The organism is Collinsella sp. CLA-ER-H6 (genome assembly GCF_040092305.1).
Classification (GTDB): domain Bacteria; phylum Actinomycetota; class Coriobacteriia; order Coriobacteriales; family Coriobacteriaceae; genus Collinsella.
On record NZ_JBBNLS010000009.1, the window covers coordinates 57,672 to 99,102 of the forward strand.

At 60.5% G+C, this 41,431-nt stretch carries 35 protein-coding genes and 1 tRNA gene (1 of these 36 running past the window's edge); 2 read left to right on the plus strand and 34 right to left on the minus strand.

Annotation, left to right across the window (positions count from 1 at the left end):
- From AAAX77_RS05430 to AAAX77_RS05480, 11 genes are all read right to left on the minus strand, one after another.
- A protein-coding gene (locus AAAX77_RS05430; RefSeq protein WP_148332768.1) for a GntR family transcriptional regulator crosses the window boundary here: on the minus strand, positions 1-253 show its beginning. It extends 503 nt beyond the left edge of the window; the window shows 253 of its 756 coding nt (coding positions 1-253); it begins with the start codon at positions 251-253; its stop codon lies off the left edge, out of view.
- A 2-nt stretch (positions 254-255) separates the two neighbouring features.
- Positions 256-2,235 carry an ATP-dependent DNA helicase RecQ gene (locus AAAX77_RS05435; RefSeq protein ID WP_349105162.1) on the minus strand — a complete coding sequence of 660 codons (1,980 nt, stop codon included), beginning with the start codon at positions 2,233-2,235 and terminating at the stop codon, positions 256-258.
- 327 nt (positions 2,236-2,562) lie between these two features.
- Positions 2,563-3,282 (minus strand): GntR family transcriptional regulator, encoded by a 720-nt coding sequence (locus AAAX77_RS05440; RefSeq protein ID WP_349105164.1) that lies wholly within the window; start codon positions 3,280-3,282, stop codon positions 2,563-2,565.
- 219 nt (positions 3,283-3,501) lie between these two features.
- The gene (locus AAAX77_RS05445) at positions 3,502-4,509 is read right to left on the minus strand and encodes a YitT family protein (protein WP_349105166.1); all 1,008 of its coding nucleotides are present in this window, start codon (positions 4,507-4,509) and stop codon (positions 3,502-3,504) included.
- A gap of 354 nt (positions 4,510-4,863) precedes the next feature.
- The gene (locus tag AAAX77_RS05450; protein ID WP_349105168.1) at positions 4,864-5,493 is read right to left on the minus strand and encodes an HAD family phosphatase; all 630 of its coding nucleotides are present in this window, start codon (positions 5,491-5,493) and stop codon (positions 4,864-4,866) included.
- Positions 5,494-5,653: 160 nt separating this feature from the next.
- Positions 5,654-6,637 carry an SIS domain-containing protein gene (locus AAAX77_RS05455; protein ID WP_226790479.1) on the minus strand — a complete coding sequence of 328 codons (984 nt, stop codon included), beginning with the start codon at positions 6,635-6,637 and terminating at the stop codon, positions 5,654-5,656.
- A gap of 197 nt (positions 6,638-6,834) precedes the next feature.
- Complete coding sequence (locus AAAX77_RS05460; RefSeq protein WP_195568890.1) at positions 6,835-7,668, minus strand: PTS system mannose/fructose/sorbose family transporter subunit IID; 834 nt, start codon at positions 7,666-7,668, stop codon at positions 6,835-6,837.
- A 13-nt stretch (positions 7,669-7,681) separates the two neighbouring features.
- Entirely contained in the window at positions 7,682-8,476 is a 795-nt protein-coding gene (locus AAAX77_RS05465; protein WP_195534670.1) for a PTS sugar transporter subunit IIC, read from the minus strand.
- Between the two features lie 36 nt (positions 8,477-8,512).
- A complete protein-coding gene (locus tag AAAX77_RS05470; RefSeq protein ID WP_195534669.1) occupies positions 8,513-9,436 on the minus strand; it encodes a PTS mannose/fructose/sorbose transporter subunit IIAB in 924 nt (307 codons plus the stop codon).
- A gap of 182 nt (positions 9,437-9,618) precedes the next feature.
- The gene (locus tag AAAX77_RS05475; RefSeq protein WP_195361569.1) at positions 9,619-10,701 is read right to left on the minus strand and encodes a DMT family transporter; all 1,083 of its coding nucleotides are present in this window, start codon (positions 10,699-10,701) and stop codon (positions 9,619-9,621) included.
- Between the two features lie 397 nt (positions 10,702-11,098).
- A complete protein-coding gene (locus AAAX77_RS05480) occupies positions 11,099-12,091 on the minus strand; it encodes an SIS domain-containing protein (RefSeq protein ID WP_349105171.1) in 993 nt (330 codons plus the stop codon).
- Positions 12,092-12,296: 205 nt separating this feature from the next.
- Between AAAX77_RS05480 and AAAX77_RS05485 the strand changes: the two genes are divergently transcribed.
- Positions 12,297-13,019 carry a GntR family transcriptional regulator gene (locus tag AAAX77_RS05485; protein WP_195247000.1) on the plus strand — a complete coding sequence of 241 codons (723 nt, stop codon included), beginning with the start codon at positions 12,297-12,299 and terminating at the stop codon, positions 13,017-13,019.
- Between the two features lie 21 nt (positions 13,020-13,040).
- On the opposite strand, the gene AAAX77_RS05490 is transcribed toward AAAX77_RS05485, so the two are convergent.
- The 23 genes from AAAX77_RS05490 to AAAX77_RS05600 all read right to left on the minus strand — a co-directional run bounded on the left by AAAX77_RS05490 (position 13,041) and on the right by AAAX77_RS05600 (position 40,053).
- Positions 13,041-13,631 carry a GNAT family N-acetyltransferase gene (locus AAAX77_RS05490; RefSeq protein WP_117765558.1) on the minus strand — a complete coding sequence of 197 codons (591 nt, stop codon included), beginning with the start codon at positions 13,629-13,631 and terminating at the stop codon, positions 13,041-13,043.
- A 77-nt stretch (positions 13,632-13,708) separates the two neighbouring features.
- A complete protein-coding gene (locus tag AAAX77_RS05495; RefSeq protein WP_118387429.1) occupies positions 13,709-14,734 on the minus strand; it encodes an aminotransferase class V-fold PLP-dependent enzyme in 1,026 nt (341 codons plus the stop codon).
- A 45-nt stretch (positions 14,735-14,779) separates the two neighbouring features.
- On the minus strand, positions 14,780-15,643 hold the full coding sequence (locus AAAX77_RS05500) for a phosphatase PAP2 family protein (protein ID WP_349105174.1): 864 nt from the start codon (positions 15,641-15,643) through the stop codon (positions 14,780-14,782).
- Between the two features lie 211 nt (positions 15,644-15,854).
- Entirely contained in the window at positions 15,855-19,487 is a 3,633-nt protein-coding gene (gene mfd / locus AAAX77_RS05505; RefSeq protein ID WP_349105176.1) for a transcription-repair coupling factor, read from the minus strand.
- A gap of 157 nt (positions 19,488-19,644) precedes the next feature.
- The gene (gene nth / locus AAAX77_RS05510) at positions 19,645-20,310 is read right to left on the minus strand and encodes an endonuclease III (RefSeq protein ID WP_349105179.1); all 666 of its coding nucleotides are present in this window, start codon (positions 20,308-20,310) and stop codon (positions 19,645-19,647) included.
- 63 nt (positions 20,311-20,373) lie between these two features.
- Positions 20,374-22,176, minus strand: a complete 1,803-nt coding sequence (locus AAAX77_RS05515; protein ID WP_349105181.1) for an ABC transporter ATP-binding protein — start codon at positions 22,174-22,176, stop codon at positions 20,374-20,376.
- A 127-nt stretch (positions 22,177-22,303) separates the two neighbouring features.
- Complete coding sequence (rmuC, locus tag AAAX77_RS05520; RefSeq protein ID WP_349105184.1) at positions 22,304-23,659, minus strand: DNA recombination protein RmuC; 1,356 nt, start codon at positions 23,657-23,659, stop codon at positions 22,304-22,306.
- Between the two features lie 123 nt (positions 23,660-23,782).
- Positions 23,783-24,205, minus strand: coding sequence for a hypothetical protein (locus AAAX77_RS05525; RefSeq protein ID WP_316365753.1), 423 nt, complete (start codon positions 24,203-24,205; stop codon positions 23,783-23,785).
- Positions 24,206-24,640: 435 nt separating this feature from the next.
- On the minus strand, positions 24,641-25,273 hold the full coding sequence (locus tag AAAX77_RS05530) for a hypothetical protein (RefSeq protein WP_349105186.1): 633 nt from the start codon (positions 25,271-25,273) through the stop codon (positions 24,641-24,643).
- A gap of 279 nt (positions 25,274-25,552) precedes the next feature.
- Positions 25,553-26,092: a rubrerythrin gene (gene rbr, locus AAAX77_RS05535; RefSeq protein ID WP_006235152.1), complete on the minus strand. Its 540-nt coding sequence runs from the start codon at positions 26,090-26,092 to the stop codon at positions 25,553-25,555.
- A gap of 114 nt (positions 26,093-26,206) precedes the next feature.
- Positions 26,207-27,112, minus strand: a complete 906-nt coding sequence (locus tag AAAX77_RS05540) for an adenine glycosylase (protein WP_349105187.1) — start codon at positions 27,110-27,112, stop codon at positions 26,207-26,209.
- 21 nt (positions 27,113-27,133) lie between these two features.
- Complete coding sequence (locus tag AAAX77_RS05545) at positions 27,134-27,619, minus strand: Rrf2 family transcriptional regulator (RefSeq protein WP_138341664.1); 486 nt, start codon at positions 27,617-27,619, stop codon at positions 27,134-27,136.
- Positions 27,620-27,978: 359 nt separating this feature from the next.
- A tRNA-Asp gene (locus tag AAAX77_RS05550) sits at positions 27,979-28,056 on the minus strand.
- A 408-nt stretch (positions 28,057-28,464) separates the two neighbouring features.
- Positions 28,465-28,932: a YfcE family phosphodiesterase gene (locus AAAX77_RS05555; RefSeq protein WP_349105189.1), complete on the minus strand. Its 468-nt coding sequence runs from the start codon at positions 28,930-28,932 to the stop codon at positions 28,465-28,467.
- 96 nt (positions 28,933-29,028) lie between these two features.
- Positions 29,029-29,745 carry a response regulator gene (locus AAAX77_RS05560; RefSeq protein ID WP_022094115.1) on the minus strand — a complete coding sequence of 239 codons (717 nt, stop codon included), beginning with the start codon at positions 29,743-29,745 and terminating at the stop codon, positions 29,029-29,031.
- Positions 29,746-29,817: 72 nt separating this feature from the next.
- Positions 29,818-31,161, minus strand: coding sequence for a histidine kinase (locus AAAX77_RS05565; protein WP_055310084.1), 1,344 nt, complete (start codon positions 31,159-31,161; stop codon positions 29,818-29,820).
- Entirely contained in the window at positions 31,158-32,345 is a 1,188-nt protein-coding gene (locus AAAX77_RS05570) for a glycosyltransferase (protein ID WP_006235158.1), read from the minus strand. Before AAAX77_RS05570 ends, AAAX77_RS05565 begins: the two co-directional genes overlap by 4 nt.
- 171 nt (positions 32,346-32,516) lie before the next feature.
- Positions 32,517-33,776: an MFS transporter gene (locus AAAX77_RS05575; RefSeq protein ID WP_006235159.1), complete on the minus strand. Its 1,260-nt coding sequence runs from the start codon at positions 33,774-33,776 to the stop codon at positions 32,517-32,519.
- Between the two features lie 101 nt (positions 33,777-33,877).
- Positions 33,878-34,822 (minus strand): zinc dependent phospholipase C family protein, encoded by a 945-nt coding sequence (locus AAAX77_RS05580; RefSeq protein WP_349105191.1) that lies wholly within the window; start codon positions 34,820-34,822, stop codon positions 33,878-33,880.
- Between the two features lie 92 nt (positions 34,823-34,914).
- Entirely contained in the window at positions 34,915-35,649 is a 735-nt protein-coding gene (locus AAAX77_RS05585; RefSeq protein WP_349105192.1) for a response regulator, read from the minus strand.
- A gap of 38 nt (positions 35,650-35,687) precedes the next feature.
- On the minus strand, positions 35,688-37,079 hold the full coding sequence (locus AAAX77_RS05590; protein ID WP_349105193.1) for a histidine kinase: 1,392 nt from the start codon (positions 37,077-37,079) through the stop codon (positions 35,688-35,690).
- Between the two features lie 112 nt (positions 37,080-37,191).
- Positions 37,192-38,469, minus strand: a complete 1,278-nt coding sequence (locus AAAX77_RS05595; RefSeq protein WP_117633809.1) for an amidohydrolase family protein — start codon at positions 38,467-38,469, stop codon at positions 37,192-37,194.
- Positions 38,470-38,601: 132 nt separating this feature from the next.
- A complete protein-coding gene (locus AAAX77_RS05600; protein ID WP_316365773.1) occupies positions 38,602-40,053 on the minus strand; it encodes an APC family permease in 1,452 nt (483 codons plus the stop codon).
- A gap of 354 nt (positions 40,054-40,407) precedes the next feature.
- On the opposite strand from AAAX77_RS05600, the gene AAAX77_RS05605 reads away from it, so the two are divergent.
- Positions 40,408-41,322 carry a C39 family peptidase gene (locus AAAX77_RS05605; protein WP_349105196.1) on the plus strand — a complete coding sequence of 305 codons (915 nt, stop codon included), beginning with the start codon at positions 40,408-40,410 and terminating at the stop codon, positions 41,320-41,322.
- Positions 41,323-41,431: the final 109 nt, after the last annotated feature.

A 41,431-nucleotide genomic window follows, 5' to 3' on the forward strand; every position in this document is an offset into this window, starting at 1 on the left:
GCTTGGGCGCGCACACGAACGTGCCCCTCCCCTGCTGGCGGTTGAGATACCCCGCGCGCGACAGCTCCTCGATGGCGCGGCGCACGGTGATGCGTCCCACGCCGTAGTACTTCGCGAGCTCCATCTCGGAAGGAATGCGCGAGCCGGATGCGTACACGCCACGCGCGATCTCGCCCTTTAGGTCGTCCATAACCTGCTGGTACAGCGGCACAGCGGACACCTCAGTGCGCTCGGTTTTATCATCGGATGCCATCGTTATGCTCCATTCCGTGCATGCTCGGACTCAAACTCTTCAATCGCCGCCATAAACTGCTCGCCAAAGGCGTCGGCCTTTTTCTCGCCGATGCCGTTGACCTGGATAAGCTCGTCGCGCGTCTGTGGGCGTAGGCGGCACAGGCCGCGCAGGGCCTTGTCGGAAAAGACCATGTACGGCGCCATCTCCAGCTCCGTCGAGATCTCCTTGCGGAGGGCACGCAGGCGCTCGAACAGCTCGGCATCGTCGCCAACACGCGGGCGCTGATCCAGCTCGGCCTCCTCGCGCAGCAGATCGACGGCGCGGCGGGCGCGGGCCGAGGCCTTGCGCTTGGACGCACGACGCTTAACGGTAAAGGCGAACGCCTCATCCTCGACCTCGACGGCACGCGGACCCAGCCCCACGACCGGGTACTGCCCCTGCGAGGTGGCCAGATAACCGCGGCCGCACAGCTGGCCGATGATGTCCTTGATGCGCCCGACCGATTCGCTCGACAGCTCACCGTAGCCGCGGTCCTCGTCCAGATGCATCTGGCGAATGCGCTCGGTGTTGCCGCCGTGGAGCACATCGGCGATGAGCGACTTGCCAAAGCGCATGGGACGCGTGGCCACATAGCGCACGGCAGCGCGGGCCATATCGGTGACGTCCTCGACCTCGAACTGCGTGAGGCAGTTGCTGCAGTTGCCGCAGCTCTCGACGTCGTCCGTGGCGGTGCCGCCCGTACTGGCCGCGGCATGCTCGGCCGCGGCCTCGTCGCCAAAGTAGCGCAGCATGTATTCGCGCAGGCAGCCGGTGGTATTGCAGTAGCCCTCCATCTGGCTGAGCAGACGATATCGATTCTGGAGCGCCCACGCGCGCTGCTCGTCGTCGAGCGCCTCATCGGCAGCATCGCCGCGGTCGATCAGAAAGCGGCGCATGCGAAAATCGTTGCCGTTCCACAGCAAGTAGCAGCTGGACGGGTCGCCATCGCGGCCGGCGCGGCCCGCCTCCTGGTAGTAGGCTTCGATGCTCTCGGGCACGTTGTTGTGGATCACGTAGCGCACGTTGGGCTTGTCGATGCCCATGCCAAAGGCGTTGGTGGCAACCATCACCTGGATATCGTCGTCGATAAAGGCGCGCTGGCTTTGGCGACGGGCGTCGTTGCCCATGCCGGCATGGTAGCGGCCAACGCGAATGCCGCTGGGGCCCAGCGCCTCGGCAAGCTCGCCCGCCAGCGCATCGACCGTCTTGCGGGTCGAGCAATACACGATACCGCTCTCGCCCGAATGCGCGATCACATAGTCGCGCACCCACGCGGTCTTGGCCTTGTCGCCCATCTCCTCGCAACCAAAGTAGAGGTTCTTGCGATCAAAACCCGTCACCACCGTCGCGGGGTTTTGCAGGCCGAGCATCTGCTGAATGTCCGCACGCACGCGCTCGGTCGCCGTGGCGGTAAACGCCGCCACGATCGGGCGCCGCGGCAACGAATCAATAAACTCGCGAATCTGCAGGTAAGCGGGGCGGAAATCCTGGCCCCATTGGCTCACGCAGTGGGCCTCGTCAATGGCCACGAGCGGCACGCCAATGCCGCCGTCCGCCGCAGCTTCCTGCGCAAAGGCCAAAAAACGCGGCTCGAGCAAGCGCTCGGGCGCCACGTACATAAGCTGGTAGCGGCCCTCGCGCGCCCGCTTGAGCACGGTGTTTTGCTGGGCCGGAGTAAGGCTGGAGTTGAGATAGCTGGGTCGCGCACCCGCCGCGAGCAACGCACGGGTCTGGTCCTCCATAAGCGACAGCAGCGGACTCACCACAAAGGTGATGCCGGGCAGCATGAGCGCGGGCACCTGGTAGCAAATGGACTTGCCGGCGCCCGTGGGCATAACACCCAGCGCATCACGACCGGCAAGGATCGCATCGACCATGCGGTCCTGTCCCGGGCGAAACGAGGTGTAGCCAAAATAGGCGCCGAGCGTGTCGAGCGCCATCTGCTGCATGCTATCGGTCATGGTTTCCTAACGTTCAAGTCATCTGCCGCCGATTATACGCCGCCACGCGGACAGCAGCACACGGCCGCCGCCCAGACTAGTCGTTTAAGAACGCCCCCAACGGCTAAGGAGTGTCCCCAGGTGCCGGCAGAAAAGGAACGTCCCCAAGTGCCGGCCCGGCAACGCCGATGTTTTGGCGCGGACAGCGAAAGCCCGCCAGAGCGAGCAAGGTGCCTTGAAACGAGGCAGCATTGACCTTCTGGTCTGCCGCCGAAGTTGAAAGGCAGATTGCCGCTCTGGCGGGCTTGCAGCGTCGAGCCGTTACGCGGTTTGGTAAAACCGCGTAACTTACATGACCATAACGTAGCGCGATCCCACGTAGTACTGCTTACCCATCAGGACCGGCTCGCCATTGGGGCCGGTAAAGCCGGCACGCAGATTGAGCAGCGGATCGTGCGGAGCAATGCCCAGCTCGGCCGCCTGCTCGGCGTTAGCTCGAACGGCCTCGACCGTACGGTAGCCAACCGAGACAATCGGGATTCCGCCAACACGCTCGACCTCGGCAAAAATCGACTTGTCCTCAAGATCGGCCGTCAACAGCTCGCGGTAGGCATCAAATGGCACAAAGATGTTCTCCTCAAAGATGGGCTCGCCGTCGGCCGTACGCACGCGCTTGATATGCAGCAGCAGCGCATCCTTCTGCAGGCCAAAGAACTCCATCTCGTTTTGGCGCGCCGGAACGATCTGGCGATCGATCACGTGCGCACCGGCCTTCATGCCGTTGCCGGCACACAGCGCGGTAAACGTCTGCAGCGTCGAAGCATGGAACTGGCGGTTGATGTGCGGCGTGGAGACAAAGGTGCCACGGCCCTGCTGCTTAACCAGGTAGCCATCGGAGCACAGCTCCTCGACGGCGCGGCGCACCGTAATGCGGCTCACATCGTACTGCTCGGCTAGCTCAAGCTCGGACGGAATACGCTCCTTGGGTGCATAAACACCTTTCTCGATCGCATCCTTAATTTCGTCGTAAATCTGCTGGTAAAGCGGTGCATTTTTGGGTGCAGGCATATCTAATCACTCTTATCGAAATATCGAAATAACTAATACGTATATAACGTCTAGTTTCATATTACCTCATAATGATAAAACGATACACCCTCCCTACCAAAAAGCGACAGCTTCATTTTGGTAGGTTTTATCTGGGCAAACGAGAGCCTCTCGAAAGCAACGGGGCTTTCGGGGGGCTCGTTCGGATGGGTTGCGCAGGACCGGCAAAATGCCAATACCCTACTTGCCGTCGTCCTGCTGCAGGCTGTCCTGTTCGCTGAGGCGCGCCTGCCTGCTGACCATGCGTGCGGGCTTGTCGGGATCGGGAACGGCCGTGGGCATGGGCTCGTCGACATGACCACCCCACCAGCCGCCCACAAAGTTGAGCGTGTGGAACACGTTGATCACGGCGCCGGAATCAACGTCGCACACCAGCTTGATAATGTCCTGACTCTCGTAGGTCGAGACAACGGTGTTCAGCAGGTACATCTTTTCGCGGCTATATCCGCCGACGACCTCGGCGCAGCTAATGCCGTGCTGAAAATGGTTTACGTAGGCAGTCATGACCTCGTCTGCCTTACGCGTCGTGATCTGCAGCGTCACGCGATCGTAGCGACGATAGAAACTGTCGATAGTCTTGGTCGAAATAAACTGGAACACGATGGAATACGCCGCCTTGTCCCAGCCAAACATAAAGCCAAAGATCGCCAGGATAAAGCAGTTGAAACCAAAGATGACGCCCCAGATGGTCTTGCCCGTGTGGTTGGAAACCCACAGCGCGATAAAGTCGGTGCCGCCGGTGGATGCGCCGGATTTAAGCGCGATGGCAGCGCCCAGACCCGAGACCACGCCGCCAAAAATGATGAGCATGATCTTGTCGCCCAAAAATGGAGCGAAGTGAAAGACGTTGAGGAACAGCGACGAGAGCACGACCTGCATCATCGAGAAGATGACGAAGCGCTTGCTAATGCCGCTCCAGCATAGGAGCGCCACGGGGATGTTGAGCGCGAGCATACCGAGCGAAATGTCGATGTGAACGCCGCCCAGCGAGGTAACGCGATCGAGCAGGACCGCAACGCCGGTGAGGCCGCTCGGAAGCAAGTCGGCGGGCTGAATGAACGCCTGGATCAGGAATGTCTGGAGAACGGCGGAAATCGTGACCGCCACGGCAGTAATAGCGCGGCGGACGATGGTGAGGCGGCCGAGTACGAGCACTCGGTCCGTGAGCTGATCGATGGCGTTCGCCACGCAGGCTCCTTTCGAAGGCAGATGTAGTTGTGGGGTATGTCCGCGATTGTAGCATGGAGCGTGCGGGGGCGCTTCAATTCACCCTCTCTCGACAACCAAAGCGGGACCAGCAACCCCACGACCAAAGGCCCAAATTACAAGTGAGTAGACTTTACGCGACCTGCAGAGCACACCCAAAACCGCCACCCCTGTGACCTGCGGTTTTACTAGAGCAGATGCGCTTTGTGCTCGTCTTGCACCAAAAAGTCTACTCACTTAGTCCGAATCGAAGCCAAACGGATCCAAATAGATGACAAATTAAGCCAATCCGCAGCAAAAGACGCGTGAATCAGTGCTTCTCGCGGCGGATTGACGCTACAAAGCGGCCAAAATGTCGGTCAGATTATCGATAACGGCATCGGCTCGCGATTGATCGAGGTTGACGCCCTCGTGCGGACGCAGTGCCAGGACGCGGGCACCGGAGCGCTTGCCGGCCTCGATGCCCAAAGGCGAGTCCTCGATAACCAGGCACTCGGCAGGCTCTACACCCAGCGCCTCCATGGCACGCAGGTAGATCTCGGGGTCGGGCTTGAACGCACTGCACTCGTGACCGCTGATGGTGTAGTCCAGCACGTCGGCGATGCCGGCAATCTCCACCAGTTCGTCAATGAGCTCGCGATAGGACGAGCTCGCGATGGCACACTTCACGCCGCGCTCGTGCAGCTTGCGCATCACCGGCTCCGTCTGCTCGTTGAGAAGCTCGGAATACGGAACGGGATGGTCCGGGCTGTAGACCTGCTTGTACTCCACGCGCAGGCGCTCGCGCAGCTCAACATCGTCGGGCACCAGCGCCTCCCAAATGGCCGGCTCGTTAGACCCCGAAAGATCGGGAATCTCGTCAAAGTGGAACCCCTTCTCCTCCATAAACGCCACGCGACGACGGTTGTAGAACCACTCGGTATCGACCAGCACGCCGTCCATGTCAAACAGCACTGCTTTGATCATACGCATCTCCTCCCACCTGCCAAAAAGGGACAGGTTTATTTTGGTAGGTTTTATCTGGGGTTTTGTGGCGCGACGGATACGCCCTCCCCAGAGCAAAAAAGGGGACGGGGCGCAAACCCCATCCCCTCTCAATCAACCCGTAAGGTCTACTTACTTGTGATTAGTAGGAAAGCTTCCACATGTAGCGACGCATGGTCAGCGGGTGCTGACGGGCCTCGGCGATCTGGTTGCCGTACTCGCGCATAACGGCGAGGTGCAGCAGCGGGTTGAAGTAGGTGATGACGCTCGCGGGCACGGCGTCAGCCAGGCCGTAGTCCTTGGAGTCGATCAGAGCGACCTTGGCGCCCATGCGCTCAAGGAAGGTGAGGGCGCGGGCGTCCATCGGACGGGTGGCGCCATCGGACATGAAGAAGACGTAGGGCTTACCCTCGGTGGAAACCTCGAACGGGCCGTGGAAGTACTCGCCGGTGTTGTAGGCGGCGGCGTCGATCCACTGCATCTCGGTGAACAGGAAGGCGGCGTGAGAATAAGCCATCTTCTCGGAGGCACCGGAAGCCATGAAGTAGATCATCTTGTCGTCCTTGAAGTCCTCGGCGAACTTCTTGGCGAGCTTCTTGCAGTGCTGAGCGGCGTTCTCGCAGAGATCGAAGATGTTGGTGAGGCCGGTGATCATGTCCTCGTAGTGGTCATAACCCTCGGTCTGCTGAAGGATCTCGAGAGCAAGAGCGATGGCGTAGCCGGGCTTCTCGCACTTGGCAGCGTAGTTGGCGTGGAAGCCGTGGACGATGACGTGGTCGGCGTCGACGGTCAGAGCAGAGCCAGCCTTGTTGGTGAGAGAGACGACCGGGCAGTTGTGCTTCTTGGCGGTCTTGTTGGCCTCGACGGTCTCGGGCGTGGAGCCACCGAGGGAGCAGGTGATCACGAAGGTGTGCTCGTTGACCCAGGAGGGCGTGTCGTAGTTGAACTCGTTAGCAGTGAAGATCTGAACGTTCAGCTTGTCCGTGTTGTTGGCCAGGAAGTACTTGGCGGGGTACAGGTCGGACATGGAAGCGCCGCAGCCGACGAAGGCGACGCTGTGGATCTCGTGGTTGGACAGGACGTCAGCGACGATCTGCTTAGGGAGGTTAAGGTCGATCTCGTACATCTGACACATTCCTTTCGATTTTTGCGGCGCCACATTGCCGGGCGCACGCAGGGTTACCGTGATTTGGACCGAGTCGCCGGCCCGTTGAGGATGTGACAAAGGGACTGCCCTTTGTCACGTATAGGGATGGAAGCCTGCCTGGGGTATGGGATGCCAGGCAGGCCCCCGGGGGAAAGCGGTTGGACGCTTGGTCGCGACTAGGCCAGGATGCCGGCCGCGGAGAGGGCGATGCCGCCCACGATGGCGATCACGAGAAGCCAACCGGTGTTGACGTTCTTCTTGATGAGCCAGTACATAAGGCCGGTGAGGCCAAGGGAGATCATCTGGGGCATCATGCCGTCCAGGATGTCCTGGATCACAACGGTGCCGTCAGCGAACTGCAGCGGGGTGGTGGCGCCGATCAGCGTGGCGATCATGCCGCCCACGGACATAAGACCCACGATGCCGCAGACATACATGAGCTTCTCCATGAGGTCGCCGCCCTGAAGCTTGCTCAGGTACTCGTGGCCGCCCTGATAGCCCATCTTGGCTGCGAACCAAGTGATCAGCACAGCGGGGACGATGGAGATGAGCATGGCCAGGATCGGGCCCATGATGGAGCCCTGCTGAGCCAGCTGAACGCCCAGACCAAAGGCGATAACGCGGATGGTGCCCTGGAAGAAGGAGTCACCGATGCCGGAAAGCGGACCCATGAGGGAGGTCTTGACCGCGTTGATCGAATCGGGATCGAAGTTCTCGGGATCCTTGGCGTACTCCTCCTCCATGGAGGCGGCGAGGCCCAGGATGAAAGCGCTCGTCTGCGGGGTGCAGTTGTAGAACGCCATGTGACGGTGGTAAGCCTCTTTCTTGGCCTCGAGCTGCTTGGGGTCAGACTCGTCGGGATAGAGGCGGTCGAGCGTGGGAACCATGCCGTAGAGGAAGCCCATGTTCATCTGACGCTCGTAGTTCCAAGAGGCCTGGATGGCCCAGGAGCGCCAGAAGAACTGGCTGACCTTCTTGTTCAGGGACACGTCCTTGGTTGCGGTTGCCATAGTGTGTTCCTCCTTAGTCTTCGTCGTCTTCGAGCGGATCGTAGTCGGAATCGACACCGGCGGCTGCATGGGAACCGTTGAACTTGAAGCCCATGAAGACGACAGCCAGGCACACACCGATCAGAGCGACCGCGATGACGGACAGGTTGAGGTAAGCGGCGAGCAGGAAACCGATGAACAGGAACGGAGTCATACCCTTCTTGATCATCATGGTGAGCAGCAGGGCCAAGCCGTAGGCGGTCATGATCTTGGTCGAAACGTTAAGACCAGTGGACAGCCACTCGGGAACCATGTTGACGATGGTCTGGACCAGGTCGGTGCCGACAAAGACGGCGAGGAAGATCGGCAGGAAGTACATGAGAGCGTACAGACCGGAGCCGGCGCAGATGTGCATACGGTAGGCGGTCTTGAACTTTCCGTTATCGATCGCGTTATCTGCCACATGGGTGAGGGCGGCGATGATGGAACGGAACACGATGCCGAGGAGCTGACCCAGGACGGCGACCGGGATGGCGATCGTCATGGCGGTCTCGGCGGAAGCATCGGTCAGGCACGCAAAGGCAGCGGCCACGATGCCGCCCAGGACCATATCGGGCGGAACGGCGGCGCCGACTTGCACCAGGCCCATGGACACGAGCTCGACGGCGGCACCGACGGCAAGGCCGGTGGGCACATCGCCCAGCAGCAGACCGACGAGCGTAGCGCCAACGAGGGGCTGCTCGAAGTTAAGACGACCGAGCAGGCGGGAGTCCCACATGCAGAACACGCCGACGAGGCCGACGAGCACCGCACTGATGAACGTATTCATACCCTTCTCCTTTCAGTCAGGCAAAAGCCTGGTTGATTACAGCTTGGCGTCGATGTCGACGCTCTGATACGTGGGGGTCTGCTGGACGTAGAGCTTGATGCCCATGTCGAGCAGCTGGTTGATATCGGCCTTCTGGGTGGCATCGAGGAAGACGGAGCTGTCCTTGCCGCCGACCTGATCGGCACCGTCGTGGTTGGCGGTGGCGCCCAGGTTGATGGCGTCGAGCTTGTAGCCCTGGCAGAACTGCAGCATCTCGGCAGTGTTGCCAAAGACGAACATAACGCGCTCGCCGAGGGTGTTGAGCTTGTCCATCTTGGCGAGGGCACGCTCGACGGTGAAGACGTTCAGGCGCACGCCCTGGGGCTTGGCCAGCTTAAGAGCACCCTTCTTGATGTCATCGTTGGCGGCAGCGTTGTCGACGACGATGATGCGCTCGGCCTGAACCTTGGTGGTCCAGGTAAAGACGACCTGGCCGTGCAGCAGACGGTAGTCAAGACGTGCGAGGACGATCTTGGCGGGACCGGAGCTGTGACGGGGCGCCTTAGCCTTCTTGGCGGGAGCCGCGGCAGCCTCGACCGGTGCGTTGGGGTTGGTCAGACCGGTGCGGGCCTCGTTGATGAGGGCCGCGAGCTCGGCGCCCTTGACGGGGACGGGGCTCATAGCGAGCGTCAGTGCCAGCGGAATGTTGAAACCGCTGACAACCGTGAACTTCGTGCCGTTCTTGGAAAGCTCGACCATGCTGTTGTTGACCGAGCTGCCGAGCATATCGGTCAGCACATAGACGGTGTCGTCCGCGTTGAACGTGGCGATCATGGCGTCCACCTTGTTGGTGATGGGCTCCTTGTCGTCGCGAGCAAGCGACACGACGTGGACGTTCGACACGTCGCCGAGAACCATCTCGAGCGTGTCTTTGGCGCCTGCGGCCAGGCCGCCATGAGATGCGAGAATGATCTGATTCATCTTGCCTCCTCCTTTTCGTTATGGTCATTATAACGTCTTATACGTTGCTTATATTGCTAATTAGTATAAAGACCGTTCGCGGGTGAAAATCGACCGTTGACGGGTTTAACGTACTCGAAACGTTTGGCTAGGTAGGCCGGCGCTAGCTGGATAACCCCAGGTCAGACCCTGCGCGCAATCCCCTATCGCACGAAGTACCAGGGGCTTTCCTGTACGGTGGGTTCCAGCGCAATGCCGGTGCGTTCCTTAAACAGATCCATGTCCTGAGATTTTTCGGTCCACCACGCGTTGGGCTTAAAGGTCATGCTCTCAATGACATGACCGACAAACACACTGTTGCGCAGCTTGGAGAAGTCGGTGTTCATAATCAGGATGGACGCGAGCACCAGCACGATGCCCAGGACTTTAATCGCGCCGGCGGGCTCGGCGTAGACACCAATGCCCACCAGTACGGTGACGACCGTCTCGAATGACATTACGACGGGAACTTTCGACGTCTCGAGCCCCATGGACAGACCCTGCATATATAAGACATAGGCCACGGCTGTAGGGATGAGTCCAAAACCAAAGAACAGCAGCAGCAGCTGTGGCGACATTGCCGCGGCGACATCTGGCCACGGAGCCGCGATAGCCGCCATAACCGCACCGCCAAAAACAAGGCCCCAAAACGTGACAGCCAGCGGGTGGACCGTCTTGGTTGCTATCCGGCTAAACACCGCGAGCGACGCGCCACAAAAGCCCGCGATCACGCCCGACGTGACGCCCCAAACCGAAAAATGGAAACCGGAAAGGTCGCCATTGGTCACTGCAAGTACACAGCCACCGATATTAAAAGCGATGGCAACGAGCTTGTTGGGAGTCACATCCTCGCGATAAAGCACGCGGCCGAGCATGACGCCAAACACCGGCGAGGTGTAGAGCAGCACCGAGGCCGTGGACATGCCCACCTCGCCCATGCACTCGTAATAAAGCGTGTTAGCGGTGGCGAGGCCGATAATGCCAAGAAGCGCACAGGGAACAAGCTCTTTAGGACTTGCCTTGAACAGTGCCAGGGGACCCGATGCTTTTCCCTCACGATCGCCTCCCTGGCAACCCATGAACGCCAAGACCGGAGCCATTAAGACGGCACCCGACAACAGGCGAAAGGCCGCCATGCTCTGAGACGAAACGCCCATGGCCGAGATGCCGTTTACAAAGATTCCGATGCTGCCCCACATAAGCGCGGCGATCAGCACCAGCACATAGCCCAGATTGCTTTTCTTCAACGCAGCCTCCTCGGTATTGTTTCCAATATGTTTCACACTACGTTATAGTCGTTATATACATTTTTCAAGACACAAATCGGCGAGCGGAAAAATCTGCTCTACCGCTACAACCCATTGGTGCAAAGGGGTCAGGTTCATATGCGCCAACTTGGTGCAAAGTAACCTGTCCCCAATGACTAGGACTGTCCCCAAGTGCCGAACGTCTCCAAGTGCCGCATCTGGGCCAAGGCGACGCCGATGCTTTGGCAACGCCAGCGAAAACCCACCTGAGCGAGCAAGGTGCCTTGAAGCGAAGCGGCATTGACCTTCTGGTCATGCCGCTGAAGCTGAAAGGCAGATTGCCGCTCAGGTGGGTTTGCAGCGTCGAGCCGTTACGGCGTTTGGTAAAACGCCGTAACTAATAATCCAGCTTCCACATGTAGCGGCGCGTCATGTAGTCCTTGTGGGTGACGGCAGAGAGCGCGCGCATATACACGTTGTTGAGGATCGGCGCAAAGATCAAGTGGTTGAAGTACTCGCTCACGCTGTCCTTGATGTCGTTGAGGCCAAGCTCCTTGGCGTCGAGCTGATAGACGCGCTCGCCACCGTACTGGTTGACGAAACGGATGCCGCGCTCGTCGTTGCAGCGACTGCGGCCGACGCTGATGAGCTGGAACAGCGAGGTGCGCTTGTCCAGGATCTCGAAGGGACCGTGGAAGAAGTCGCAGGTGTTGATGGTGCAGGAGTCGATCTGCAGCATCTCCTGCACGTTGCAGATGCTAAAGACGTAGGCGGCACCAAAGAGCGGGCCCTGAGCCATCACGTTGATGCAGGGCTTGTCGGCGTTCTGCTCGGCCCACTTGGCAGCAAGCGGACGAGTGTACTCGACGGCCTTGCGATAGATGGGGTCGATCAAGTCGAAAGCGGCCATAGCGGTCTCGTACTCGGCATAGCCCTCGGTCTGCTGCGTGAGCTCCATGGCGATCATGGTCACGACGGCGGAGTTGGTACGGCCCATGCAGGACTCGTCGACGGCCAGGCTGTCATACTGGATCTTGTAGTCGCAGACCTCGGTGAGGCCGGACTCGTCAACATAGATGGCGATGGTGCTGGCGCCGTGGTCCTTGGCGACCTGGGCGGCGACGATAGTCTCCTTGGTGCCGCGCATGGACACGACGACGGCCATGGTGTTCTCGTTAACGTAGGCAGGGGTTGCGTGCACGAACTCGTTGCTGGTGTAGCTGGAGCTCACGACCTGCGTGGCCTCGTGCTCCATAAAGTACTGGGCAGGATAGTTGCCGCCGTTGGATCCGCCAGCGCCAATCCACACGACGCGCTTGATGCCGCCCTTGTCTGCCTTGTCAGCCAAAACCTGGGAGACGACATCCTTAACCTGTTCCTGAGTAGTCATCGTGCATCAGCCTTTCTTCTCGTTTGATGCTCTCGATGGCATACAAGTTACATACATGTTTTGGTTATGTCGACTAGTTGTATGCTATATTTATCTTAGAAATTTTGCTGGTAAGGTTTTCGGTAGCTCGATACCAGCTGTTTTATTGTTGTGTTGAATACATGCTTGCTTAGATAAGCATACAAGTTAGATATAGGCTGATCGCATGAACGCTTCATCTAAAAAGAAACTGAGCCAATACGAGCGTTTGGCGGGTACGCTTCGCGACCGCATCGCCGCCGGCATCTACGCACGCGGAGACAAGCTGCCGTCCGAGATGGAGCTCATGGACGAATCGGGGCTGTCGCGCAGCACCGTGCGCCACGCCCTTAAGGTTCTCGTTGATGAGGGCCTGGTGCGCACCGAGCGCGGGCGTGGCGCCTTTGTGGCCGACACGCCCGCGCTCCACGAGAACAACCTGGTGTTTTCGAGCTATACCAAGCAGGTCGAAGGTCAGGGCATGAAGCCCACCACGCGCACCGTGGACTCGGGCTTTGCCAAGGCGGCCGGCAGCATAGCTAAGTTCTTTGACGCCGCCGTGGGCAGCAAGCTCGTCAAACTTGTCCGCCTGCGCTACCTGGACGACGTGCCGCTGTGCCTGGAGACCACCTACCTGCCGCCAAGCTTCGAGACGCTCATCGATCGCGATATCAACGGTTCGCTCTACGCCACGCTGCGCCAAGAATTCCATCGCGCACCGGCACAGGGACATAAGACCTTTGAGGTGTGCTATGCCTCGCAAAACGAGGCGTTTTTGCTCAACGTCGAGCGTGGGCAGGCGCTGATCCTGATCACCGACTACGTCTACGACACCGACGGCCGCCCGCTCCACGTCTCCAAGCGCATCCAACGCACCGACCGCGCCAAATACACCGAGCCCATCGGCTAACCTGCCAAAATAAACCTGTCCCTAAATGGTAGGTTTGGGGAGGTCGGGGAACCAGGTTGGTTTGGGTTGGTTGGGTGTGCGCTCGGCCAGGACCAGCTCCATCCAGCACATGTCGTACCAACGGCCGAACTTTTGGGCGCAGCGGTCAAAGGCACCCACCAGGCGATATCCCATATGGGCATGGAAATCCTGGCTGTTGTGCGTCAGGTACTCGTCGTCCTTGTCGTGCGGCACGGCGATGAGGGCGCACATGTTGGTGATGCCCATCGCGACCAGGCATTGCTTGAGCGCGTCGTGCAGCTTGCGACCCAGCCCGCCGTGGCGCACGTCGCGCGCCAGGTAGATCGACGTCTCGACCGACCAGTCGTATGCCTCGCGGCTGTTGAGCGGGCTCACATAGGCATAGCCTACCGGACGCCCGTCCAGCTCCATCACCAGATACGGATAGCGCTTGAGTGTACGCTCGATGCGCCCGGCGAACTCCTCAACGCTCGGCACCTCGTATTCGCAGGTAATCGCCGTCTGGCGCACATACGGCTCATAGATGGCAAGCAACGCCGGCGCATCATCGGGCGTCGCCAGACGAATCGTCGGCTCGGACATCTCGGTCATACAACCCTTCTCCCTCAAAAACAAAGGCCGCCTTGCGCCAAACCCAAGCGCAAGGCGGCCCCCGTCATCATGTCAACTTACAGGACAGCCGCCAGCGCGTCGATGTCCTCCTGCGTCGTGGCCCAGCTGGTGCAAAAGCGCACCACCGTGTGGGTATCGTCGTACTTTTCCCAGTACTCGATCGCCGCATGCTCGCGAATGCGGGCCATGTCCTCGTTGGGCAGAATCACGAACTGCTGGTTTGTGGGCGTCTCCAAGAAGAACTGGTAGCCGCGCTCGTGCAGCACGCGACGAAGCGCCTGAGCGGTTTCGATCGCCTGACGGCCAATCTCAAAATACAGGCCGTCAGTAAAGAGCGCCTCAAACTGCACGCCCGTCAGGCGGCCCTTGGCCAACAGCGCGCCGTGCTGCTTAATACGCGGAATGGGATGCGCCGGGGCGTGCATGCCGCAGAACACCACAGCCTCGCCGCAGAGCGCACCGCACTTGGTGCCGCCGATGTAGAACACGTCACACAGCTGCGCCAGCTCGGGCAGGGTAATGTCGCACTCATCGGCCGCCAGCGCATAGGCCAGGCGAGCACCGTCCACAAACAGCGGAATCTCGCGCTTCTGGCACACCGCGTGAATCGCCGCGAGCTCGGCCTTGGAGTACAGCGTGCCGTACTCGGTCGATAGACTCACGTACACGGCGCCCGGGAACACCGTGTGCTCGTAGCTCTCGTTTTCGTAGAACACCTGGATATAGTTCTCGAGGTCCTCGGCGTGCATCTTGCCCTCGTAGCCGGGGATGGTGAGCACCTTGTGGCCGCCAAACTCGATGGCGCCCGCCTCGTGACAGGCGACATGGCCGGTCTCGGCGGCAACGACGCCCTCGTAGGGCGCAAGCAGCATGTCGATCACCGTCGCGTTGGCCTGCGTGCCGCCCACCAGAAAAAACACGTCGGCATCGGGGGCCTGACAGGCCTCGCGGATGAGCTGCTTGGCACGCTCGGTGTGCGCATCGGTACCATAGCCGGGCTGCGGCTCCATATTGGTGTCGACAAGCGCCTGCAACACCGCCGGGTGTGCGCCGTGGGAATAATCGTTGTTGAACGCGAGCATGGCAATCCTCTCTTACCGGGTATCGGCCAGATGATTCAAACGGGGCTATTGTACGCCGTTGGGATAGGCAATGCGCGCGGCAAGGCATTCAAGCGCCAGCACCAGGGCAAAACCGCAGCTCACGTCACTCAAAAAGTGCGCACCGATCACGATGCGGCCAAAGGCGACGAGCGCCGCGACCACAGCCGCCGTCCAAAAGACCACGCGACGGCGCGACGGCTTTTCCTTAAAGGCCACCGTGGGAAGCCCGGCGAGCATAAGGCCAATAGCCGCGTGCGCCGTGTGTCCGCTCGCAAACGACTTGAACCCGTCCTTGATCACGCCGGCCGCGATATAGGCCCACTTGTCGGGATTGCCGATTACCCACCACGGCTGAAAATTGAGCCCCGGCGTGACCTCGATCACGCGCATGCGCGGGCGCGACCACAACGGCTTGACGATCGCGTTGAGGATGATGGCCTGGGCGATCCACACGGCCAGCACCATCAACGCCCAGCGTGTGAGCTCGTCGGGCTCGGTCGTGCGCGTGAGGCGATAGACGATAAGGTTGGCGACGATGACCAGCACAAACGTCAGCACCAACTGAACCGCGATGAGCTTGCCGCCGACACGCAGCGATCCGATAATCTCGTAGCCGGCCAGGCCAACGTTGACAAGGATGCCGAGCACGGCGAGCCATTTGCTCCCTCTGGAATCGGGACGCACCGCGCGCACGAGCATAACGCCCGCGATGCTCGCCGTCAGTTCGAACGGTAGCTCGCCGGCCGCCTCGATAAAGCGACCGTACATGCTGCCGATGTTGAACAGCGCGCTCGAGATCTGATAATCGAAGAAACTGCCCACGCCCAGACTAAGGCACAGGACAACCGCGATAATGGCGACATCTTTCTTATAGATGTATCCGAACATGCTTTCCTTTCGATGGGGCGAAGGGTCGACCCGCAACGTGGTGGGGCAAAGATAGCTTTGTCCCATAAATACCCTTACAGGTTGAGCATAAGTGAGCGAAAACGTTCCATTTGTGGCAAGGTGGCCCGAAGGAGGAGGGAAGCGTACTTGCGTACGCGACCGACGAGTGAGGGTCAGATTGCCCAAATGGGGCGTTTGCAGCGTCGACCCGTTAGTCGTCGTCGCTGGCACCCAACTGCTGCAGCAGCATGAGCGCCGCCGCCACCGGGCCGGTGCCGTCGTTGGCGTCGAGACCGCGACCCAGGCCGCTGCCCGCGCCGGCGCCCGCCTTGTAGGGCACCGACAACTTGCGGCTCTTGGGGAAGTTCACCGCGCCATAGCGGGTCTTAAGCTCAAAGGCCACCTTCTTGGGCACGTCGACGCCCAAAAACGTGATGCGACCGCCGCTGAGCGTGACGCTCTCGAGCCCCAGGCGCTCGCCGCGAATGCGGATGCGCGCGCGATTGAACAGGTTGAGTCCCGCCAACGGCAGCTCACCATGCGCGGCCTCGGTCTCTTCCTGCACCTCGTCAATGCTCTCCAGGTCCTCGGCCGCTGCGAGCTTACGGTACACGAGCACGCGCTGGTCCACCGCCGGCAGGTACTCCTCGGACAAGAAGTAGTCGGCCGGCAGGTTAATACCCACGCTCGCCGCCTCCACGCCGGCGTCGTCATCGCCGCGCGCCTCAGCCACGGCCTGGCCCAGCATCTGCGTAAACAGATCAAAGCCCACGCTCGACAGGTTGCCGTGCTGCTCGGCTCCCATAAGCGAACCGGCGCCACGGATCTCTAGGTCGCGCATGGCGATGCGCATGCCGCTGCCCAGGTCCTGGAACTCGGAAAGTGCGGTCAGGCGCGCCGTTGCCTCCTCGGTGAGCGGCAGCTCGCCGGGGAACATAAAGTACGCGTAGGCCTGCGTAGCAGAGCGGCCCACACGGCCCTTGAGCTGGTAGAGCTGCGCCAGGCCAAGGCGCTGCGAGTCCTCGATGATCAGCGTGTTGGCCGTTGCGTTGTCGATGCCGCTCTCCACGATGGTCGTGGCGATGAGCACATCGATCTTTTTGGTCGCGAACTCAATCATCACGTCCTCGACCTCGCGCGGGCTCATCTTGCCGTGTGCCACGCCCACGCGCGCCTCGGGCGCGGCCTCATGCACGCGCGCCACGGCGTCATCGATGGTCTTAACGCGGTTGGACACGTAGTACACCTGGCCGCCGCGGCCCACCTCCAGGCGAATCGCCGCGCTCACCACATCGGGGTCGTACTCCCCCACGTGCACGATCACGGGACGACGCCCGGTCGGCGGCGTGGTGATCAGGCTCATATCGCGCACGCCGCTCGTAGCCATCTGCATGGTACGCGGGATAGGCGTGGCCGAAAGCGTGAGCACGTCAATCTGCTCGCGCAGGTTCTTGAGCTGCTCCTTGTGCTGCACGCCAAAGCGTTGTTCCTCGTCAATGATCACCAGGCCCAGGTTCTTGGGGTTCACATCGGCCGAAAGCAGGCGGTGCGTGCCGATAAGCACGTCAATCGTGCCCTCGGCGAACGCCTTGAGTGCGCGCTTTTGCTGCGCCGGCGTGCGGAAGCGGCTGAGCACCTCGACCTCAAGGCCAAACGGAGCAAAGCGCTCAAAGAACGTCTCGTAGTGCTGCTGGGCCAGAATGGTCGTGGGGCAGAGCACCATGACCTGGCGGCCGGAGTCAACGCACTTAAACGCCGCGCGCAGAGCGACCTCGGTCTTGCCAAAGCCCACGTCGCCGCACAGCAGGCGGTCCATGGGCTTGGGCGCCTCCATGTCGGCCTTAATGTCGGCGATGGCCTCCAGCTGGTCGCGCGTCTCGTCGTAAGGGAAGCTCTGCTCCATCTCGATCTGCTCGGGCGTGTCGGGCGGGCAGGCGATACCGGTAATCGACGAGCGGCGCGTATACAGATCGACCAGGTCAAACGCCAGCTTTTTGGCGTTCTTGCGTGCCTTGTTGGTGGCACGCGTCCAGTCGGCGGTATTGAGCCTGGTCAGGCGCGGCTTGTCACCGTCGGGACCGACGTATCGCGTGATGCGGTCGACCTGCTCGAGCGGCACGTAGAGCTTGTCGCCGTCGGCATATTCCAGCAAAAAGTAGTCGCGCTCCTTGCCGCCCACTTCTTGGCGCGCGATCTCGCTAAAGAGTGCGATGCCGTGAGTGGCGTGCACCACGTAGTCGCCCGGCTTAAACGGGAATGTGATCTGCGTAATGTCCACCTTGCGGCGGCTGCGCGCGCGGTTGGCGTCCATGCGGGCGTTGAGGTCGGCAATCGAGAACACGGCCAGGTTGGCATCGGGCACCACCACGCCCTGCGGCAGAGCGGCATCGACAAAGGTCACGCGTCCGCGCGAGATAGTAGGCACGGCGGCGCCGGCGGCTGCCTGGGCGGCACCTGCCTCGAGCGAGCGGGCGTTGAGCGCATCGGCCTTGCGCTCGCGAATTGCAGCATGGGCATCCTGACGGGCAGCACGGTCGGCAGAATCTGCCGCCGCCACGCGCACGCGCTCGCCAATGACGCCGGCGTTTTCGGGCGCCGCGGTCAGCGATTCCTCAAAGGTAATGCCCTCGTCGCCAAAGGTGAGCTCCATCGACTCGCGCGCACCGCGGTCGGGAATGGCAAACACGCAGGCGTAACGCTTGCCCACGACTTCCTGAATGCGCGTCATAAAGCGATTGTCCGAACCCGCGATGGCCGGCTGCTCAATCTTGAGCTCGGCCGTAACCGCACCGCCGGCACGGATGAGGCTTACGTAGTTCAGGCGCTGCTGAGCACCAAAATCGAGCTGCTGGGCACGTACATACAGGCCATCCAGTCGGTCGACCCCCGCCTCGCCGGCACGGGCCTCGATATCCTCGTAGGCACGCAGGCAATCGTCGAACAGCGAGCGCGGCTCGGACAGCACCACGAGCGCCTTGCCGCTCACGTGCGCCAGCGGGCTCACGGTCTGGCCGTACATCACCGGCAAAAAGCGGTCGAGCTCGGGCGTGACGATACGCGCATCCACCATCTCGAGCAGCGCTGCCAGTTTGCTGTCGTCCTGGCTGGCGCGATAAAGCGCCACATGCATGTTGTGGACGGCCTCGTCGGTAAGCGCCAGCTCACGGCAGGGGAAGATCTCGATGCTGTCCTCGTTGCCGATGGTCTGCCCCGTTGAGCTCACCATGCGACGGATGCGATCGATCTCGTCGCCGAAGAACTCGATGCGCACGGGCGCTTTTTCCTGCGCGGGGAACACCTCGACGGTGTCGCCGTGCACGCGGAACAGACCAGGCGCGTCGGCGGCGCCGGCATTGGTGTAGCCCATGCCCACCAGGCGCTGCGGCACCTCGTCAAAAGGAATCTCCTCGCCCACCGCGAAGGTCGTGGACTCCCAGTAGCGGCTCTCGACTGGCGGCACGCAACGCAGCAACGCGCGGGCCGAGGCGACCATGATGCAGTTGTCACCGCGAACGATGCGTCCCAGGGCCTCGCAGCGCTGGGCAACCACAGCATCGTCGGGCGCCTGCTCGCGCCACGGATAGTCCTTGCGCTCGGGAAAACGGCACACGTGTGCCAGACCCACGTAGGCGGCAAGGCTGCGCGCGGCGCGATCGGCCGCATCCTCGCCGCTCACAATGTAGACCGTCGGGCGCGGACGGCGCGCAAACTGGGCGGCCGCCATAAGCGTGCGACCCGACTGCGACACGGCCAGCGTCACGTCCTCGCCGGCATCGAGTCCGGCCTCGATGGTCTGCAGCGCCTCGGCAGTGTAAAGCTGCGCGGCTATACGGTGAATGAGCATGCTGTTCCTCCGGCATCGCAACGCCAAAAGCCCGCCGGGGCAAGCTCGGCGGGTCGTACGTCAAATACATTGCCTGTCATGGTAGCGCATGGAGAGGACTCCGGCTCAAGAGCAAACCCAGCCCCGCAAAAAACGCCAGACGAAGATGCGTTCCGCCCTACCCCGCTACGCGCACGCTGGGGCACAAATCTGCCAGCGGACACTCGTCACACTTGGGTTTGCGGGCGTCGCAGATCTCGCGACCGAAGGTGATCCACTGATGGTTGACCGACTCCCAATACTCGTGCGGCAAAATCTTGAGCAGATCCTGCTCGGTCTTGAGCGGCTCCTTGGCATGTGTCTTGGGACTCAGCATCAGGCGGTGCGCAATGCGGTTGACGTGCGTGTCCACCGCAATGCCCTCCACGATGCCATACCCCACGTTGAGCACGATGTTCGCCGTTTTGCGCCCCACACCCGGCAGCTTCACGAGTTCCTTCATGTCGGCCGGCACCTCGCCGCCGTAATCGGCAACGATCATCTGCGCGGCCTCCACGGCGTGCTTGGCCTTGCTCTTATAAAAGCCGAGCGACTTAATGGTATCGGCCACATCGGCCACGCTCGCCCCCGCCATGGCCTCGGGCGTGGGCCACTGGGCAAACAGCCGCGGCGTCACCTTGTTGACCTGTGCATCGGTCGTTTGCGCCGAGAGCAGCACCGCGATCAGCAGGCGGAAGGGATTCTCGTGGTCCAAAAAGCACTCGACCGGGCCATAGCGACGGTTGAGACGCTCACACACCTCAACGGCGCGCTCGCGCTTGGCGGCATTGGTTTCGCGTGACATAACGACTCCTCGGCTCAACGGCACAATAAACTTATGGGCACAATTGTCCCACGTCCGAGTCGCTTACGCCTCCAAGAATGCGCCGGTCTGACGGCTCCACAGGCTCGCGTACTCGCCACCCGCCTCGACGAGCCGCGCATGCGTGCCGTCCTCGACAATCTCGCCATCGGCCAGCACCACAATGCGGTCGAGCGTCGCCACGGTAGACAGGCGGTGCGCCACCACAATGGAGGTACGTCCACGCATCAGGTTTTCGAGCGCCTCCTGCACCAGCGCCTCGGACTCGCTGTCGAGGGCAGAGGTCGCCTCGTCGAGCACCAGAATCGGCGCGTCGGTTAGGATGGCACGGGCGATGGCCACGCGCTGACGCTGGCCGCCCGAGAGCTTGACGCCGCGCTCGCCCACCATGGTGTCAAAGCCACGAGGCAAGCGGTCGATAAACTCCAGGGCGTTGGCCAGGCGCGCGGCCTCGCGAATCTGCTCATCAGTGGCGTCGGGACGACCGTAGGCAATGTTTTCGCGAATGGAGCGGTGGAACAGCAGCGCCTCCTGCGGCACGTAGGCAACCTGGCGGCGCAGGCTCTGCTGCGTGCAGCGCGAGACGTCCTGACCATCCACGAGCACGCGGCCGCCCTGAACATCGTCTAGGCGCAGCAGCAGCTTGGTGAGCGTCGTCTTACCCGAGCCCGATTTGCCCACCAGGCCCACGCGCTGGCCCGCCGCCACATGAAGTGTCAGGTCATCGAACACGCTCTCGCCCGCCGCAGCGTCACGGTACGCAAAGCTCAGGTGCTCAAAATCAATCGCGCCCTCGGTCACTTTGAGCTCAAGGGCGTCCGGGTCATCTGCCACCAAACGTGGCTCGTCCAGCACGCGCGTCATCTCGGCCGCATCGCCCAGCGCGCGGTTAATGCGCTGCATCATGGAGCTTACGTAGTTCAGGCGCATGGTGAGGTTATAGGTGTAGGTAAAGATCATGACGAGCGAGCCGGCCGAAATGCCAAACCACGCGTTGCCGCCCGCCACGAACACACTCACCACGGCCATGGTGATGACGATAAGGCCCGAGGTCGTAAAGTTGCGCTGCATCATGGCGTGCATCGAGACCGTCTCGGCGTCGCGCGCGGCACGATCGGCGGCGTCGAACAGATCGCGTTCAAAGTCCTCGCGCCCGCAGGTCTTGACGGCCAAGATGTTCGTGACCGCGTCGGAGAGCACGCCCGAGAGCTTGTTCTGCGCGGCGGACGTCGCGGCCGAAAGCGGCATGATGCGCTTGTACATAAGCCAGACAAACGCAATGTAGACGACCATGATGCACACCAGGATCACGGTAAACGTCGGCACCACCGGGGCGAGTGCGGCCACGGTGCAGATGACCGAGGTGATGGTGGGGATGAGCGAATACACCGTCACGTCGACCAGCCCCGTATAGCCGCTCATAAAACGGCTCGTCTGGCTCACAAGCGATCCGCCAAAGCGGCTGGTATGGAATGTCATGGATTGATTGGAGAGCGTGTCGAAGCATAGACGCGCCAGGTGATAGTTGCCTGCAATCTCGAGCTTGTAGACGGTGTAGTCCTGCAGCTTGGAGAGGATCTGACCCACCAGGTTAACGAGTACGAGCGCCAGGATATAGTGGCCAAAGACCTCAAACACCTGGTCACCCGCCACGGGACCGGCTTGAACGCGGTCGACAATGAGGGCCATCACATAGGTATTGGCAAACGTCAGCAAAAAGATGTAGCCCGCCGACGAGAACACCGAGAGAAAGACAATCAGCGGCTGCGTGCGCGTGACACCCCAAAACCGCTGCAGCGTGCGGCGCACGGTGGAGCGGCTGAGCGGGCTGGTGCTTCTCTGAGACATGGACTTCCTTTCGCGTCTGATAGGGCGAAACGCCATTGTTGCACACCGAAGCGCGCTTCAGGCATGCGCGATGCGAAAAGCGGTGGGGCGCCCGTGTTTACGCCGGCGCCCCACCGTCTTGTTGCAATTAGTCCTCGTCTTCTTGGTCTGTGGGAAGGCCCGCGGGCGTGAGTCCCAAGATCTCATCGGCTTGATCGGCGTCTTCCAGTGCGTCGATGTCCTTGAGCTTGCGCTCCATAACGTTGGTGCGCGTGGTAATGATGCCCTCGACCGTTTTGCCCGCGGTCTCGATCTGCTGCTGGGCGCGGCGCAGCGCCGCCTGATAGCGCGGCAGCTCGGCCTTGACGGCGGAGAGCACGCGCAGTACGTCGTCGGTACGTTTTTGCAGCCTAAACGTCTGGTAGCTCATCTGCAGGCTATTGAGAATGGCGGCCATGGTGCTGGGACCGGCTACGTTGACGTGATAGTCGCGGCCCAGGGTCTCGATAAGCCCGGGGCGGCTGACGACTTCGGCGTACAGTCCCTCAAACGGCACGAACATGATGCCAAAGTTGGTCGTTGCCGGCACACTCAGGTACTTTTCGCAGATGTCTTTAGCCTCGCGCTTCACCATCATATCGAGCGTCTTGCGCGCTGCGGCAACGGCCTCCGCGTCACCCGACTCCTGCGCGTCGAGCAGGTGCTCGTACGCGTCGCCCGGAAACTTGGAGTCAATCGGCAGCAGCACGGGGTCGTCCTCGTCCACCGGCAGCTTGACGGCAAACTCAACACGCTCCGAGGCGCCGGGCCTGGTGGCGACGTTTTCCAGATACTGGTCGGGCATAAGGATGTCCGCCAGAATTGCACCCAGCTGCACCTCGCCCAAAATACCGCGCGCCTTCACGTTGCCCAGCACGCGCTTAAGATCACCCACGCCGGTGGCGATAGATTGCATATCGCCCAGGCCCTTGTACACGGCCTCGAGCTGGTCGCTCACCTGCTTAAACGATGCCGACAATCGGTCGTTGAGCGTGCGAGAGAGCTTCTCGTCCACCGTCGCGCGCATCTGATCGAGCTGCACGTTGTTGTCTTTGCGGATGGCGCCCAGCTGAGCATCAACCGTCTCGCGCACCTTGTCCAGGCGTTGCTCGATGCCCTCGCGATTGGCGCCGAGCTGTTGGGCCGTCTCGCGGCGCAGGTCATCCATCCGGTCACCAGCTTGCGAGAACTCGCGTGCGATGGCCAGGTAACGTTGCTGCTCCACGGCCGCATCGGTCGTCTGCTGCTGCGCGATGGCATTGGCCGTGCGGCGGGTTTCGGCCAGCGCGGCGTTCAGGGCATCGAGCGCGTTGTTGGCCCGCTCGAGTGCTGCCAGCGTTTCCGCGCTACTGTCGCCACGCTCCCGCAACTCGGCACGCAGGCTCTTGAGCTGGAGGGCGCAAGCCACAGCAGCCCCCACCGCCACCAAAGCGATCACAACAAGCACAATATCAATAGCAGACATAAACTCCGCCCAACAAACCCAATCGAGCACCAATCAATACCGAGATCAATCTTACCCCGCCATACACGCAGAGCGCCCCACGGCAATCGGACAAATGGATTTTGGCGCACAGGCATTAAAGCGCTAGCTCTCCCAGCTGGCGCGAATGGTTGTTATGACATCGCCTAGGCGCTGGCCGAGGGCTGACAGATGTTGGAGCACTTCGCCGGGCGAAGCGCCGTTGAGGATGCAGGTGAGCGCATACGAGACCAAGAAAATCGCCGCAAGTCCTAGCGGAATGAGCACGATCATCGCCAATGTGCGCAGGCGCTGGCCCACGCGGCGGCGACGCGTGCGGCGTTTGTCGAACGCAAGCTCCTGCGCATATGAATCTTGTTGTACGGAATAGTTCTCTGGCGCCAATCCGCCCGCAGGCGAAACCGCGGGCGTAACGTTTTGCGCAGGGGGCTGGGCGGCTACCCCTTGCATTTGCATCTCCATAAGTCGTTGCTGCTGGCGCAACATGCGCTCAGCTTGTTGCTGCGGAGTCTCAAGAAACAAATCCATGCTGGCCTCCAAAATCGGAGCATTCGACGCTTACGCCCAGCATCCCGCACCGCCATGACCGCGACAACGCAATCGCCGGCAATAGCCACAAAGTTTCTTTTGCTCAAAAGCTGTCGAAAAGCTCAACAACTCCCCTACCAGCACTTTCTCTGAGCTTTTTTCGCCAGCAATCTTTTGGCCTTCCACCCTTACGCCAACTGACCAAAATCTAACCAAAAGCTTGACGGAAATTGTGGAGACCGGGACCCCACACAAAAAGTGCCGCCCCAAAGGAGCGGCACACAAACTTATTATCAGCTTTTCTGTAACGAGCATGCGACGACTCAACGCCGGAGCGCAGGGCGGGGAAACCTTTGCCTCGTGCGACTCTGCGAAGCCGTGAGCGAGAGGGAAAGGTGTCTCCCCGCCCAGTGCTCCGCAGTCGGTAAAGGCAGCTTACATGCCCGCGAGACCTCGGGCGGCGGTGGCGCACATAAACGCCAAGGCTAGAATCACGAGCGAGCCCGCGATGTCTGCCAGCACGCCCATTGCACGGCGTTCAAACAACCAGCTCTCGAAGTGCGGGGCAACGTTGCGCCAGACACGCCACAGCAAGATGCCCATGCCGATGACGCCGGGAATATTGAGCAGCAAAATCTCGGAGCACAAGAGGCCGATCAGGTTGCCGGCGGCAAAGCCCGCATCACCCTCGCAGTATTTGCGATAGACCATATACAGCATGTACGCCACAAACGGCTGCAAGCACGCAGAAATAAACGTGACCACCATCGAGGGCTCCTGCGAAAAGACCTCGGTGAGTTTATCGACACTCGTGGCGCCCTTCGAAGCCAAGAATAAACCGATAACCACAAGGGGCACCACGCCCAAAATTACCTCGACCAGAGTAAACAACTTGGCAGTCAAATCCTCACTAGCCGAATTCAAATGGGGCGCCCACTCAGGATGAGCATGCGCGCCGACTTTCTTGTCCTTCTCAGCACGATCGGCCTTTTTACCCTCGGCAACCCGACGACCAGGATCCTTGCGAGTTCCCGCCGCAGCAACCCGAGCCCGAGACTTCTTACCCATAAAAAACACCCCATCAGGTAGTAGATAAACTAAAAGTCGCTACCCAGTGTACCCCACCCATGAACGGTGCCATCCCAACCAGCCCCCATACAAAAACGTGCCGCCCCTATCGGGGCGGCACACAAACTTCTTATCAGCTTTTCAGTAACGAGCACGCGACGACCCAACGCCGGAGCGCAGGGCGGGGAAATACCTTTGCCTCGCGCGACCCTGCGGAGCCGTGAGCGAGAGGGAAAGGTATTTCCCCGCCCTGCGCTCCGCAGCAGTCAGCGCCACGCGCTAGTAGTTCACCACCTGCTCCTCAAAGTACGCCTTGGGGTGGTTACACACCGGGCACACCTCAGGCGCCTCGGCACCAACGTGCAGGTGCCCGCAGTTCAGGCACTTCCATACCTTCACGCCCTCACGCTCAAACACCTCGCCCGACTCGATGCGCTCGACGAGTTTGTTGTAGCGCTCCTCGTGGGCCTTCTCGACGGCGGCGACACCACGGAACTTCTCGGCGATCTCGGCAAAGCCCTCCTCCTCGGCGGTCTTGGCGAACTCGTCGTACATCGTGGTCCACTCGTAGTTCTCGCCCGCGGCGGCGTCGCGCAGGTTGTCCAGAGTGCCCGGAACGGCGCCGTCGTGCAGATACTTAAACCACAGCTTGGCGTGCTCGGACTCGTTGCCCGCCGTCTCGGCAAAGATATTCGAAATCTGAACGTAGCCATCCTTCTTGGCCTTAGATGCGTAGTAGCGATACTTGGTGTGTGCCTGGGACTCACCGGCAAAAGCGGTCTCGAGGTTCTTCTTGGTTTGGGAATTCTCAAAATCCATAGGTGTACTTCCCTTCAACACGTGCCGCCCATAGGCTTTGAGCGACCTTGTCTTTAGGATGCCCTCAAGCCGCGAATTTAAACCTTACAATCCCGTTCTTCAGATTTGAGCGGGCTACACACTCAACCAACGATCGTCCTCGGCTCGGCAAAAGCCCTCGCGCTCCAGGTCAGCTAGAATGCCCGCGATCAAGTCGCACTCGACCGGCCCGCGACCGGCTGCCGCTTCCATCTCGTTAACGCCCACCACGGCATCAGCAAGCGTAATCCCCGCCGGCTGCCCATCGCGCGCTGCCAACAACATACGCACGATATGCGCGCGCTTTTGGCGGCGCGAGCCCTCAAACTTGGACTGACGACTATAGCCCGCCGACCGCCTGGACGGATTGGGCAGTGTCTTTTTAAGATACGCGCCGTAATCCAGCAATGCGTAATACCACGCGCGCGGCGTGTCGGCATCGTCTTGAGGCGCGGCAAAGGGCGCGATCTCGTCCGCCGCCGCACCGGGGACCGCCGGACAGGCAGCTTGGATCAGCGGCACCAGTTCGCGATCGGGAACGGCCGGCACATCGGGAAAGAAATGATGCAAAAAGACCGTGCGCACATTGGTCTCCAAATACACGCCCGGAAGATCAAACGCAAACGAACGGATACCCTGCGCCGTTGCCGGGCCAATACCAGGCAGAGCGACCAAGTCACGCGTCTCACGCGGAAACTCCCCGTCCCAGTCCTCTACAACGCGCTGAGCGGCCCCGTGAAGCGCCAGAGCGCGTCGGTTGTAGCCCATGCCCTGCCAAGCGTCCAAAACATCGGAAGGCGCGGCCTGGGCAAGCGCCTGCACAGTCGGAAAACGATCGAGCCACACCGGCATGCGCGCCTCCACACGCGGCACCTGTGTTTGCTGCAGCATGACCTCAGAAAGCCAAATGATGTACGGATCGCGTGTGCGGCGCCACGGAAGGTCGCGATAACGCAGGACCCCTTCCGAACGAATCATCGAACGAAAGGGGTCCTGAATCATGGCTATGCTCCTTATGCGGCGCTATTCCTCCCGGTAAGCGCACGCGCAGGTGGCGTACTCGGGAAACGCTTCGCGGTCGGCGAACTTGGGATCGACGGCCGGGAACTGGCGGTGAGCGACGATGTCGCCGAGCGAAACGGAATCGAGGTAGTCGCGCATCAACGCCTGAGCTCCGGCCCACAGGGGATGATAGCAGCACGCGCCCATGCGCGCACAGTCACCATCGGGCGCGGTGCAATCGTTCATAACCATAGGACCCTGAACGGCCTCGACGACCTGGCGGATAGTGACGTCGTCCGGACTGACCTTGAGACGCATGCCGCCGTGGACGCCACGCAGGCTCTCCACAATACCGGCCTGGACCAAACCGTGCTGAATCGAGCGGGCAAACGAATACGGGACATTGACCTCTTCGGCAGCGGTGCGAACAGAAAGCAAACGCTCCGGATCCTCGGCAAGCATCGCCAGCATACGAAGGGCGTAATCAGTCTTCCTCGATATGTCCATTTTTCCCCTTTCAAGGAATACGAACAGCTCGAACGAGTTCCGGGGCCGAGCTTGTGTCGAGACGCTAAATGACCGCCAGGACATCCAAATGGTAAATCGGATATCCACTGAGTGCCGCGCTTGGAGCGAAATGCATCAGATGCGGCGCACAGTGCAATTTAGTATAACCTAACCCCCTGTCTCGTTGAACAGGTGTTGCGCAACAAAGCTGTTGTTCAGACAGATATACTTATTAGATTTTACTTGCGTTCCCGAAGGCGCGAGGATTCTGGGCGAAGATGCACCAGGGCGATCGTTCTATCGAAACAAAGTGCATCAAACGCAAAAAGCCACGTCCGAAGACGTGGCTTTAATTGCGTTGGCGGGAAGTACGGGGCTCGAACCCGCGACCTCCGACGTGACAGGCCGGCGCTCTAACCAAACTGAGCTAACTCCCCAGGCAGACGTTCGCGTTTGTTTCCGCTCGCGTGCGCTGCGGGGATTAGTATACACAGAAGTCTGTCCGGCGCGCAACAACTTTTTTGAAAAATTTTTTGGGGCCATCCGGGAGGGCTTCCGGGGCTGAGGGCGGGGGTTAAGTTTGCTGCTCTACAGTCCTGCGCAAGACGGAAAGCACATTAAGTGCTTTCCTTTGCGTGCGGAACTCGCGACAAACTTAACCCCCGCCCTCAGCCCCGGAAGCCCTCCCTGCCGTCACATTATTCAACCAGTTTTGCGGGCGTGCGCCGCTGCGCGGCTAGCCCGCGTGCTCCTCGGCGGGGTTGGTCTGATTGTTTTTGTTGAAGCTCTGCCTTTGGCTCAAATGGAAACGGGAGACGCATCTGCATCCCCCGCTTTTGTTGTGGTTACTCTAGGTCAATAAATTTAGTGCTTAGGATCTTGCCGTCTTTTACTAGCATTCTGGCCATGGTGGGGCCTCGGGTGCCTCTGGGGTAGCTGGCACTGCCCGGGTTGAGGACTAAGCAACGGCCCACTTGGGCTTCTTTGGTTACGTGGGTATGGCCGTTGATGGCTACGTCTACGGATCCCACCGGAAGGTCTTCGCGGTAGTGGGCTACGGCGAATTTGAGGCCTTCGTAGGTAAAGAGCGCAAGACGGTCTACATCGGGGCCGTAGTCGCGGTAGTAATCGTTGTTGCCCAGTACGGCCCGAACGGGGGCGATGGCGCATAGGTGCTCGTAGTCCATCTCTGACGTGAGGTCGCCGGCATGGATAATCAGATCCGCGCCCTCAAGCTCATCCAAGAGCGCAGGCGATAAATAGCCGTGGGTGTCCGAGATGATGTCGATACGCTTGGCGCTTGCACTGTTCATGGGATCCCTTCCGCAAAAAACGATTCGGCAGATACATACAAAAAAGGCCCCACGGCTCCGCAGACGATGGGTCTACAGGGCTGCGGGGCCAGTGTGCTAGAGACTCAGGGCCTTCTTAAGCGGCACGACGCGGCGGCGCGAAACCGGCACGCGTTCGTCGACGCCCGTAATGCCCAGCTGGATGGCACCCGAGGGCACCGTCTCGACATCCGTGACGCACGCCAAGTTGACGATATAGCGGCGGTGAACACGGAAGAAGCCAAAATCGCAGAGCTTGGCCTCAAACTGCGCCAGCGAGGTCGTCGACAAAAAGCGATCATCGACGGTATAGATGCAGGAGTAATCGTCCTTGGCCATGATAAAGCGAATGTCGTCCACGGGAATGAGCACCTTGCGGCCGCCCTTTTCCACCGGGATACGCTCGATGGTCACCTTGCTGTCCGTAACCGGCTTGGTGCGTTGCATGACCTTCTCGATCGCGCGATCCAAGCGAGCTTCCTCGACCGGCTTCATCAGATAATCGACGGCATCCACGTCGAATGCCTCGACCGCATGGTCACTATACGCAGTCACAAACACGATCGCCGGCGGATTTTTGAGCTTATGCAGCGCCTCGGCAAGTTGCAGGCCCGAGGCACCGGGCATCGAGATATCGAGAAACACGACATCCACGCGACTTTCCATAAGCATCTCGATGGCGGAGCGGACGCTCGACGCCTCCGTGATCGTGCCGATCTTGCCCGTTTGCTCGAGCAGGAAGCGAAGCTCCGAGCGAGCCGGCGCCTCATCATCCACAATCATCGCACGCAGCATAGGGATAAAACCTTTCGTCAACTAACTACGCCGGGCATCCGCCGCATGACGTTGAGCCCGTAGCCTTTTATTTTACTCTTGAATGTCAAAGATGCTCTCTGACAAATCAAGATGAAGGAGCACTTTGGTGCCCTTGCCCGGCGCCGATTCGACACGCGTATAGGAGTGCGGCCCATAAAAGCGATGGATGCGCTCCGAAATATTGTGCATGGCCACACCGGCGCCGCCACCCTGGGGAGAGCTGGCGTCGGGACGGGCAGAGCGCTCGTCAAACAGTCTGGCGGCGGTACCCTCATCCATGCCCACGCCATTATCGGCCACGGCAATCAAGATTGCATCCTCGCCGTCTTGGTGAACGGTCACGTCGATCCTCAGGGCGTCGTCATCGCCCATACCATGACGTACGGCGTTCTCGACAATCGGCTGGATCACGAACGCCGGCACCAGCGTATCTTCCACGTCCTCAGACACATCGAACGTCGCAAGCACGCGGTCCTCGCCAAAGCGGGCCTTCTCAAAGGTAAGGTAGCGCTTGGTCTGTGCGACCTCGCGCGAGACCGGAATAAGCGACCCCGAGTTGTCGAGCGTGGCACGATAGAACGATGAGAACTCACGAAGCAGCTCGCGGGCCCGCAGCGGGTCGGTGCGCGTAAACGATGCAATGGTGTTCAGCGTGTTGAACAGGAAGTGCGGGTTAATCTGCGCTTGCAGCGCACGCACCTCAGCGCGCGCTGTGAGTTCCTTTTGCACCTCGAGCTCGTGGATGGCGAGCTGCGTGGACAAGATCTCGGCAAAGCCCGAGGCAAGCGCGTACTGGGTACGGTCGACGGCGCGCGGGGTCTTGTAGTAGAACTTGAGCGTGCCGACGGTACGATCGCCCACCTTGATGGGGGCGATAATGCCGGCGGGGACTTGGTTGTGCGAGCCATCCGAGCCCACGACATCCACCATACGGTTGAACGACTGTACGATGCCATGTTCGATAACGTAGCGTGTGGCAAGCGTGTGGATGGGAGAATCTGGCAGTAGTTTTTCCTCAAACTCGCCCGCGCAGGCCAACACGTTGCCCTCGTCGGTGATGGCCACCGTCATGGCGCGCGTCTCGGGCAAAATGCGCCGGCACACCAAACGCGCCGACTCCTGCGTCAGACCGCCCTTAATGTCCTCGAGCATGGCCGAGGCCACCGAGAGCGTCTCCTCGGTGTACTGGGAGCGCACCGAATCGGGATTGAGCGTCAAAAAGATAAAGATGCACAGAAAGATGCACAGCAGCGCGCAGGCAATCACCGTGGCGATCGGCTCGATACCGGTCACCAAGGCAAAAATAAAGTACACCAGCACGCAAATGGCGCAGGCAACGGCAATGATGCGAAAGATTGATATTGAACTATCGCGCTGGGCGCGGCGGTCGATCATTCGGCCCCCTCCAGGATACTGATCAGTTGTGCGTCACGCCAAAGCCCGTCCATGATCTTGGGCCAAAAGCTCTGGAAACGCAGATAGCTTGCAGCGTTTTGGCGCGCATAGGCCTTTGCCTCGCCGATACCATGGCGCCAGATGCGCAGGTAGCCCTCGTGCTCGCGGGTAAACACGCTGCGGACCATAGCGGTCTTGCGCACGCGGTCGTCGAGCTCGCGCGAAATCCACGGGCCCGGGTAGGGCATGAGTGATGCCGCCGTAACGGGAATGAGCTCCTTTTGATGCGCGGCGAATGTCAACTTGGCCCGTTCGTAGTACCAACGGTATACATCCTGCATAAAGCGCGGTGAGCGCTTTTCGGACTCCGGAGGCAGATGGCGCACGGTCCACTCGTTATCGAACCACACGTCGTAGCCAAACATGCGCATGTTAAAGAGGTAATCCAAGTCCTCGCCGCGGGTGATAAACGGGTCAAAGGCCACACGCGTAAAGGCGCGGGCGTGCAGGGCCATCAGGCCGCCGCACACGTAGTTGGAGCGCGAGATGCGGGTGCCCGAGAGCGCCTTTTTCATCCAACGGTTGAACTCGATGCGCTTGGTCCACCAACGATGGCAGATGCCCGCCTTGTCCGTGGGAGCCAGCGGCGAGCCGTCGCGATCGTAGAAATAACCGCTCTTGACCAAGATCGGCAAGCCCTGACGCGTCTGCTGCCCCAACGCATAGGTCGCGCGCTTCATAAAGTCGGCGTCGATGACAGTCTCATCGTCATCCAAAAAGATAACCGCGTCATGCCCCAGCACAGCGGCACAGGCTAGCCCCATGTTGCGGATGGCACCGTAGCCTCGCAGGCTCACGCACTCGCCCGAACCCTTGGGCGCGATCTGAGCAACCCGGTCTGCAATGCGCGAGGCCTGGGTGTTGGTGACAACGGTGACCTTGAGCGTGGGATGCGCGTCGACAATCTCGCGCACGTGCAGCGACACATCGGCTGTGGCAGAAACGGGACAGACCACCAAAAGGATGATGCGCGGGATGTCACGTACCTGCTCAAGCGAGGCCAGGCAGCGGTCGAGTTCGGGATTGTCGGCGTTGAGTCGCGTCGAATGGTCATAGGTGCCAGGGGCGTTTGCGCAAGCGTCATCGCCCGCCCAATACGTTGGAATCACGACTGTGGCGTTCATGCCTTACCCTCCCTGCAACACAAAAACGGGACGCCGCCAAACACAGGCGACGCCCCGCGACCTAGCTGATTCCATCATACCCACTTGGGCAAATCATTGCTCGCAAGTCGCAATGTTTATTGCGGATAACCCCAAAAGAGTACCGTGGACAGGCACAATAGCCGCTCGCTCCTATGCGGCATGCTCTGCCGCCCGAGTCATGCGGGACAGGCGGACCAGCAGCATAAAGCCAACGATCAGCAGCACGCCAATGGAAAGGACGCCCAGCGACGGGTTGCCGGTCAGCGAGGTGACGACCGACACTAGGAAAGTGCCCATGACGCTTGCATAGCGACCGAAGATGTCAAAGAAGCCGTAGTACTCGTTGGACTTTTCCTTGGGGATAATGCGACCAAAGTAGCTACGGCTAAGCGCCTGCACGCCGCCCTGGAACAGGCCGACCATAATGGCAAGCACCCAGAATTCAAAGGCGGTCTTTAGGAAGAACGCGGCGAACAGCACAATGCCCATGTAGGCGGCGACCGCCACCAGGATCATGTTGAGCGTGCCTACGCGTCCGGCGAGCTTGCCGTAGATGATGGCGGACGGAAAGGCCACGAACTGCGTAACGAGCAGCGCCAGCACTAGCTGCGTCGAATCGATGCCCAAGGCCGATCCGTAACTGGTGGCCATGGAAATGACCGTGTGGACGCCATCGATATAGAAGAAGAACGCGATCATGTAGACCAGCACGGTCTTGTTGTGGGCGATCTCGCGCATGGTGTGTCCGACCTCGGAGAACACACCGCCCACGATGTGGCCGATAGTGTCCTCGGGACCGCGCTCGCGACCGTACTTTTGCTTATAGGTGCGAATGAGCGGCAGGGTAAAGATGAGCCACCAGGCACCAGTGATGATAAACGACAGACGCGTTGCCAGCATGGTAGGGACGCCAAGAGCGGGGCCACCCATGATGAGCGCCAGGCAGATGACGAACGGCACGGTGGAACCGATGTAGCCCCAGGCATAGCCCGAGCTGGACACGGCGTCCATGCGCTCGTCGGTGGTAATGTCGGGCAGCATGGCGTCGTAGAACGTCATAGAAGAGTTAAGGCCGATGGTGCACAGCACGTACACGGTCAAAAATGCCATGGCGGACATTGGGATAGCCTGCGCCAGGCAAAGCACCAGGCCCGTGAGGAAGAAGCCCAAGAAGAACTTGATCTTGTTGCCGGCGTAGTCGGCAAGCGCGCCCAGAATGGGCATGAGCATGGCGATGACCAGCGAGGCGATCGTCTGCGCATTGCCCCAAGCGACCACCAGGTCGGCCGAGGAAGCGCCGGTATTGATGGCGTTAAAGTAAATGGGCACCACCGAGGTATTGAGCAGCACAAGGGCCGAATTGCCCACATCATACATAACCCAGTTACGCTCGAGCTTGGTGTATTTCATGGACAGGGACCCTTCGTATTCGCCCGATATGCAGTTAGTTCATCGTACCCCAATTGTCCAGAACCGCCGGTAAGGATTCGGCAAAGGGGCACGCACGGGCCCTATTCCTCGCGGTCGAACTCCTCATCGGCTTCGAGCACGCGACCGCTGTAGTTGACGTGACTGGTCACGGCATCCATGTCACCGGTCTCGATAAAACGTGCGACCGTGCACTCGTAATCGACCAGCGCGCGATCAAAGACCTCGGGGAAACTCTCGTTCGAGACCTCGTCGGTAAAGGGATTCTTCCATGTCAGATGGCCCAGGTTACCGGTGCGCTCGGGCAGCTCCGTCGTCACGCGATGGGCAAGGCCGTCGAGCAGCGAGTAGTCGTGCACCAAGCCCTCAACCAGCGAGATCGCGCGCGTCTTTGCGGAGCCGGCCGGCTCAATCGCGCGGTAAAGTCGCTGCATATTGGCAACGGCAGCACCGTACTCCCCCGCCGGAATGTCAATGCCGTACACGCGTCCGGCAACATAGCTCATCAGCACGCCGGCCACGCGATTGATGCGATCGGTGGTGACGATCTCGCCCGCCGGCGGGTAATCGTCGACCGTAGCGCCATCGCGTTTAAGCTGCAGCATCAGTACATCCAGGTCGCTCTCGATCACGGCATGGACCTGACTGCTCGAATCCTCAAGCTCTGAATCGGACTCCACGATGCCAAACTGCTGCTCATAGACAAAAGGATGGGCGTTGCGGTCGAGCACATAATGAGACAGCAGGCCCAGCGCAAAGGCGCGACCCAAGCTGGCGTCGCGCGGCGGCAGATGCGACACGCCGTCGCGCAGGCACGCGAACTGGCGAGACATGCGCGACCGATGCATGACCTGCGCCAGCAGCGTGCAGTCGGAAACACGCGGTGTCAGAATGTGAAAGAAAAACGGGTCGGGGCCTTGGTTGCCCAAGATAAAGGCAATGCGCTCTTCATCGGACGTGATGACGCCCTGCGGAAGACGGTCGATGCTTTCCTCGCCAAACAGATGATGGGTGATAAGCGCGGGCATAATGATCCTTTCGATTTCATTCGATGCCACCCATTATGCCCACCGCGCGCCCATGCCAAACCTGCGATGGTAAACGACGGCACGCAGACCGTCTACGCAAGCCCCAAGTGTGCTTTAACCTCGGCAGCGCGACGGCGGGACACGGGCACCGTCGAGGTTACGCGATCGAGCCTGAGCTCCATAAGACCCGTGGAACCGATCTCGACATTGTGCACGTCTTCCAAATTGACCAGATAGCTGCGGTGGACACGGATAAAGCCCTCGGAGGCCAGGCGCCGCTCGAGCGAGGAAATCGACTCATTGATCAGGTATGTTCCCTCGGCGCAGACGGCGTTGCAAAAATCGGCACGCGCCTCAAAGTAGCAGACGTCTGCGGCGGGAATGAACACCTTTTTGCCCCCGCGGTCCACCGTCAGACGCAAAGGCTGGCGCGGAGCGTGGATAACACGACGGACACCCAAGGCTGCCTCGATCTTGTCGAGTGCCTTTGACAGGCGTGCGTCCTCGACCGGCTTGACGACATAATCGACGGCATCGAGGTTATAGGCATCGGCCGCATACTCGGCAAACGCCGTCACAAACACAACCACCGGCGGCGTCTTTAGGTTCTGCAGCGTCTCGGCAAGCTCAATTCCCGAGCGACCGGGCATGGTAATGTCTAAAAACAGCACGTCGGGCTTGTTCGACAGAATCGACTCCACGGCTTCGGTGACATTGCCCGCCTCGGCAATCTGGCCCACACGCGTATCCTTTTCCAACAGATAGCGTAGCTCGGCCCTAATGGGAGGTTCGTCATCAACCACCAAGATGTTCCAGCCTTCGGACATATGTGCTTCCCCTCTTTTTCTCTCAATCCAACCGCGTGCTACGCCGTCAACGGCGCGGGCTCATGCGGCTCGCCGTTCAGCTCGACGATGACCTGCGTTCCCACGCCCTCCTGGGACTTCACGCGCATGCCGGAATCTTCTCCGTAAAAGAAATGGATGCGCTGAAGCACGTTGAAGAGCGCCAGGCCGCAACCTCGCTTGACGGAGCCGTCGGCGGTAATGCTCTCGGGCTCCTCCAGGCGATGCTGCTCAAACAGATGCGCGCAGACTTCTTCGCTCATACCGATGCCGTCGTCCTCGACGATGATCTCCAAACCGTCATCGGTCCCGAAAGCCCTAACATGAATAGAAAGCGGCTCGGTCTCGCGCTGCGCGTGCTTGATGCAGTTTTCGAGCAACGGCTGCAAGATAAACGGCGGCACCATGCAATCGCGCACCTCAAAGTCGATATCGACCGAGACGCGCAGACGGCCGTCGCCATAACGAGCCTGCATAAGGTTGATATAGCGAGTGCCCTGTTCCACCTCGTGCTCGAGCGTGGTGAGCGTATCGGAATCAGAAAGCGTCTGACGATAGTAGTTGGAGAAGTCGATCAGCAGCGACCTGGCCTTGTCGGGCTCGGTTCGAACGAGCGACACGATGGTGCTGATGGTGTTAAACAGAAAATGAGGATCGACCTGCGATTGCAAGGCACGCAGCTCCACGCGGGCCGTAAGCTCGTCCTGGCGCTCAAGCTCAAAGCTCGCAAGCTGCGTGGAAATGAGGTCGGCAAAGCCCGAGGCAAGCGCCGTCTGGCGCATATCGATGCTGCTCAGACGGGGATAATACAGCTCGAGCGTGCCCACGCAATGCCCGCGCACGGTAAGCGGTGCGACAATACCGGCGCGCAGGCGCGGAAAGTAGCCACCCGTCTCGGTCGAGGCATCGCGCGAGAACACGCTTTGCTCACCGCTGTTGATCACGTTGAGCGTAGTCCGCAGTACCACCGGGGTGCCCGCGGGGCATTTTGCCGAGTCCTCGCCCCAGCTTGCCAACACCTGCTTGCCGTCGGTAAAGCAGATGGCAGAGGCGATAGTTTCGGACAGGATGATCTTAGAGGCGCCCAGGGCAGCTTCGGGCGTAAGGCCGCGCGACGTGTAGGCGAATATTTTTGAAGCGATGGCGAGCGTGCGGTCGGTTGCGCTCGATGTGAGGTCGTCGGGAACGACAAAGACGTACGAGAAGAAGAAGCACAGCATGACCAAGCCGGCAATGACGACAACGGCCGGAACGGGATTGGGATTATCGGTTAGATCCCAGATGAGCAGCAGGATAAGCAGCGGAACGACAATACCGAGCAAGATGGCTTGAACCACATGCTGAGCGGTACGAAAGACCTTGGTAGAGTTGTAGCTCTTGCCCAGAATCAGCCTATTGAGATCCACCGTCATCTCCTTCTTACTGACGCACCCCATAGCAATAAAGAGGGCCGCAAGCGACCCTCTCCATTGCATTATGCAATCAAATACTGTGTTTTACATCAAGCCATCGATGAACGGTAGCTTAGGCGCTGTACTTGTTTGCCTCGCCGAAGGTGCCGGCCTCGACAATCCAGCCGTCCTTCATGATGACGTCCATGTTGTCGGTGTTGAGCACGTGGATGTCGGCGGCGACGTCACCGTTGACGACCAGCAGGTCGGCGCACTTGCCGGCCTCGATGGAACCGGTCTCGTCCTCGATGTGGCACATCTTGGCACCGTTGAGAGTGGCACAGGTGATGGTCTCGACCGGGGTGAAGCCGATCTTGTCGACGAACTCGTACATCTCCTCGATGGAGCAGGTGCCGTACGGGGTGACGAAGGAGAAGGAGTCGGAGCCGATCGTCATGACGACGCCGCGCTTCTTGGCCTCGCGCAGGCAGTCGTAGTTGCGCTGCAGCTCCTTCTCGACCAGGGTGCCCTCGTACTTGTCGTGCAGCTCGGGGACGTAGACGGGCGGATAGGTGGCGTACCAGGTGGGCAGGAAGGCGATCGTCGGGGTGAAGAAGGTGCCCTGCTCGGCCATGAGGTCCATGGTACGCTCATCGATATCGAAGCCGTGAATCAGCTGCTCGCAGCCAAAGCGAACGGAATCGTAGGCAGCGGCGTGGTTGTTGTAGCAGTGGCTCCACACGGGGATGCCGACCATCTTTGCCTCTTCGACCACGGCCTGAATCTCCTCGGAGCAGTAGTGCTGGTCGCGGCCGGAGTCCCAGCGCCAGATGCCGCCACCGGTAGCCCAGATCTTGATGGCATCGGGGTTCTCGCGCAGACGACGACGGACGGCCTTGCGCAGATCCCAAGGACCGTCGACCTGATCGCCCCAGGGGTGCGATTCCTTGTTGAGCTCCTGGCTGCAGTGGTGGGAGTCGCCGTGGCCGGCAACGCGGCAGAATCCAAGGCCGGTGGCCAGAACGCGCGGGCCCTTGAAGACGCCCTTGTCGATGCAGTCACGGATCTGGATACCAAAGCGGCCGATCTCGCAGACGGTGGTGAGGCCGTGGGTGAGGCAATCGTAGGCCTGCTTGACGGCGACGGCCTGCTTCTCGAGGAGCGGCTGCATGACCCAGTCGGTGTCATCATCGGTCAAGTTGCCCGAGAAGTGCAGGTGGGTGTCGATCAGGCCAGGAAGGACGGTCTTGCCGGCGGCGTCGATGACCTCAACGCCCTCGGGAAGGTCCTGCATGGCGCCGGCGTACTCGATCTTGCCGTTGTCGTCGACGAGAACGAGGGAGTTCTCGACCGGCTCGGCACCGGTACCGTCGATGAGCTTGCCGCCAACGATTGCATACTTAGTGGACATGGTTCCTCCTTATGGATCCATATATGTGGGCGAGGCCGTGTTGGGTCGCGGCCTCACAAAGCTACCCAAGTGATGCCGGGTTCGGTGCGCGGAAGAGAGGGTCCCGCGCACCTGGTCCGCCCCGGCTCGGCGTTACTTTTTGCGGGAATTGGTGAAAGCCATGAGGGCCAGGCCAATAGCCAACCAGCCGATCACGATGCTCCACTCCACCATGTTGAGGGAGGCGGGAGAGAACGGGATCACGAGCAGGCCGATGATGATGGCACAGGCAGCGATAGCGAGGCCGATGCCAAACTTGCCGCCGGGCACCTCGTAGGGACGAGGCAGGTCGGGCTCGGTGAAGCGCATGCGCAGGCAAGCGAGGGCGACCATGCCGCAGGAGAAGATGAAGGCGAGAGCCGACACGTTGGTCAGAGGGATGAGCATGTTCTTGCCCAGGAACGGACCGACGACGGTGATGACGCCCAGAACGACGCAGGCAAGCTTGGGAGCGCCGGACTTGGGGTCGACCTCGGCGAACTGCTCGGGCAGCTGGCCCTTGCGGCCCATGGCGAGCATGATGCGGCTCGTGGCGCCGTAGAAGGAGTTCATCGGGCCCATGGGTCCAAGCGTGGCGATGACGAGCATAGCCAGGTACAGAAGCATGTTGATGCCCTTGAGGCAGGCAAGCGCGGGAACCGGGCTCTTAACAAACTCATGCCAGTCGAGGATGGTGCCGAACGAGTAGATGCAGACCATGTAGAAGCCGCCGGCGGCCAGCAGGGCCAGGGAGATGATCTTGCCGAACTTGTTCCAGTTGAGGCCCTCAGCTGCTTCCTCAGCCTGCTGAGGAATGGTGTCGAAGCCAGCGTAGAAGAACGGGGTCAGAACCAGGACCGACACGATGCCGGCAAACAGGCTGGAGCTCTCGGTAGCGGCCTTGCCGCCGCCAGCGCCGGTGACCTGGGAGAACACGGGCATGGCATTGTCCGGCGAGCCGGTGAACAGCGAGACGCCCATGGCGAGCAGCATGCCGCAGAGCAGGGCCTTGGTCAGGAAGGCCTGGAGCTTGGCAGCCGAGCTGGCACCGCGGAAGTTGAGGAAGATGACGTAGACTGCAAAGCCGAGCGCGATCAGCGTCGGGAACAGGTAGACGTCGGCCCCCAGTATGGTGTAGAGCTTGACGGCGCGCAGCCACTCAAGGCCGGGCAGGCTGCCGAACATCTCGGACACGAGGGTCGAAATGGCGATGGCCTCCCACGGGCACAGGATGCCGTTGCCCAGGGCCAAAAGCCATCCGGTGATGTAGCTCAGCGTACGGCCAAAGCTACGATCGACATACTCGACGATGCCGCCCGAGATGGGGATGGCAGCCGTGAGCTCACCGAAAACAGCTCCGACGGGCACGAGGAAGATTGCACCCAAGAGGAATGCGATCATAGCGGGAACGGGACCGCCGCCCACGACCATCCAGTCGCCGACCTGCAGAACCCAACCGGTACCGATGATGGCACCGAAGCCGATGGTAAAGAAGTTCCAGAGCGAGAGCGTTTTCTTCATGCCGCCGTTATCCTCGACTGCAACTTCTGCGTTCTTGTCCGCCATTGTTCCCCTCCTTTCCTATTTGACGCCCTTGGCGTCACCCCTTGCGCGGTCCGTTTTGCCGCGCGCTTTTATTCCATGGCTTTAAGATACGGCCTTGGCGCAGCAGCGCCGCTCGCAGCTCGACCGAAGGCAGAACTGCAAAACGAGCGGCACCGTTTTTGGGACGAACGGCGGGAGACGTCATTCGTCTTGGACGCTTTCATCTTGTCTGCTTTTGAATACCTGTTGCCGTGACGCTAGGCGCGCGGCGCGGCAACGTTCATACCATTTGTCAGGCTTTTGGCGCACATACCCATGTGTCGTGCATCTTTTTATGTAGGATAAACAAGTTACACATGAGGCAAGGTGATTCGAATGGCATACGGATACAATGACGGCGACCAACGGCCACAAAGCGTGCGCCTTGCCGGCCGCGCCACGCCAACGCCCAGAATCACCTCCGACAACGACAACCCGCAGCGCCCCCAAGAGCAGCTCGGGGCTTCTTCGCGGCAACAAAGCCGTACCGTGCAGCAGTCAGACCGCGTGAGTACGAGCACACGCCAACGCCAGACCGACACATCGCAGCCACGCCGCTACGATCGCCGTAAAACCGACTACTACGTCAAGCGCTCCTTTTCGCGACCTCAACGCGATCGCGGCAATTCCGCCCCTCACCCTGCGTCACACGCCACAAGCCACGCGCTTCCGGCCCGCCGCCTACGCCTTACGCTTTGCTCCATCGCCGCCTGCCTCGTCTTTGTGTTTTTGGGATCCTGTATCTCCCACGGATCAGCCGGTCTTGAGCCCACTGCCGAAGACAAGCTGCTTAAAGCTCCCGTCGCACCCGGTTACTCCTTTGCGTTCTCGACCCCACGCTCGCAATGGCAGGCCGGCACCATGCCCCACATCTACCAAATTGACCCCGCATGGTCGGAGCTGCCCTATGCCGGTGGCACTATTCGCGAAAACGCTTGCGGTCCTACCTGCCTCACCATGGTCTATATCTTTAAGACCGGCCATACCGATAAGACGCCGGTCGATATATGCGCACTGGCCGAAGCCGGCAACTACGCCCCCACCGGTGCCACCGAGTGGTCGTTTATGACAGGCGGTGCGTGGCAGCTGGGGCTCAACGGAACACAGCTCTATAACGATCGCGAATCGATTACCCAAGCACTTCGCTCGGGTGTGCCCGTCATCGCCGCAGTGCGCCCCGGTACGTTTACCAACGTAGGCCACTACATCGTGCTCTACGGCATCGACGATGCCAATCAGAACCACCCTTAAAAAGGGTGGTTTGCTCTTAGGGTATAACCCACGGGCCCCGGGCTCGCGTCTAAAGGCGCGGGCCCGGACTTCGTCCAGGCCTAGTGCATCTTGACCCGTGGCGCGCCGG

What these genes read in the sequence shown, in the direction of transcription:
- AAAX77_RS05530 (WP_349105186.1), bottom strand. Translation starts at nt 25,273, where the DNA reads ATGGGTAAGAAGTCTCGGGCTCGGGTTGCTGCGGCGGGAACTCGCAAG.
- AAAX77_RS05465 (WP_195534670.1), bottom strand. Translation starts at nt 8,476, where the DNA reads ATGAATACGTTCATCAGTGCGGTGCTCGTCGGCCTCGTCGGCGTGTTC.
- AAAX77_RS05580 (WP_349105191.1), bottom strand. Translation starts at nt 34,822, where the DNA reads ATGCCCGCGCTTATCACCCATCATCTGTTTGGCGAGGAAAGCATCGAC.
- AAAX77_RS05555 (WP_349105189.1), bottom strand. Translation starts at nt 28,932, where the DNA reads ATGAACAGTGCAAGCGCCAAGCGTATCGACATCATCTCGGACACCCAC.
- AAAX77_RS05485 (WP_195247000.1), top strand. Translation starts at nt 12,297, where the DNA reads ATGAACGCTTCATCTAAAAAGAAACTGAGCCAATACGAGCGTTTGGCG.
- rbr (WP_006235152.1), bottom strand. Translation starts at nt 26,092, where the DNA reads ATGGATTTTGAGAATTCCCAAACCAAGAAGAACCTCGAGACCGCTTTT.
- AAAX77_RS05565 (WP_055310084.1), bottom strand. Translation starts at nt 31,161, where the DNA reads ATGATCGACCGCCGCGCCCAGCGCGATAGTTCAATATCAATCTTTCGC.
- AAAX77_RS05450 (WP_349105168.1), bottom strand. Translation starts at nt 5,493, where the DNA reads ATGATCAAAGCAGTGCTGTTTGACATGGACGGCGTGCTGGTCGATACC.
- AAAX77_RS05540 (WP_349105187.1), bottom strand. Translation starts at nt 27,112, where the DNA reads ATGATTCAGGACCCCTTTCGTTCGATGATTCGTTCGGAAGGGGTCCTG.
- AAAX77_RS05590 (WP_349105193.1), bottom strand. Translation starts at nt 37,079, where the DNA reads ATGACGGTGGATCTCAATAGGCTGATTCTGGGCAAGAGCTACAACTCT.
- AAAX77_RS05460 (WP_195568890.1), bottom strand. Translation starts at nt 7,668, where the DNA reads ATGGCAACCGCAACCAAGGACGTGTCCCTGAACAAGAAGGTCAGCCAG.
- nth (WP_349105179.1), bottom strand. Translation starts at nt 20,310, where the DNA reads ATGTCACGCGAAACCAATGCCGCCAAGCGCGAGCGCGCCGTTGAGGTG.
- AAAX77_RS05440 (WP_349105164.1), bottom strand. Translation starts at nt 3,282, where the DNA reads ATGCCTGCACCCAAAAATGCACCGCTTTACCAGCAGATTTACGACGAA.
- AAAX77_RS05435 (WP_349105162.1), bottom strand. Translation starts at nt 2,235, where the DNA reads ATGACCGATAGCATGCAGCAGATGGCGCTCGACACGCTCGGCGCCTAT.
- AAAX77_RS05490 (WP_117765558.1), bottom strand. Translation starts at nt 13,631, where the DNA reads ATGACCGAGATGTCCGAGCCGACGATTCGTCTGGCGACGCCCGATGAT.
- AAAX77_RS05455 (WP_226790479.1), bottom strand. Translation starts at nt 6,637, where the DNA reads ATGTACGAGATCGACCTTAACCTCCCTAAGCAGATCGTCGCTGACGTC.
- AAAX77_RS05560 (WP_022094115.1), bottom strand. Translation starts at nt 29,745, where the DNA reads ATGCTGCGTGCGATGATTGTGGATGATGAGGCGCCGGCTCGCTCGGAG.
- AAAX77_RS05515 (WP_349105181.1), bottom strand. Translation starts at nt 22,176, where the DNA reads ATGTCTCAGAGAAGCACCAGCCCGCTCAGCCGCTCCACCGTGCGCCGC.
- rmuC (WP_349105184.1), bottom strand. Translation starts at nt 23,659, where the DNA reads ATGTCTGCTATTGATATTGTGCTTGTTGTGATCGCTTTGGTGGCGGTG.
- AAAX77_RS05495 (WP_118387429.1), bottom strand. Translation starts at nt 14,734, where the DNA reads ATGCTCGCGTTCAACAACGATTATTCCCACGGCGCACACCCGGCGGTG.
- AAAX77_RS05525 (WP_316365753.1), bottom strand. Translation starts at nt 24,205, where the DNA reads ATGGATTTGTTTCTTGAGACTCCGCAGCAACAAGCTGAGCGCATGTTG.
- AAAX77_RS05600 (WP_316365773.1), bottom strand. Translation starts at nt 40,053, where the DNA reads ATGGCGGACAAGAACGCAGAAGTTGCAGTCGAGGATAACGGCGGCATG.
- AAAX77_RS05575 (WP_006235159.1), bottom strand. Translation starts at nt 33,776, where the DNA reads ATGAAATACACCAAGCTCGAGCGTAACTGGGTTATGTATGATGTGGGC.
- AAAX77_RS05585 (WP_349105192.1), bottom strand. Translation starts at nt 35,649, where the DNA reads ATGTCCGAAGGCTGGAACATCTTGGTGGTTGATGACGAACCTCCCATT.
- AAAX77_RS05470 (WP_195534669.1), bottom strand. Translation starts at nt 9,436, where the DNA reads ATGAATCAGATCATTCTCGCATCTCATGGCGGCCTGGCCGCAGGCGCC.
- AAAX77_RS05605 (WP_349105196.1), top strand. Translation starts at nt 40,408, where the DNA reads ATGGCATACGGATACAATGACGGCGACCAACGGCCACAAAGCGTGCGC.
- AAAX77_RS05570 (WP_006235158.1), bottom strand. Translation starts at nt 32,345, where the DNA reads ATGAACGCCACAGTCGTGATTCCAACGTATTGGGCGGGCGATGACGCT.
- AAAX77_RS05500 (WP_349105174.1), bottom strand. Translation starts at nt 15,643, where the DNA reads ATGTTCGGATACATCTATAAGAAAGATGTCGCCATTATCGCGGTTGTC.
- AAAX77_RS05545 (WP_138341664.1), bottom strand. Translation starts at nt 27,619, where the DNA reads ATGGACATATCGAGGAAGACTGATTACGCCCTTCGTATGCTGGCGATG.
- AAAX77_RS05480 (WP_349105171.1), bottom strand. Translation starts at nt 12,091, where the DNA reads ATGACTACTCAGGAACAGGTTAAGGATGTCGTCTCCCAGGTTTTGGCT.
- AAAX77_RS05595 (WP_117633809.1), bottom strand. Translation starts at nt 38,469, where the DNA reads ATGTCCACTAAGTATGCAATCGTTGGCGGCAAGCTCATCGACGGTACC.
- mfd (WP_349105176.1), bottom strand. Translation starts at nt 19,487, where the DNA reads ATGCTCATTCACCGTATAGCCGCGCAGCTTTACACTGCCGAGGCGCTG.